The sequence below is a fragment of the Azospirillum sp. UFLA03-27 genome (assembly GCF_059803775.1).
The window spans coordinates 1-52,824 of record NZ_JAUQTX010000010.1 but is presented as its reverse complement, the minus strand read 5'-3'; the positions used below and the strand labels follow the sequence as shown (position 1 = coordinate 52,824).

Genomic DNA, 52,824 nt, shown 5'->3' with positions numbered 1-52,824 from the left:
TGTCGGTTGGATGTTCACCCTGACCGCCACCGCTTACAACCTGATCCGCCTGCCCAAGCTGCTGGCGGCGGCATAATTACGCCCGGAATCCGCCTGAGCGGCGGCTCCGAGCGTCTCGGAGCGCGAAAAGGCGCTCCATTCTGATAAAAACGGGCGGCGGAAACGCCATTTCCAAGCCTCAGAGGGGGCAAAAGGCCGAAATATGTTCGTTTTTCCGCACCCTGCTAGTGGCCGGTCAGGATGTCCAGCACGTCGCGCGTGTCAGGTCCACAGTCTACGTAGTCGTCGAGGGAGACGACGCGGGTAGGCTCGAAACCACATCCGGCTCTCCCGTGGCGCGATCGGGACGGGCAACGAATACTCGGTGTTGGCTGACGGGCGGTGCCATGGTCGTCCCCCCGTTACTCCCGGAATCAGGATCACATTATCCGGAGTCGTGTAACACTTTTTCCGAGTTTCCCAGGCCCGCTCCGGCACTCGGCAGACGGTTGAATTCGCCCAGGGAACGTGATGTCTGACGACCGTTTTCACGAAGCGGAAAGGGGCGTCACCGCTTCAGAAGCTGACGCCAGCCGGGGGCGGCTCAACTCCCTGCCCGGCGAGGAGGGGAGGGCGGCATCATGGGTGCCAATCCGGCAGGTTCACAGTCATACAGACATCGGCGTCAACGGATTTCGGTGCAAAAGGTGGACAGATCTGTTGACGGAATCGCACCTGATGCAGTCGGCCAATAGAACCCAGTGGCCGACGTCCTGCTAAACGTCTCCTCATCGGCAGCCTCCAGGACCGCTGGAGATAAAGCCGCCGTTTCTGATTTCAGAGCAATGGCTTAGCAAATCCGTGCAACATGAATCGTGGTGTCGTGTAACACTTTTTCGAAGCCGTGTAACAGCTTCTGCGGCCGGTGTATTACCTCTTCGAGGCCTGCATCGAGTGGCGGATCACCCCCTGCGAGGGCGTTAAGATGCCGATATCGTACGGTATTTTACCGGTACAGTACGGTACGGCAGCCGACGCCCTTTGGGCAGCCGCTGGAGGATCTCGGCCAAGCAGCTCGACGGCACTGATGTCATCGCATGCAGGTGTTGGGGAAGGTCCTCTCAGCGATCCTTCCAGTTCAGTCCTGCGGTCTTCATCCTGTCCCAGAACGTCCGCTTCTGCCGGTGGCTCGCCACAACCTGTTCGCGGTAGGCATCCTGGGGTGGGTGTCCGAGCCAGTCGCCGACGGCGGGGACCAACCGTTCCGCCGCGGCCAGGTCGCGGACGGCATGCTCGTACTGCGTGGACTGTGCCCGCGCCAGGACGGCGTCCGCCATGCTGCGGTAGAGCAGGACGGCGGCAAGGGGATGGTCGGCCTCAAGCGCCTGGGCGGCGGCACGCAGTCTGCTGTACAAGTCGCCGTTCAGCTCGCCGACGCGGATCAGCACCAGGTCGGCCGCCGCATCCAGATCCAGGCCGATCAGCAGGTTGAGCGCGGCATGCGGTTCGCGATGCTGACGGGCCAGCGTCACGGCCGTTGCCCGCACCCGGTCATGCTCTCCTTCCGGCAGATGAGCGAGGAATGCGCGGAGGGTGTGCTCGGACAGGCTGCCGGTGAACATCCTCCAGCGGATAGCCTGGGCGTCGCCGTGACGGCCCAGCAGTTCCAAGAGACGAACACGGAGATCATCGATCTCCCATTGCCGGTGCGCCGGGACGTCCGCCTGCTCGACCCGCGCCAGGGCTTCGGCCGCACGCCCCGCTTCGATGAGGCGTTCGCAGATGTCCTTGAGGGCGTGTCGCTCGGTCCCGGCGAGGCGGTATACGGCGATGAAGCCGTCGACATCCCCGCGGGCATCGGCGATCTGCTGAAGGCCTCGTGTCAAAGGCCACGTCCGCGCCTCCTCGTCCTGGGTCCGGCAACGCTCCAGGTCACCGCGGATCAGGCGCTCCAGTTCGTCCAATCCCTCTGACCCCAATGCCTCCTTGAAGGCGGTGACGACACCACCGTGAACGCCGTAGCTGTCCTTGGTGAGGATGGCGAAGACCTCGCGGGCCAGCTGCACCCGATCGCGGTCGGGCACCGCAGCCCATGCAGCGCCGAAGTCCTCGATGGCCTGCTTGAGCACGTCACCGATCAGGCCGTCGGAGTCGTCGGAGCGGTCGAACACCGTGGCGTCGAGCTGGATGAAGCGACCGAGCAGCTCGGCAGCCGCCAAGGGGCGCTCCGGGAGAAGGTCTCGGACAATGGATTCGCGGACCCGGTCAAGGTCAGCAGCCAGGGATGAGCTTTCACGGTAGCCGTAGAACCGGCGATCGGATGCGATCCGCTGGATCTCCTCGGACAAGGTCTGCGCCAGCTGGTCGCTGCTGCTCCGTGAAGCCAGGGCGAGCCGCAGAGCTTGATGCAGGCCCGCGTCCTGATAGGCCTGCTCGACTAGGATCTCCGCTAGGCGTCGGGCGCCGAGGGCCTCGACGGCCCCTACAGTGATCTCGATCTCCTCGTTCTCGACCATCCCATCACCTCCTGCTGCCCGCGGCTCAGTACCCGGCCAACCGCGTCAGTGTGCCGCGCTCCAGAACAGCTTCCAACGCTGCGCGCATGTGCTCGCGCCCTGGCGAACACGGTCCGGCTGTCAGGGCTTTCATCTGTTCCCGAGCCCAAGCCTCTCGGCCGATCCGTGCCGCCGCGGTCATCAGGTGACCGACCGCGGCGTGCAGGTCGGTGACGCTGGGATCATACCCGCCACCTGTGAGAAGGCTGCGCAAAGCGCTCAGCGCGACCTGGGCGGCGAAATCCGGTTCCCGTTCCGCGTTGTCCCGTGCGGCGCGGATCAATGTCCCCGGTTCGGCGTTCGGAGCGGCCGCGCACTCCAGCGCGATGTCCAAAAAACCGGCATCCTTGGCGGCAGCGAACCATTTTCCTGCATCGCCGCGCGTCTGAATGAGGTCGAGAAGGATCTGGCGCTTATCGCGGCCGGGATAGCGGCGCGCGGTGTCCCGGAATATCGCGAGATAGGTTGTCCCGGCCCCGGTGCTCAGTCCATAGCGGCGGTAGGCTTCATCGGCCCGTCCCGACCGGAGCAGGAGGGATTCGCAGAAACGGTCGATGGCCCGCTCGTCATAGCTGCGGAGCTTCGGGTCCCGGCAGCCTTCGGCGTAGGTAATGGCCGCATCGATCAACCCCTGGCGTGCCAGCGCCTCGGCGCCGAGGCGGTGATCCGACCAGAAGCGATGGCGGGAAGTGCCGAGCAGATCCAAGAGTTCGTCGTATCGGCCGACCTCGAGCAGACAGGACAAGCCGATGGTTCCGCCGACGACGTAGCCGCCGGGCGTGCTGCTGGACCAAAACCGCCGCAGAGACGGCAACAGAAAATCGGCGTACTCGTTCATGAGTTCCGGATAGACGGCGATCTCTCCCCAGCGCTCCTCCACGGGAAACAGGTATTGGACACCGTCGTCGAGCACGGCTTGGTACAGGCGCTCCAGCCATTTGGCGCGCGTTTTCGGATCGGCCGGTGCGGCAATCAGGATCGGGATCACCTCATCGAGCGCCTTGTGGACGGCGCTGCCCAGCGCCCCCGACGAGGTGTCGATCTGTTCGAAAGCGGGCCACAGCCGTTCCATAAGCGCGAGGGCGCCTTCCCCGGCCGTCAGCGGATCGACCTTGCTGACGGTCCGGATCTCGGACACGGCCTCCTTCAGCGGCGCGACGGCGGCCTGCGACCCACGCCATCCGAAAGCGCGTGCTCGGAGCTTCGTCTTGAACGCCCACTTCTGGCCGCCAGCCATGCCGTCCCACCTGTCGTTCCTGACGCCCTTCGGCCGCCATCTCACCGCAACGCGGCAAGCACCGGCAACAGGATTCAGCAATGGCTTCCGCGTGCTGACCTGCGCCCGTCAGTGGCGCTCAGGACGACCGTAACACTGGCGACCGTTGGCGTAAAAGCGGGGGTGCCCGGACGACGATCCAGGCGGACACACAGCGGATCAAAGCTCCAGGACCCAAGGCTCGGCCATGGCCAAGCCCCGCACCCGGCAACCGCCCGACAGTTCCGCTTCGTAGGCGTAGTGATGGTGTCCATGGACGATGAGGCGGGCACCGCACACCGCGGCGGCCTGATCGATTCCGGCAAAGCCGGATCGGTGAGCGGTCGGCGCTTCGTGAGTCACCAGCACGTCGACCGGTCCGATTTCCCGCAGTGTCTCCAGGTCCTCGGGGAAGATCGTCGACCGGTGGCGCAGCGGCAACCCGGCCCGCCAACGGGCCTGCTTCGGCGTGTGCTCCAAGAGGTCGGCTCGGGTCCTCCAGACGGGCGCTTCGTCACCGAGACGCGGGTACCAAACCCTGCCGCGGAAGACGCCGCCCAGACCGGCGATGCGCACGCCGTCCAGCTCGATGGCACGGCCGTGCAGGTCCCCTCCAGGATGGTCGTCGAACAACAGCGGATACCGTTCCGGGTGATCAGTGTCGTGGTTGCCTGGGATGTAAAATACCTCCACACCGGCGTCGAACAGGAGCGCCAGGACCCGGCGAAGCGGCTCCTCGAGCTCGCAGTCGCCGACGATGACGACGGCCTGGGGCTGGTGTCGGGTGCAGGCATCTAGGAGCGGCCGCCACTCGCCATGAGGATCACCGTAGAAGATAATGGTCATGGTCAGTGTCCTGCGTGCGTTGTGGGCGTCCAGGCTGCGGAGCTTGGTGTTTCCGAGCGTTCATTCTCGGCGGTGGCGCTGACCATCGGGCTGGCTGCCCCATGCCGAGGTGAGCCCGCAGGATGGCCGTGAGGGCGTTTTGATCCGGCAGCTGGAGACGGATGGTGCGGTCGAGGCGGCCGGATCGCGTGAGCGCGGGGTTGAGGCGATCAGGATGGTTGCATGCGCCGACCACGACGACACCTTCACGGTCGCCGATGCCATCGAGTTCCTCTAGCAGCGCGTTGACCACCTGAATGTTGTGCGCGGCCACCTCGGCGGGATCGCGAGCCTGCTCGGTTTGAGGGGCGCTGGTGAAGGGAAATTCGTCGCAATCGTCGGCTGACTGCATCACCGCTTTGCGGGCTGACATCAGGAGATCCTCGTACACGCGGGAAGGACATTGCGCTGGCCGCTGGCCAGCAGGCCGTCAGCGCCGCGGTATCTGAAGGTCGCTCCGTGTCATCGTTTCAGTCCCGAGTGGGGGAGCCGAGCAGGGTGTCGGCTCCAGAATGCGATGGAGAACCTACAATCCGCTCTCTGGAGGCACAACCATGACGATCGGATCGTGACGCGATCCGATCGTCATGGGGGTGTGCGATTGCTCGCGGCTTGCGGTGGTGTCACCATGGTTCCCCGACGGGAATCAGGGAATTCCGGAGATGGTGACGCCGAACGCGCATGACGTGACAGAGAGGATGAAGATCATCCTGCTCCGGTACATTCTCCGGCACCTGTCCCGGGGAGAACCGCGGCCGGATGTCTCGGATCTGGAATTCCGGCGACGAGCTTGGCGGGCGGCTCGGTGCATCGAGGCTCGCCGCCTGGAGCGTGGAGACACGACGCCTTTGCTGTCCCAATCGCCGAAGACCGCTAGGCAGTCGACGGCGCAACGGACGTGCCAGCATCGCGGCTGGCGGATTGTCCTCTGCCGCAACGGCGGCAAGTGGCACGCCGAAACAGCCCGCGGTCGCCGCCCGCAGCTCGTGCTCACGGCGCGGCGTCGGCGCCGCCGCGATGCCTTCCGGGCCATCCTGGCGATGATCGACCGTGGCGACTTCGGGATCAGGGAGCCGAGACCCGCGCCATGACCGGGTCGCCGTCGCGGCGGCTGTGCATCCAAGCGCGCAGCAGGGCGCAGCGTTCGGGGCCGTGGGCACGGTGGGCGCGATGGAGCAGAAGCGGGCAGCGATGAGACCAGGGAGTCCACAGCCGTTGAATAGAACGCCTACCGTTCATAGATCACATCCATATCTGCGGCAGAGGTTGGCGCAACAATATAGGTCGAATTCTCGAGTAGAGCCACTTTCGCGCGCAATATGTGTTGACAAGGAATTCTCGGCGATCAATGGTTGACGCCGCGTTCGACGCCGATGCGGTGACTTGCTGGAGATCCGGGCCATGGACAATCTGAGCTTTGGCATTCTGGTTGGACAGAAGCGTCGCGCCGACGCGGTTGAGGCCGTCGGTGTCGCCCTCGCGGAGCGCCTGGGGCAGGCCAACCAGCAGCGTCAGGCCGACGCGCAGGCCATCACCGCCCTTGAGGAGGAGAACGAAGTCCTGCGTGCCCGGGTCGCCGACCTCGAGCTCAAGCTGGCGTTGGAAGAAGCCACCGCCGTTGCTTCCCAGGCGGTCGTCGATGCCTTCAAGGTACTGCACCCCGACAGTCCTCTCCTGGTTCAACTCGGCACTATGAAGAACGGTTCGCCGTTGAGGAAATCGACCCGTATCTGGATCGAGGCATTCGACGCGGCCGCGAAGAAGCGGAACGTGGATAACCCCGAAGTCTATCGGGTGGGGTAAGAGCGCACTCGGCCCAAAGTTGAAGCGGCACCGGAAGGTGCCGCTTGGCTTATCCGCCTCCTTTCAGCTGACCGTTTCCTGCCGGTTTCGGTATCTTCGTAGCCGAGCTACCGTGGCCGTTTTGGCGGCTGTCACCAGCCCCACCTTTTGCCGTGTTGCCCGCGTGTGGAGTATCGGCTGCACGTCCGGCCGCCGCGCCGGTGATCTTACTCGCGCCAGACACCCCGCCAGCGGCAGAAGCCAAACTCCCGTCGCCGTTTGCCTTCTCGAGCGCGCTCACCAGCCGGTTCATGTCGCTTGGCGAGGCAAAGAATGCGGCTTTGCCAGCGTCGACGCCCATCTTCATGGTATTTTCCGTATGGGTCCCGACAAAGCCCACCGCGCTGGCGGCTTGGTGATGTTCACCGTCCCCGTCCGGCTGCGCTCCGAACCACCGTGCGACGCGATCGGGTACCTGGGAGATCAGGTTGAAGCTGCGGATAGCCAGCTGATAATTCAGCACCGAGATGAGGATCACGTAGGTGATCACGCCGACGAGCCCGACCGTGTTCCCTGTGGTCGCCGCCGCCATCGCCGCGTACACTGTTTTGGACAGGAACCAGACCATCGCCTCGAACACGAGGATGGAGAAGAATAGCCCGAACAGGGTCAGCGGGATTCGAAACAGCAGGTTGAATACAATGCCGTAGCCAGCTTTCTGCGGGCCGTCCAGGAACTCCGCGCCGTCCATTCGGATGTGCATGAAGGCCCAGAGAGGAGCTGCGATCACTCCCTCGATCACCAGGATCAGCATGCCCATCACGGCGTACAGGAAGTGGATGAAGGGCATCATCGGCAGAACGTAGGCATGGAAGACCGCCGCAAGCAGAAGAGCGACGGCGATCAGACCGAAGAACGTCGCGGCAAAGCCCGTCAACTTTTCGGCCCCGCTCGGCATCAGCTTGCCGACGAAGTTGGATGCTGCCTCGGCAGCCGCACCCGCGACCGGAACCTTCGAGATCAGCGCTCCACCCACGCCAAGGGCGGCGAGGATCATGAAGGCGGCGTTGAGGATGAGATGGCCGAAGTCGACCATGTGCTGCAACGCCTGGCCGGTGCCCGGCTTCAGCACCGCCAAGCCGATCAACCACTTCTGGAGCGCGCTGTCCGAGCTGCCAAACCACTCCATAACACCGGCAATACTGCCGCTGTTGTCGAACTGGCCAGCGCGGGCGGCCGCAGTAGACAGAGAGGTCGTGGTCAACAGCTGCTTGTCCCACCAGCTACGCAGCTTCGGAAGCACGCCCAAGAGTTCGTGGCCAAGCAGACGGTCAATCCCAATGCCGTCCTTGTACTGTGAACCGGTGCTCCCGAAAGTCACCTCCGGCATCACGCCGACCAGGGACATCACCTGCGCAGAAATTCGGCTGAGGGTCATATAGTAGGAGCCAGCAGACGCCCAGCCTGCCGTTCCCGCAACTGCCTTGAACTCGGTCAAGCTGACCTTGTTGACACTGTCCACATAGGTCTGGACTGCTGTCGTCAGAGCGTTGTCATAATCCGCCTTCGCCAGCAGCACCTGCTGGAAGATTTCGTTTGCCCTATCCTTGTCCTTGTCAGAAAGGTTGATACTGACAGGACCATCCGAGGTTATCATCCGTTGCGCGATGGCCCGCAGTTTGGCGCGCAGAGAGTCGAGAGCGGCATTCCGCGCTTGGTCCAGCCGGAGAACGTTTCTGTCGGCTGCCGCGGACTCCTTGCTGGAGGCTACACGGATCGAACCGCAGACGCCGTAGTCCAGGATCATGTCTTGGACAGCGATAGGCTGCTGCGTCCCTGCGGTTTTCGACGAATCCCAGAGGCTCACAACAAAATGCCATACCTGTTTGATGCCGCGGTAGATGGCGTTGTTCGTGAGCGTCATCGGACCCGGTGTCGGCTCCCGAGGCCATTCCGGCACCTGGACATCCGAGTTGATGGATTTTCTGTTGATTGCATCGCGCCGGACAGCCTCGAAGCAGACTTCGAGGAACATGGTGTCGCGGACGAGCGGGACGGTCTCTTGCAGGGCCGGATTGCTGATCTTGGCACCGGACAACCCATCGAGGAACCCGGACCAGATCAAGTTACCGAATTGGCCGCCGACCAATGCAATCCAAACAACGAGCACCTGAAGCAGGCAGTATCCCTTGGCGACGGGGGCAAGCGCCGCCACACCATAAGAAACCCTTACTGGTGCCCATACTTGGTGCCAGCGCGACCCAAGGACCTTTCCCTCGTGCGCGGTAGCCACGATTCCAATGATGGTGTGGTAGGCCATCATCGCCGCGGAGCAGGCCATCAGTACGGCGATGAACACCGAGAACCCGCTGGCGATTCCGTTCGCCAGCGGCGTGACTGTGCCGCCAACCGGACCAACACCCGGGAACACGAAGGTGAGGAGCTGGTACCAGAGGTCGTTGACGTTGAGCGTACGGAACAGCGCCGTGATGATGTTCCCGCTGACCACCGGATCCGCGTCTGTAGCCGCGGCCACGGCGGCGGCCGGGTTGCCCAGCATCGTGGTGGCTGTGGCGCCGCTGATCATCAGCAACAGCGCAGCCGGTCCAGCGCCGGACAGCGGAGAAACGCCCTCCGGAGCTTCGGTCCACCATTCACCAGGCTGACGCAGCCAGGACGCAAAGCTGTCGAGCCGACGTTTGCGCAATTGAAAATTGTAGAACGCGGCTCTGATCGCCAGGACGCTAAAAACCGGGATAGTGGCGAAGCAACCAAGGAAGCTGATCCATTCCAGCAAGCTGTTGACATGGTTTCCGCCTACTGACCCGACCGCGATAGCGAGCAGAGCAATGAGAGCGGCGAGATGGAGCAGGAAATACCGGTGCGTGCACGCCTGGGCGGTGACCAGGAAGTCGTCGGCCCGGTCGTAGAACCGCTGGGCGACGTGGAAACGCTCGGCCGGATCCGTCGCCTGCGACGGCAAGGGTTGGACCGTCTGGCGGCCGAATGCACCACGGGCCAGCCCCCCGATGTTGGAGGCGGCTCCAGCCCAGAGCCCGTTGATGCTGCGCCATCCGGTTCCAAGGACCCGTCCCTTGCCTCGCAGCGCCCCTTTCCAGTCGGATCGCCACTCGTCGACGCCAAGGACATCGTCACGGACAAATGCGCGTGCTTCCCTTCGACCGCGGTCGAGGAATGCCTGGAGCTTACTCATTGGAGGTGTCCTTGGCCGTGTGGTTTGGACGAACCGCAAAGAAGCCGAAGTCACGGGGGCGACGGAGATCCTCGATCGAGCGGGCAATGAACTGGCTGATGCCCGCGAGCACACCGAGTGCAAGGACTGCGTCCGCGGCGACCAGCAGGGGGGCTTCGAAGCCGTAGGCGGCGACCAGGAAGGCCAGCAACCCGGTGGCCATAAGGGTGACAGTGACGATGTTCCCGATGGAAAGAGGCTCACGCCGGATGGCTTTCACCACCATGCGCGCGGTTTGGTGCACCACGAGGATTGGCAGGAGGCCGGATGCAAGCACCAGCGCCAGTCCGATGCTCAGTTCGATGCTGAGGGCTGCCAGGATAACGGGAGGGGCAGCATCGACCAGCCAAGAGCTCATCAGCATGTGCGGGACGATCTGCGGATGATCGGCCATCAGCATCCAGGCGGTAAGCCACAGCATGCAAGCGATCGTGGACGTTGCCACGATCCCGCTCGCGCAATGCTGGGTGAATGGCAAAGATCTGACGGCCATCGAAAATTCCTCGCATATAGTGCGGCTTCATAAATCAATGCTATGATCGTCTATAAACATTCTGCAAGCATCTTGGTGAAAAGGTCGCGTCATGACAAATATGTTTACTCTGCTTGGTGAGGCGCGTGCTCATGTAAACATTTTCACTCCTGTTCTACTTCACCACAGAACGGAGCGGCATTACAAAAATGTTTACGATGCCTTTGTTCGTGGAGCGTTGTCGCCGGAGACCGCTCCCAGCCGTGCGGCTGCGGTGGCGTGGCGAAGCGCGATCCGGCACGGGGCTCTGCGACAGCTGGAGGCAGCCACCAAAACGCTGGAGATGGCCTTGGAGGTGGGCGGTCGGGTCGAGAAGGATGCGGCGGCCCTCGAGGTTGAGCGGTGCCTCGAACTCTTGCGCCGCTTTCCCGCGATCCGGCCGGGCCGCCGTCCACGGCCGAGCGACTCTCGGGCGTCACATTGGGTGGGGCAGGGCGTGGAAATCACCTGCGCCTGATCGGCGGGAGGCTTATCACCCTTGGCTGCCAAGGAGAGGCCCAGCGTTCTGAGTGCTGTAAGAGCGCGGATCAAAACCCCGTCTCCATAGACTCAAGCCATTGATTTTACTCGGCCCGGCGGAGGTTTTGATCGGCACTCTAAGCCAAAGCGTTGGACAGTGGCGGTCGCCGCGTGGCAGGCCCCCGGGGCAAGGTGGGGTCGGTCTCTTTCGTAGCGGCGGTCATAGCCGCGTCGCCGCCAGGCTGATCGCCTTCCATCGGAAAGCAGCTGCTCGCTTCATACAGCTAAGCGAGTTTATCAGCTGCCAGTGAGCAGCCCGTGGTTCGGGCATCCAATTCACCAAGCGGCCAGATTCATATTTATGGTGCTGCGTAAATCCCTTCGTATCTGTATCTAAGTCATTCTGTCAAGAAATGAGAAATCCTTGTCTGCGCGCCACATGGATTGGCTTGGATAATACAAATCTTTGTCAACTGACATGACAGTAAATATCAAGCATCTACCTAAATATATTGAGAACATCAGCGGATTTTTGTTGACGGATGAGGTTTGGGTGTTCTATTCATTTCGAATTAATCCACTCGATGGAGGTGCTTCAAATGAGCGAAACGATTGTGAGGGTCACGCGGGTCATTGAGGTCAGCCCGGACGGTGCTGAGGTGGATGTTACCCATGAGGACAGAAAAATTATCGAATATATCGAGTCGTCTCGTGATGATGTTGGACTGAGTGATGACGAGATCGAGGAAGATCTGATCGCTCATTTTGCCCGAAAATCCTGTCCTCGCTGCTACGATGATGTCCATATCATCGGCGATACAGTGCGTCTTCATTCTTTTGATGAGAGTGGTAACGAAGATTGTAGTGCGTTTACAGGATGCCTTTGACTGATCTGCAAGTGGCTACGGTAAATGCATTGCTAGTTCAAAAAACATCTGGTGCCGCGCGGTGTCAGCCTCCGTTGAGCTCGCACCAGTGGAGGGGATCAGCACCTGGATCGGGTGGACTGGTGCGCGTCCTGGGTATGAAGTGAATTGTGGTGGATCTTTGCGAGCTCGGCATTGGCGGTGTGTTGGCCGTGCGTCTCGGGAGCCTTATCGGACCAACGGCCGCACAGGGAGAGGATGCCTGCCCAAAGCCTCGGCCACTCGCAGTCGCCGAGGCGGGGCTGCGCGTTCACACGCAGGTCATGGTGCACGCGCTCACGTGCAAAACGGTCGAAGAGGACAGAGCAGCCGGGCGTCCGACCGGCCGTCTTGAAGCGCCGCGGGAGGACGGCGTTCACCAGACAATGGATCCTCGGCAGAGTGCTGCGATGCGTGCCTACGCCGCCCTGACCGAGCGCCACCGGACACGCATCAGCGGATGGGAAAGGGAGATCATCGCCAAACGGGGTCTCAGCCGGTTTGACCGGTGGCGCACGGAAGCGGCCTCTGACACCGCACGCCGTGAAGGACGGATGTCCTATAGGATGGATGCGGAGGGCTTCTGCGCATCGGCGCGTGGTCAGGTCGAGGCGCTGATGCGGATGAGCGATGGCGAGTTTGTCGCAGCGGTCACGGCCGCGTGGTGCGTCATCAACCCGCAGCCCGCAAAGCGGTGAGGGTGACTGGCAGCAACAAGAGGGGCGCCGCAACCGGCCATCGGAAGGACCATGCCGCCTGCATCTCACTGCATCACATTGAACGACGACCTCGCCGCGACATGGCCCAACGACCTCTCAGTCCTCGATCGTTGACGGTCCGTACCCCGGGAAGCGACGATAATGCGGTCAGGACGACCAAGTCGGTCTGAAGGAGGCGGCGGTGAGCGAGACCAGGGAAATTCTGAGGACGATGATCTGGACGGACAGCCTGCCGGACCATGCTTGGCCGCGTCCGAGTGACCAGGCGTACCGGCAGGAGATGATGCGCCTGCGGGCGCTGCTGGAGGCCGCCCCGGAGGATCTGGAACTCGAACCCCTGCGGTCGATGGTTCTTGCCGCCGAGGTCGGATCCGAGAGGCGCATGGATGTGTTGACAGCCGTCTCCGATGCCCTGGGCTCCGAACTCGGCCGAGCGCCGCAATGACTGAGCGGGGGCGGCCGAGCGAGGATGGCGAGCGCACGCGCTCCTTCGGCAACCCGTTCGAGCCGGTGAAGCCACTGCTGATCGTCGGGCCGGACTGTGCCCGCGCTGGTCAGGTATCGCCAGCCACCGGCCGCCGACCCGGCCACATGGTGATGTCGGCGCCTCCCCTGTCGCTGACATCACCGCATTCCCAAGCGCCGTCGCGACGACATGGTGACCTCACCATGTCGTCGGATGCCGTAGTTTGCACCGCCCCAATCCAGAGAACACAAGGGGTTGGCGGTATCCGACGCCATCACCATCAGCCGGTGCGCCGATACGACGACATGGTGAGGTCGTCATCTCACCGGTCGCCGACATCACCGACCGCTGGGACGACGGCATGTGGAACTCACCTTGTTGTCGTCTTACCAAGCGACGGCCAGAAGATCCGCCGAAGCGCTGGAGCCGGTGCAGGCGTCGTCTCCCAGGCGTACCGGCCGACACTGTCGCCTCAACCTGTACCCGGTCCCATCGGCGCCGCTCGCCGCTGTGCAGGGTCAGGAGCCGACACTCTGTCGGTGTCTACGACGCCCAATGCGTGGCGCGTGATGGCCGCACTTGCCAAGGGACATGACCGAATCCGAACGGCACTCGACCTGCACCCCTAGATCGCCCACGAGCGCATCCGGGAGTTGCCGCTGTTCGATGCCCTGCTGCGCGAAACCCGCTACGTCGGCGAGGTCGGCCTGAACGGCAGCCCGGAGTGCAAGCCGCATTGGCGGGAGCTGATCAGCGCCTTCGACCACATCCTGGCCGCGTCGGCCCGTGCGGGCGGGCATGTCCTGGCCCTCCAGAGCCGCCGCACAACCGCCGAGGTGCTGGGCGCGCTGGCCTGGCAGCCGGGCGCCGGTACTCCCGTGCTGCACCGGTTCTTCGGCACCAAGGCCGAACTCCAGCGGGCGATCGGCATGAGCTGCTGGCTCTCGGTCGGCCCGGCCATGGTGACGGGCAAGCGCGGGCGCGACCAGCTCACGGCCATGCCCCGGGGCCGCGTGCTGACTGAAACAGAAGGCCCGTTCGCCGCGATCGGCGGCAAGCCGCTCGGCAGCGGCGAGGCCGCTCTGGCCTACAACGCGCTGGCGGCCTGCTGGGGCGTTGCCTCCGACGAGGCGGCGACCGCCGTCGTGGCAGCCTTCCGCAGGCTTCGTTTCGTCGGCGGTCGGCGGTCCGGCTTCGCCGACGTGAGGACGTAGACTTTGTCCCGTTCATTCCCTCAAGCACGGGTGCGGTCACCACCATCCGCGTTCAGCTTCGCCAGGGTAACATCAGCGGGGATGCTGTCCTCTCTCCCCAAGCTCACGGAGATGACGTTGCCGAAGGCCGCGTCGTAGAGGGTCATGGCCTGGACCAAGCCCAGCAGCAGGAACACCGGATACAGTTGCCAGGCGTTCTGCGCCTGTGACCACGCCAGGAGCCCGACGCCCGCGAGGAGCGACCCCAGGCCCATCACGCCGCGACCATGCCCGCGGTCGATCAGCACGCCGACCGGATAGGCGGCGAGGGCGGCAACGACCAGGGCCATGGAGGCCAGCAGATAGACGTCAGCCTTGGCCAAGCCGAACGCCTGCATGGTCGGCTCCGCCAGCAGGGGGAAGCTGTAGACCAGCGTCCCCCAGGAAACGATCTGCGCGACGCCGAGGCCCGCAATGAGGCTGTGGCGCAACGGGCCAGGGGCCGGAACGGCAACCACCGCCCCGGCCGATGCCGTCGCCGTCATGCTTCCCTCGGGCCGCAGCAGCCCGCCACGGCGGGCTTCTCGACCACGGTGGTGGGAGCGCTCCCGCAGCCGCAGCCCAGGCCGCCCGTCGCCTTCACCTGCGCGTCCGTCACGCAGCAGGCGTCCACCTCGACCGGGGCTGGGCCCCCGCAGCAGCCACCAGCCGCTTCCTTCGAGGGCGCAGCACCGAGGTCGGTGCTGCACACGCCGGTCTCGGGCAGGTCCAGCTGCACGTCATGGGCCGCCTCGACGTCGCCCGCCAGGAAGGCGGCGATCGAGCGCACCTGCTCGTAACCCGTCGCCATCAGGAACGTCGGGGCACGGCCGTAACTCTTCATGCCGACCACGTAGAAGCCCGGTTCCGGATGAGAGAGTTCGCGCACGCCGTGCGGCCGCACCGTGCCGCAGCTGTGCAGGTTCGGATCGATCAGCGGCCCGAGTGCTTCGGTGCACTCCAGCCACGGGTCGAGCTTCAGGCGCAGCTCCCGAAGCGGCGTCAGATCCGGCCTCAGGCCGGTCGCGGCGACGATCTCGTCGACTCCCTCTATGCGCTGACCGTCGCTGCTCTCAAGGACCATTCTGCCGTTCGCCGTGGCGACCTTGGCCACCCGGAACCCGGTCACCAGCTCCAGGGCACCGCTGGCCTGGAGGTTCTTGAGCGCCGTGCCCAAGGCACCGCGCGCCGCCAGCGCGTCGGCATCGCCGCCCCCGAACGCCCGCCGCAGATCGGTGCCACGGACGGCCCAGACCGCCTCGGTGCCAGGTTCCTGCTCGGCCAGGCGGGTGAGGTCCAACAGGGCGTTCGCCGCCGAGTGCCCGGACCCGAAGAATCCCCCATTGATCGGCTACTACGAAGGTCCCTGACGCTGCGGGGAACTTGTGGTCGGCGCGGTTGATGCTGGCGGTGTCTGCGGACGTCCCCTTTAGAGTCAATGATTCTCCCGGAATCCGACGGATAAGCCGTTGAAAGGGCTTAATATTATCTTCATTGACTTTACCCTGCCGGGCGTTAAATGTGTACTCCGCTTCATCATTGACGTTCTGTGGTTGTATCGCTCACGATGCCACGGTCCCGCTCATGGTTGGAGGATGTCGTGACCGTGGCCACCAAAACGCTGAGCATTCTCCTGGCATGTGGCGTTGCCGCCAACGCCTATCTGGCTTGGGAGCTTCACAGACGCCTGCCGCCATCGACGGCCGAGCTCGACCGCGACTTGGCCGCCTTGGCCGAGACGGCACCCGTCCAGAACTCGGAGGACCCGCAGGTCAAGGCGGAGCAGGCGCTGAGCGCCGCCATCCGCGCCCAGACCCGCGACATGCTCGAGCAGCGTCGGGCCGCCGCGCTGCGCTTCGTCGACCTGCGCTACACGGTGACCGGCGCGGCTGCCCCTACCGCGAACGCCGACCAGCTGGCGGCGCTCGAAGCCGACATCACCCAGCAGCTGGCCACCCTGGCCGAGCGAAAGGCGGCGGTGGACGAAGTGCGCGCTGGGACTATTCACACGCAGCGGCTGGCCAGCCTGAGCCTGGTGGAGACCACCCTGGCGCTGCTGGAACGACGCCACCTTGCACTCAAGTACGGCGTCGCCCTGCCGACGGCGCCAACTCCCTCAGCGGCCGTTCCAGCCGCCGACAAGGACGCGGTCGCCGCGCTCGAGGCGGACATTGCCGAGCGCCGTCGCGTCATCGCCGATACCCGGAAGGACGCCGACCAATACAGCGGCGGCCTCATCAAGGTCACCCTGCTCCAGCGCTTGGCCACCGAGCAGGCGACGCTGGCCGCGCTGGAGCAGCGCCTCCTATCGCTCAAGCATGGCTTGCCCCCGGCTCCAGGCCTGCCCCCCGTCGCGGCCGTCGCCGTGGCGGCGGAAGTCCTCGCGCCCCTTGACGCCGACATCGCCGCGACCCGCGCCTCGATCGCAGCGGGCGAGCGCGAGGCGTCGCGCTACACCGGCGGGCTGATCTACGTGACCATTCTCAGCCGCGTCGCCACGGAGCGGATGACGCTGGCCATGCTCGAGCAGCGGCGGCTGTCGATCAAACACGGTCTGACGGCGGCACCGCCGAGCTTGGCGGGCGACGCCGCGCCCAAGCCCAAGGGGCCGCCCGGCGCTGTCGTGACCGACAAGGAAGCCTTGTGAGCGTGGAGGGAAGCATGAACCGTTTTGCCGCTGTCGTGATGGGCCTGGCGCTCGGCGCCGTTTCGCCCGCCCAGGCCGCCGACCTGCCCAAGGCGGCTCCCTCGTCCCCCGCGGCTCCAGCCGTAGCGGCCGCCCCGTTCGGGCTGGAGTGGGGGCTGTCCAAGGAGGAGCTGGAAGCCAAGGGCATCAAGCTGGCCGAGGTGCCGACCAACGAGGGCAGCCAGCGGTTCTCCGCGACCGGCCTGTCAAAGCTGGTCGCCGGTGTGGAGACGGTCGTCGTCGACTTCGGCTTCGACAACCGGCTGTGGAAGGTAATCGCGGCCAGCGAGGACTTCCCGAACGACCCGTACGGCTTCAAGGTCAAGGCGCGCTACGGGGAATTAAACGACATCCTGACGGAGAAGTATGGCAAGGGGAAGACGACCCACCGTACCGGTGGCAGCATCTACGACGAGGCGCGCTACTTCCTGGCGGGCCTCAACGGCGGCAAGAGCTGGCACTTCACGACCTACAGCGCGCCCGGCTTGAGCATCGAACTCAGCGTGCGCGCGAAGGACAGCGACACCGGGTATTGGGTGCTGATCTACAACAACACCGAGCTGGCCAAGGGCTACGACAAGGCCAAGGCCAACCGCGAAAAAAGCGCCCTTTAAAACGAGTTAAGTGATGCGTGATGCTTGCGACTGCTGGAGTTGCACCCGCGCGGCTACGCCGTTCGCGGGCTGCGCGAAAGCGTGTGCTAAGGCCATCCGATGCTCACCTGTCATTTCCGCGCCGACGCCAGCCCGGTGGACTTGGCACACCATGCTGTGGTCGCCGCGTACGCTGTGCTGGTCCAACGCTCGACCTTGCCGTTGTCCTGCTGCCAGTCCATCCGACCGGCCGCCCGCGCCTCGTCGCATTCCATCTATTCCTTGAGCCGTAGCTCGTACAGGTTCTGGAGGTTGAGCCAATAGACAGCCGGGCGTCCAAGCACACGCTCAAATTCGATGGCAGTGTCAACGCAGATTGGTGCCTTTCCGGCGATGATCTCCGAGATAATATTCGCCGAATGACCACACCGATCCGCGAACTCAGCTTTGGTCATACTGCGGGCGTCCAGCACCTTCTCCAAAATCCTCCCTGGCGGCACCGCGTAGTCCGGCTGAAACGCCAGCTTCTTGATATCCTTCGGCATAGTACTCTCCCACGAACACGATCTCGATTTCGGTGACCTGAGGCAGATCCACGCTGCCATCTTCTGCCAACGGCAGCGGATCGCTGGCCGGGATGAAGCAGACGCGCACGCCGCCACAGCCCACTGTCCCTTGCACTTCCGGCCAAATACTTAACGCAAAAGGTAAAGGTTTTCCGAGAAAAGCAAGGCGGTGCCAGCGTTGCCCTGACCCTCAGCCCAAGTTCCACACCATCAACTCGCGCCGAGCAGCATCCATGCGCCGGGATTGACGGCCAGCTGGCTGGACCGGCAGGCTGGAAGCCCACGCGATCAGGTGAACTCCCTCACGCCCAAGCACCCCACCTGCCGGTCCAGCCAGGTGCTGTCAAACCAGGCGTTCAGGACTGAGTCCGGAATCGCCCACCAGTGCCAGCTGCCTTCGTGGTCGAGCGCAACGCTCTCGACCACCATCACGCGGACGCCGTATGACGCAAGGCGATGGTGGGCGACGCGGCGCTGCCGATCGGTCCTGGGCCATCGCGGCATCCAGGCAGGAACGATGATGAGGACCGGCCGCCCTGTCCGGCATGATGACGGCCGAGAGCAGACGTTGGCGCACCCAATGGTGAACGCATCCCTGTTTGGCCGAAGACGCTCGGTAGTTTCTACGATGGACGAGGGCGGGCACGAGCACACGGAGGTCAGCGGGCTACGCGGCAACTACCCTCACAAGCAGCAGGTTCCGCCGTCTTTTCCGGTGCGACAGTAAGCCCCTTGCGCCACAATTTATGCGTTAGGAGTATGGCGCATTCTCTGATCGGCCTGGAGACTGTGTCTTGAGCCTGCCTTATGCGTTTTGCGTTGAACTCGGCCGTGTCATCGACATCGTGGAGGCTCACGAGGTCTACTTCAGCAAGCCAGAGGGCGAACGTGAACGCCTGACGTTCCAGTGTCCCGATGCCAAGTGCCGGGAGGCCGCGCATGCGGGGATCACGGGCGTGAACTACGACAAACTTCCCGGCAAGGACAAGTTCGTCCAGAAGCCCCATTTCCGGCTCGCAAAGGACAGCCCCCACGCCGACGGGTGTCCGTGGTGTGAGCTTGTCGCCGTCAGCGACGAACTCGAGGGCGACACGACGTCTCCGAAAGTGGCAAACCTCAAACGGACCGAACTCATCACAGTTTTCAAGCCCTTACCCGAAACGGACACGCCCAACACAGACGACGATTTCGGCGCCTTGCGCACAATCCTGGGCATCCCTGACCAAACCGAGCGCCGCACCAGGCTGCGCGGCTTCCTCAGAGGAAATCTCAACAAGACTTCGCGCCTCCACGAAGTCGCACGCTGCTTCGAGGCTATGTCGGACGATGAACGAAAGGTGACGCCGTTCCGCATCGGGGACATGGAGACCAGAACGTACCGATCCTATTTTGCTCCTGCAAAATATTGCAGCAACGAGCACTTCTGGAACCGCATCTATTTCGGTCGGGCGAACGTCATGCGCTATTCCAGCGGCTACAGCATCAGGTTCGAGTCGAGAAGCAAGCTCAAGGACGGGACGCTCTGCACAGTATCGGTCTTCGTGTCCAAGGAGCAGATCAATGGCTTCCGCGGCAAGGTGCTGTTGCGGGCCGCTCTCGATGACGCGGTCGACATGGGGAAGGGGGCAATCTACTGCTACGCCTTCGGCGACGTCACCCGCGCATTCAAGGACGGCACCCCCACCAACCGGATTGACATCCGGCTGGCAAACTTGCATTCGCTCGCGATCAAGTTGAACGAGGACGAGTAGGCTCAGGTCCCATCTCGCAGTAGCTGCTGGCAAACAGGCCGCTGGCGCAGTGGCGTGTCGGGGCCGCTCCACGTTGTCGCGCCGACCGGGATTCCGGTATTCGACCGTTTACCGTCGGTCGCCGTGCCCTTCATTGTGAGGCAGCACGTACCAAAACCCTTCCTTAACCTTCTGGAATCAATATCTAGGGGCTTCGCCGCGCAAGAACCCTCTAAAGGTGCTACAATCGGATAAGGCTTGGTGACGCACCCGCACCTGCGCTGTGGCAGAGAGGATCACGCATGTCCATCGACATGTACAACTTCAGGGCTCGCCAGAACCCGGTTACCTTCGCATTGGCGCCTGCCATCTTCGCTGCGTTGGCTGTCGTGCCCGAACTCCAAAGCGCCTGGGGTTTCGTCGGCGGCGTGGTTGCTGCCCTTGGGCTGCCGTACTGCTTTGCCCAGGCGGCCGGAACCGCAGGCAAGAAGCTCGAACCGGGTTTGTCCGAGGCATGGGGTGGCATGCCGTCTACGGCCATGCTCCGGCATCGCGACAGCCGGATCAACGAGATCACCAAGTGCAGCTACTTCGATCTCCTGCGGCAGGTCGGGATCCCGATGCCGACGCCGGAAGAGGAAGCCCGCGACCCTGTTGGCGCGGACAAGGCCTACGAGGCTGCCGGTGACTGGCTGCGGCGCGAAACGCGGGACCCGAAGGCCTACCCGCGCGTGAAGACGGAGCTCACGAACTATGGGCTGGCTCGCAACCTGCTTGGCCTGAAGTGGATTGGTCTCTTCATCGCCATCATTAGCACGCTCCTGCAAGCGGCGCTGGTCGCACGGGCTGCGACGACCGGCGCGGCCGTCTCCCACCTGCTGGTTCTCTCCTTGATTTTCAGTGCCACGATGATCGCCTTTTGGCTTTGGAGGGTCGGTCCGGCTTGGGCACGCAGAACGGCCGACGCATACGCTCGTGCGCTGCTCGAGGCCTGTGAACGGCGACGGGCTCCCGCGGTGGCACCGAAGAAAGCCATCACGGCAAGGAAGCCGCGCGGAGCCACGCTGGCCTCCCCCGCGTCCGAGGCAGGCACCCCAGTCCCGGGTGGGGACTCGGCGCCCTTGCCGGTGGCGACCGAAGCGCCAGCGCAGGGTAGCGCTGTCCCATGAGCTTCGAAATCGACGTCTTGCCGGTCGGTGAAGGCGCGCGCAGCGGCGACGCCATCGCCCTCCGCTTCGGGCAGCCCGGCGCCTTCCGAACGATGATCTTCGACGGCGGCACGCTCGCCTCCGGGGAAGCCCTGGTGACCCATTTCCGGACCTACTATGGGACGAACCACGTCGACTACGTCGTGAACAGCCACCCGGACAACGATCATTGCTCCGGCCTGCGCGTCGTTTTCGATGAGATGTCGGTCGGCCAGTTCTGGATGCACCGGCCGTGGCTGCACGCCGCCGATATCCTCCACCTGTTCCAGCACCCGAACTGGACCGTCGGTGGTCTTGCACAACGCCTGCGCGACGAGTACCCGATCACAACAGAGCTCGAGCAGGCGGCGATCGCGGCAGGCGTCCCCATCTTCGAGCCGTTTCAGGGCTGCGTTATTGGCCCGTTTCTGGTGCTTTCGCCCAGTGTCGCGCGATACCGCAGCTTGGTTCCTGGATTCCGCGACACCCCGGTGGCCAAGGGGATTGCGGAGTCGGAAGGTTTCTTCGGGCTGCTCAAGGGCGCAGTGAGCGCGCTGCTGGAATCCTGGGACATCGAGACGCTCAAGGAAGGCGGAGAGACGTCCGCCGAGAACGAGACCAGCGTTGTGATGGCGGCCGACCTCGATGGGCAACGGGTGCTTCTGACCGGCGACGCCGGTCACATCGGGTTGCATGATGCGCTCGATTACGCGGAGAGTCTGGGGATCGACCTGAAGACGCTTCGCTTCCTCCAGGTGCCGCACCACGGTGGGAGAAGGAACGTATCGCCGTCGCTGCTCAACCGGCTCATCGGCCCGAAGTTGCGCTACGGAGCACAGCCGTCGAAGGTCGGCTACGTGTCGGCCGCCATCAACGACGAGGACCACCCCCGCAAGTCCGTCGTCAACGCGCTGATCCGGCGAGGCACTGCCGTCTTCGAAACCAAGGGGCAAGCGAAGATCTACTTCAACAACATGCCCTGGCGGCCTGGCTGGGGAGCCGCTGCACCCCTGGAATTTTCACAAACGGTTGAAGGGGAATGACCGCGCCGCCGTACACACGACAAATAGCGCCCCTTGACCTCATCCCAAAGCCGAACGCCGGTACGCCGTCCTGAAACCGTGTCCGCGGGCCGCTGGGCCCCGGAGGTTAAGAAAGGTCGGCGACCGAACCCGTTGTTCGCACAGCCCAGGTCAGTACGAAAGGGGGCGAGTGAAAACCTCCCACAGGTAGGCCGCAGCATCGTTCGGCGACAGGCGGGCGTCGGTCCACTTGCCGCCGAGGTGCGCCATGCCCAAGGGCTTGAGGAACAGGCCCTCCTTGGACTGTTCCAGTGACAGGCTCTCGTTCATGCTGTTGTCCCCCGCCGACATGTTGGTCGAGTAACAGATGCCGCCGAACGTGCTGTGGCCGCCTCCATGCCAGATCTTGCACCGCGCCACCGCGTTGCCGTTCCGGTAGATGGCCGCCGTGAAATGGACGGCGTCAACACGGCGGAACGTGCCGGACATTCCGGATTGGCGCTGTTCCAGGCCCTTGAGGGAAGCCTCGAAGGTGCTGGCGATCACCTCGTAAGCGTCCTCCATGAACTGATCCTTCTCCATGTCGGAGAAGGTCTTCCGCACGGGAACGGCCGCCGAGAGATCCATGCCGTCGAAGGCGCGGCTGGGCTGCTTTGTCTGCGTGACGGCGCCCATCGCCCTGCTCGGCAGCACCGATTCTGCCGCCCCCGAGCCGGTCAAGGCTACGGCCTGGGAATGGCTACTTACCGCTGTCGCGTGTCCTTTGAGCGCACGCATGTCCTCGGCAACCTTCCGGATAGCCTTGGCAACATCGGTGAAGGCCTCGTCCTGATCCCGCCAGGAGGCCACCGGCACCCCATCACGCGGAACGGCAACCAAATGCGCGAAGGGCGTGTCGCTCCAGTCGCAGGACCGGACAATGATTGGGATGACCCGGCACTCACCGGCGACGTGCCGCTCGAGCGCCCGCCGCATTTCACGGTCGAAACAGTAGTCGGAGTTGATGAAGTCCGGGCTGATCAGCAGCAGCACGATGTCAGCCTGCTCGAGTTCTGAGGCAATGACACCGTGGATGTCGTCGCCAGCGGCGAGCCGCCGATCGTGCCAAACGTCGATCACACCACGGCGCCGGAGTGACGACAAGTGCTTCAGCAGCAGGTCCTTGTAGGGCTCGTCCTGGTGGGAGTACGAGCAGAAGGCGGAGATGATGGCGTCGCTCAAGGTTGCCTCGGCAGATCAACGGTGATGCTCAACAGGGTGTCCACGGCCTCAAGCCCGACGCCCGGCAGCGGCAGAAGAAGGTTCCACTTCCTGAAGACCGCTCCTTGGCCGCGGCGGACGTCGTAGGTAAGCCTGCCGGTGCCGATCTCATACCAGATTTCGTCGGAGAAGTGCCCACCCTGCATGCGGGCACACAGCAGGTGACGGTCGGGCTCAGCGATGACCACACCGACGTGCTCCCACCCTCGGGATCGGCCTACGTCGACCATATCCGGGGCGGTTGCCAGTTGAATCCGATACTCGCGTCCATAGCCGAGCACCATCGTGTCCGCTTGGACGCCTCGGATCACGAATGGAGGCTTTCGGCCGTCGAGTTCCTCAAGTACCACGACCTGAGTTCCACCGCCCTCCAGCCCGCCAGCCACGAAGGCGAGCGGCGACGCGCCGCGCAACGGCACCCGGATGAGATCGCTGGGCTGGCAGGCCGCTAGCGTGCAGACGGCGGCTTCAGGGATCATGGCAACCATATGCGCTTCTCCATGAGCATGATGTTGTCCGACAATGGCTACATGATGGAGCCATGCTGGCAGCTGGGACCAGGGCAACCGACGCACAGCATACCGGTCACCCTCCCGCGACGACGATGGCGGAGTAGCCGTTCGGCCGCCGGATCAGCAGGACGGCGGCGCGGTGTCCGCGCCCCTCCAGCGAGCGGGCCGTCTCGTAGTCCCGCCGGGAGCCGCCCTGGTCGGCCAGGTGGCTGTGCCACGTCCCCAGGCACCACAGCGCCCCGGCCGCGCTCTCGGCATACTCGGTGATGCGCGCCTCGCGTCCCTGAACACCGAGAACGAACGCCCCGGCGGAGCGCTGGCTGTCCGGCGGCGCCTCCAGGACATCGGTGACGTGGATGAGGCGCCGGACCGGCGAGACGCGACCGACGATAACGCCACCGGTTTCGATACGTGGATAGCGGGCAACCTCATCGAGAATCTTCCGGTGAGCCCGGTCGAGCACCCGCACCGTCCAGGTCGGGTTGTTCTCGGCGGAGACCACATGCGTGGGCCCCACCTGCGTCCGCCGCCACGTCAGCGACACGCCATCCTCACCGATTTGGCCGAGAAGGAGTTTCCCGTGCTCAGGCAGGCCACCGGTCATGAAGCTGAGCAGCTTCTCCGCCATGGGCGCGGCGTGCATGGACAGCCGGGCGTCGGTCATCACCATGGTGACGGAGGCACATCCCTGGCCGATCGCGACGCCGTCGCTCGCTGCGGCCGCAGCGGCGAGCGCGCCGCCCAAGGTGCCGTCCGCGCGCATCTCCTCGTAGGCCAGGGCGGCGAGGTCGAGTGTGTCGGGGTTCCGGGCGGGGCCCTCGATGGTGAACAGGCCGACACGGCCGCCGTCGAGGAGCGCGGTCTCCACCACGCGGGCTGGGATGCCAGGAGCGGTCGCCAGGTAGTCCCGCACTTGGTGCGACGCCGTGGTGTTGACCACCAGGTCGGTGTCGGCCGGGAACAGCTCCTTGAACTCCTGGTCTCCGGGCTCGAGCAGCGCGACGTTGGCAGTCACCTCGGTGAGCCTGGAGCCGAACGGGGCCAGCGTCTCGGCCAGGGCCTTGCTCTTCGATGGAGCAAGCAGGACCTCGCCCAGCGTTCCGTTGGGCAGCAACGCATGCCGGGCCATGTGGTGGGGGTCCAAGGGCTGCCGGTCGGCGACCGCGGACGGCGCGAAGGCCGCACGGCCGAGATGCACCGCCAGTTTCGAGCCCAGGCTGCCGCAGCCAATGAGCGATACCTTCGGCTTCTGGAGCCCGGGATCGATGCCCGACATCCGGCGCAGCAGGTCGTCGCGGATCGGATGCCGGTGCGCGACGGGATGGACCACCGTGGCATCCCCGCCGGGGCGCAGGACCGGGAAGCCTGCATCGAAGCGGTACGCGATGACTTCGACCGCCGAATTCCCGCCGATGAGGCGCATTGGCCGCCGGACACACAGGAGGACGAAGATCGGATACGTCCACGAGCACTCGAAAATCCCGACGCACCGTTCCAGCCATGACAGCTTGGCGCGCAGTGGGCCGCCGCAGCCGTAGGCGTCGGCGCGCGTCAGCAGATCGCCCATGGTCGCCACGGTTTCCGGCATGTAGTCGCCGCACACAACGGGATCGCCCGCGGGCGTCTTGCCGGGCCAGCACACCAGGGAGATGGTCGAACCGTTGGTGAAGCGGCCCTGGTCCTGGGAGACGAGCAGCTTCTCCAGGGTCTTCTGGTTGACCGTCACCGAGCGGCCGAGCAGATGCCCAAACGCCGCCCCCGGTCGGCGCTCGCGGTCGTTCGCTTGAATGAAGGTCGTGGCGAAGGTCTCCGCCCCCTCCTTCTTGCCAACCAGCCCCTGGATGTGCTCCAGGTCGAGGACCAGCGTGTCCACGACCGAGTCGCGGCGCACCGGCTCCCATCCTTGCGCCGGGTTAATGAGCTCGTTCCGACCGGCCTTCCGGATCCAGTCGGCCGTCTGGTCCAGCACCGCCTTGAAGCCCGCCCGATGGAACACTTCGCCGACGTGCCCAAAGACGATGCACGGCGGGACCGGCTCGCCCGGCTGATGCGGGTTGACGTGGGGCAGTGCGCCATTGAAGTCCGAGCGCAGGGTGACGCGCGGCGCCGCGCGGGGGAACAGGCGGTCGAATTCGATGACCACCGCCTCCATCGGTCGAACCCCGGTCGGGCTCTGTCCGGCCCCGCGGGAGCGCGACGGGAGCTCCGCGTCGAACTCGACCTCGATCCGCGTCTCGTGCTCATTGTGGACAAGCAATCGGGCGGCGAGCACCGAGCGGTGGTTCCGGGCCGCCTTGAGCGCGTCGGCGATCTCAGGCGGCAGCCGCTGTTCGGCCGGATCCATGATGTCCCCAGGGCTTACCCGTGCCACAGGGGCTGCGTGCCGACCACCGCGGGCGCGGCGGCCACGCTGGCCTTCGTCTTGACCTTGCGCAGGACCGGTCCGTCGGCGGCGACCTCGAACTCCATCGGCACTGGCCCGTCCTTGTCCTTGTGGGTGGCGGTGTTGACGAAGGAGCCGTTGACGCCCTTCAGGATGTCCTTGTACTCGCGCTCGGCGCGCACGCACGGCGGATCGCTGTCGTCGTCGCAGATCTCCTTGCTGCTCGCGACGATATAGGCGCCGTCCCTGGCCTGCCCCAGGGCGCTCCGGGCGTCCTGGGATACCTCGGCGTCCTCTCCGTAGTCGCTCCAGCTGTCCCGCGACAGCGAGTGCCAGGAGCAGTGGTGCGGCGTCTGGAGCAGGTCATACTCGATCTTCGAGGGGGCGCCCTTGTTGTCCTTCCAGATGCGCTCCCAGATCGCCACTTCGGCGTCGCCACCGCTCAGGAACTTGCAGGCGTCCGTCTTGAAGCCATAAGCGATCGAGAACTGGATGATGACACTGGAGTGGTTCTTCGAGCGCGTGTCCTCCTCGTCGTCGCTCCCCTTCGGCATCGGCGCCAGCAGCAGCCCCTTGACGCTGTCGTCGATCCAGCCGTTCACCACATTGATGGTCTGGTTGACCTTGACCAGGATGGCGCCGAGATCGTCCGTCTTGCCGTCCTCATCCTCCCCCAAGACGAGAATGCGATCACCGTTGTTGGCGCGCTTTCCGTCGCGGAACAGCTGTACCCGGCGCCGAGCTTCCGTGTTCCACGCCTTGGCATCGGAGCATAGGGGGTGGCTCTTGCATGCTCGGCGGAACACCATCGGCGACGACCACATCTGGCAGATGACGATCTTCTTGGGCTTGTCGTCCTTCGGCTCTTTATAGTCGGCCAACGGACCAAGGTGGAAATGCTCCTCCAGCCCGCGGCAGTGGTCCTGGTCGGGGTGGCTGAGCAGCATGGCGTCCACGTAGGGGCGCCCGGCTGAATCGGTCTTCAGGCGGTCGCGCAGGTCCTTGGCCACATCGCGGACATCGTCACCAGGCTGGCGGATGTTGATGTCGATCAGGATCGTCCGGCCGCTCTCCAACTGGACGAGCGTCATGTCCCCGTTGCCAACAGGGAAAAAGGTCACGACAGCAGCCAACACGCCCTCCGCGGGTTGTGTATATAAGCGATAGCGGTGCGTCGGTTGTATACAGCATCTCGTGCCAATGCGCCAGTAGCAAACAATATACAGTAGCTGGGCGCGGCCACCGATCTGACAATCCGGCTGACGGGATTGCTACGCCGCCCGCGCAATGCGTCTGTTGTGCCCTTTGCCTCCGTCATCGATCTAGGCGGCAAATTTCACGGATGAATTGTGTGAATTTTGCTGTTCAGGTGTCGGGCAGCAGATGCCCCAAATCGACGCCGAGCTTCAGCATGTTCATCGCCTCGACCTTGTTCTTCAGCGTAACGTGCTTCAGATAGCGGCTGCCTTCACCGATGAGGTCGGACGTGCTGTGCCCCATCACCGCCTTGACGAACACCGGATTCGCACCGGCGTTCAGGAGCAGCGTCTCAAAGGTCCCGCGGAAGCTGTGGAAGTCGACGCGAGGCTGGTAAACACCGATCTCCCGCCGGTACAGGGTGAAGCGCTCCGAATAGTAGGCGCCCAAGCGCTTGTCCTGGCCCTTTGGCCGCAGATCAGGCCACAGCCTCTTGCAGCGCGCCCGACGGCGCTCGTCGACGAGGTCCAGGAAGCCGAGCGCTACCAGCATCCCCGAGATTGGCACCTCGCGCACCGAGTTCGCGTTCTTGATCCGCCGCTCGCCGTCGGCGTGGACCAGGAAGAAGTCAATGCCATCCCGCTTCTTGATGTCGGCGGTGTGCAACTGAGCGATCTCCTCCAGTCGCAAGCCCGTCACCAGGGAGATGATCGGCAACCAGAAAGCGGCGCTACGCCGGTCGGCGTCGGGGCCAACCCAGAGCCGGGAGGTGAACAGGCGGTTCAAGTCGCGGTCGGACCACATCGCGCGCTGCTCGGACGCGGGCTTGCCGTTCGCGATCGGGTAATCGAAGCCGGAGAAGGGGTTGGTGTCGAACTCGTAGTGCCCATGCTGACGCAGCCAGTCCCAGTAGCCGTGCAGCGCGCTCATGTGGCGCTTGATCGTTTTCATCGACAGCAGCTTCGGCCGCTTGATGCTGCGGGGGGATAGCTGGGCAGCGACTTCGATGTTCTCGCGGATCGTCCCCTTCAGGTGCGGCGAGCGTCCGTGCAACTGAGGGAGCTTGCCCAGCGCCTTCATGAATTCCGAGGCATGGCGGCGCGTGTAGCGGTCAACCTGCTGGTCCCCATGGTACTCGCCCCAGAGGCGGAAGGTACCCCGGGCCTGGAGTGCGGTCTGCTGGGAGCTCCAGGCGCCCGTCCCCAGCATGTCCGCAATGTGCGCCTCGGTTAGCGCATTGAACAAGGGAGCTTCGGACACCGGTGCCGGAACTGGCGGCGCGGCCACGGCCGGTGACGCGATGGCGGGAACCGCTGACGCTGCTGTCGTCTGAGCGGGGCAGGGGGCAGGACAGGGTGCCGGTGACGCCGACAGCAGTGGAGAGGCTCCCGCGCCGACCGGGCGGCGAATGATCAGGTCGGCCTGCACCCAGGCTGCGGGGCCGATGATGTCCCGCATCAGGCGGCGCGCATCCTCAACCGAGAGCGCCGGATCCCCATCCAGGGCAGCGAAGAGGCGTTCGCTTTCGAGATAGAGGAGACGGGACCGAAAGGCCGCGACCCGCGGGCTGGAGGTCTCGAGCGACCGGTAGACCTCGGCCATGCCGCCGAGCCGATGTTGCAGGCGCCCAGGGATGCGGCGCCGGAAGTGAAATGTGCCTGCCCGCCGACACACATGCTGCATGACCACGCACTCCAATGAGTGTGGGGCGGCCTGTAGTGCATTTGCACCACACCACCCGGGGCACCAGCAAAAATGTAAGCGATTTCAATAGTTTGGTTGGGGGACTAGGATTCGAACCTAGGCTGGCGGAGTCAGAGTCCGCTGTCCTACCGCTAGACGATCCCCCAGACCGTCACCGGGAGTGGCGCTGCGCCGCGTCCCGTCGTGGGCCGCCCTTTTAGCAAAGCGGGCAGGGCTTGTATAGCCCTTTTTTCGCCTCCGGTACCTTGGTGTGAGCGCGTGGACACAAATCAATGCCATTCGTGGGCTTTCGCTGGGACGTGAAACCGGGTTAAGATGACTCCCTTAAGCATGGCGGGGAGGAGACGTGGACCTTCAGGTGCACAGTGAACGGCAGAACGACACCGGACGGTTGCGTTCGTCGGCCCCTGCGCGCCCGGTCTTCGCGGCCCTCGATCTCGGAACCAACAATTGCCGCCTGCTGATCGCACGCCCGATTCCCGGCGGCTTTCGCGTCATCGATGCCTTCTCGCGGATCGTCCGGCTGGGCGAGGGGTTGACCCGCAACGACCGGCTGTCCGACTCGGCGATGGAGCGCACCCTTGCCGCCCTGAGGATCTGCGGGTCCAAGATCGAGCGTCGCGGCGTCACCGCGGCGCGTGCGGTGGCGACCGAAGCGTGCCGCCGCGCCCGGAACTGCAGCGAGTTCGTCGATGCGGTGGAGCGGGAGACCGGCATCGCCATCGAGATCATCTCCAGCCAGGAGGAAGGGCGCCTTGCGCTCGCCGGCTGCGCGTCCCTGCTCGATCCGAACGTCCCCTATGCCGTGGTGTTCGACATCGGCGGCGGCTCGACCGAGCTGATGTGGCTGGCGGTGGAGCGCGGGCGGCCTCCGCGCATCCTCGACCAGACGTCCATCCAGTGCGGCGTCATCGGCCTGACCGAGCAGTTCGGCGGCGCGGACGCCGACCGCGGCATGTACCGGCGCATGGTGGAGGAGGTGGCGTCGGCCATCGCCTCCTTCGAGGCGCGCAACGGCATCCGCGAGCGGGTGCTCGCCGGGCAGGTGCAGATGCTCGGCACCTCCGGCACGGTGACAACGCTGGCCGGGGTGCATCTCGGCCTCTGCCGCTACGACCGGCGGGCCGTGGACGGCAGCTTTCTGCGCATCGACCACGCCCGCGCGGTCATCGAACGTCTCGTCGCGCTGGACTTCGACGGGCGGGCGCGGCATCCCTGCATCGGACAGGACCGCGCGGATCTGGTGATCGCCGGATGCGCGGTGCTGGACGCGCTGTGCGACTGTTGGCCGGTGGAGCGCCTGCGCATCGCCGACCGCGGCCTGCGCGAGGGCATCCTCGTGGAGCTGATCGGGTCGACGCGGCAAATCTATTAAGGAAATGTGAGACCATGGTTGGAAAGCCTCCGTCCTCCTCGACGCCGGGTGGGCGCCGCGCCACCGTCCGCGTGAAGTCCGCGGCCAAGCGCACCACCTCCTCGGCCCGCTGGCTGGAGCGGCATCTGAACGACCCTTACGTGCACGAGGCGACGAAGCGCGGCTTCCGCTCCCGCGCCGCCTTCAAGCTGCTTCAACTGGACGAGAAGTTCCATCTGCTGGGGCCGGGCAAGCGCGTGGTCGACCTCGGTGCCGCGCCCGGCGGCTGGACCCAGGTGGCGGTGGACAAGGTGCAGACCGCGCGCGAGGGCTGGAAGGTCGTCGGGCTGGACATCCTGCCCATGGACCCGGTGCCCGGCGCCACCACCATGCAGGCCGACTTCCTGGAGGAGGGCGCCGCCGAGCGGCTGAAAGAGGCGCTGGGCGGCCCTGCCGACGTGGTGCTGAGCGACATGGCCGCGCCGACCATCGGGCATCAGTCCACCGACCATCTGCGCATCATGGCGCTGGCCGAGGCCGCCTATGACTTCGCGGAGGAGGTGCTGGCACCCGGCGGGGCGTTCGTCGCCAAGCTGTTCCAAGGCGGGGCGGAGAAGTCGCTGCTGGAGCGGCTGAAGCGCGACTTCGCCACGGTGCGCCACGCCAAGCCGCCGGCCAGCCGCGCGGAATCCTCCGAAACCTATGTGGTCGCCACCGGTTTCCGTGGTGCCAACGCGAACGACTAGGTCGACCTCCGGCTGCGGCCCGTTCGCGCAGGTCATGGCTGGCTTGCGCGGATGAGGCCCGGCACACGACAGTTTGTGGTTCAGGCGCCTTCACAAGCCCACGGTCTTGTGTATAGTGCGCCAAATTTTTTTCCGGCCCCTTTTTATCTCCCGGGAGACCGCCGATGGCCCGCTCGTCCACGATTCGCGAAGCTCTGACCTTCGACGACGTCCTCTTGGTTCCGGCCGAAAGTTCGGTCCTGCCGAACGAGGTGGACACCCGGACGCGCCTGACCAAGACCATCGAACTGGGCATCCCCCTGATGTCCTCGGCGATGGACACGGTGACCGAAAGCAGCCTCGCCATCGCCATGGCCCAGGCCGGCGGCATCGGCGTGGTCCACCGCAACCTGACCATCGAGCAACAGGCCGAGGAGGTCCGCAAGGTCAAGCGGTACGAATCCGGCATGGTGGTCAATCCGATCACCATCACGCCGGGCCAGACGCTGGCCGACGCGCTCCAGCTCATGGCCGACTACCGCATCTCCGGCATTCCGGTGGTGGAAAGCCACGACTCCCGCGGCAGCGGCAAGCTGGTCGGCATCCTGACCAACCGCGACGTGCGCTTCGCCACCAACCCGAACCAGCCGGTCAGCGAACTGATGACCAAGGACGTGGTGTCGGTGCGCGAGGGCGTCAGCCAGGACGAGGCCAAGCGCCTGCTCCACCAGCACCGCATCGAGAAGCTGCTGGTGGTGGACGAGGCCCATCGCTGCATCGGCCTCGTCACGGTCAAGGACATGGAGAAGGCCCAGGCCTATCCCAACGCCTGCAAGGACGCCCAGGGCCGCCTGCGCGTCGCCGCCGCCACCGGCACCGGCTCGGACGGGCTGCGCCGTGCCGAGGCGCTGTTCGACGCGGGCGTGGACGTTCTGGTGGTCGACACCGCGCACGGCCACTCGCTGAAGGTGCTGGATCAGGTGCGCGCCGCGCGCAACATGTCCAACTACACCCAGGTGATCGCCGGCAACGTGGCAACCGCCGAGGCGGCGAAGGCGCTGGTTGATGCCGGCGCGGACGCGGTGAAGGTCGGCATCGGCCCCGGTTCCATCTGCACCACCCGCATCGTCGCGGGCGTCGGCGTGCCGCAGCTCACCGCGATCATGGATGTGGTCGAGGCCTGCGAGAAGATGGGCATCCCGGTGATCGCCGACGGCGGCATCAAGTTCTCGGGCGATCTCGCCAAGGCCATCGCGGCGGGCGCCAGCGTGGCGATGCTGGGGAGCCTGTTCGCCGGCACCGACGAGAGCCCCGGCGAAGTCATCCTCTACCAGGGCCGCTCCTACAAGAGCTACCGCGGCATGGGCTCGGTGGGCGCCATGGCCCGTGGTTCGGCCGACCGCTACTTCCAGCAGGAAGTGTCGACCATGAAGCTGGTGCCGGAAGGCGTCGAAGGCCGCGTGCCCTACAAGGGTCCGGTGTCGGCTGTGATCCACCAGCTCGTCGGCGGCCTGCGTGCGGCCATGGGCTACACCGGCAGCCAGTCCATCGTCGAGATGCAGACGAAGTGCGAGTTCGTCCGCATCACCAATGCGGGCCTGCGCGAGAGCCACGTCCACGACATCACCATCACCAACGAGTCCCCGAACTACCGCCAGGGCTGATCAGCCGTTCCTTGGAGTGAGGTTCGAGAAGGCGAGGGGGCGTTCCCCTCGCCTTTTTCATGTCCGCGTTTCAGCGGTTGGCGGCGAAGTGGCTGAACAGCGCCACGCTCGCCGCGACGGTGGCGTTGAGGGATTCCACGGCGCCCGTGGTCGGGATCGACAGGCGCTGGACGGGCAGGGTAGCGGGCACGCCCTGGCCTTCCTCGCCCAGGACGAGACGGACGTCGTGCGGCCAGCGGAAGGCCGCCATGTCGGTACCTCCCGCGTCCAGGGCAACCAGCGGCCCGACGGCCCTTTTCACATCCTCCCATCGGCCGCCGCGCAGCAGGGTCAGCTCGAACTGGGCGTTCGACGCGGCGCGCAGACATTTGGGGTGGTAGGGGTGCGCCGCTCCATCGAGCAGGATCACCCGCCGGGCGCCGAAGGCGGCGGCGCTGCGCAGCAGGGCGCCGAGGTTGTTGGGATCGCCGAGCGCGCAGATCAGCTCCAGCCCATGCGGCGGTTGCGACAGGTCGATCGACGGCGTGTCCGGCACCGTGCCGACGAGCAAGGGGAAGCCGGTGCCGGAGGCGTCCAGCGTGCGGAACAGGGCGGGAGCGAGTTGGACGATCTCCAGCTCAGCGGGAAGGCGCCAGCCCTCGGCCTGCGCCGGATCGGTGACGAGCAGGGTGGAAAAGCGGTCCGGCCAGCGGGCCAGCGCCTCCGGCACCGTCTTCAGCCCGGCCAGCAGGAACTTGCCCTGTTTTTTCAGGCCGCGGCTTTCCAGCAGCGACTCCCACAGCTTGAACTGCGGATTCTGCGGGCTTTCGATAAGGCGCGGCGGGCGGGTCATGCGGGGCAGGCTTTCCAGGGCGGGCGTTCGTCGTGATCGCGGACCTTACGGCGCGGGGCGCCGCGATGGGAAGGCCGATCCGTCGCCTCCCATTCTCCCGCCGTCGCGCGGCTGCTATCATCGCGGAACCACGGAAAGGCGATGCCCATCATGCTTGCGCTGCGGCCAAACTGCGAATGCTGCGACCGGGATCTGCCCCCGGACTCCCGCGATGCCTACATCTGCTCCTTCGAATGCACCTTCTGCGGCGATTGCCGGGATGAGGTGCTGAAGGGACATTGTCCGAACTGCGGGGGCGAACTGGTGCGGCGGCCCGTCCGCCCGGCGGCGAAGCTGGCCAACAACCCGGCGTCCACGCAACGGGTGCTCAAGGCCGGCGGCTGCGCCTCCGCCTTTTGAAAGGCGCTCACTCCAGGCGCCGGCCCAGGAACAGCAGCGGCCCCCGCTGGGTCGCCGTGGTGAAGCCGGCACGCTGGTAGAAAGCGACGTTCCGCGCGAAGACCCCGGTCACCAGATGCAGGCCGGGCAGGCCATCGGCGCGGCACTCCTCCGCGAAGCCGTCCACCAGCGCCCGCCCGACCCCACGATCCCGGAAGCCGGGCCGGACGTTGACGTGAAGATGGGCGGGAAAGGCGGCGAAGCGGTCGGAGAAGACTTCGTATTTCGGAATGATGCGGGCGAGGTCCACCGCTCCGGCGCTGTCCTTGCAGCCGGTCAGATAGCCGATGACGGTACCGTCATCGGCGAAGGCGAACCACACGTCGTCCGGCGCCCGCTCCACATACCAGCCCGTCCAGATGCGGAAAAAGGCCGCGCGCTCCTCCGCCGAGGCGAAGTCCTTGCGCAGCGTGGACAGGAAGAAGATCTCCTCCAGCGCGGCGAGGGCGGCCCCGCGGTCGGGCAGGGCGGACAGACGAACCAGCATCGACAACCAGACCTCAGCGGCGTTGCGCCAGCGTGAAGGAGGTGGTGCGCGGCGCCAGCATTGTGTAGCGGCCCTTGGCCTTCATCACGCCGGCGCCCTCGGCGGCCTCCGCCCCATGACCCCAGAACAGGTCGCCGCGCACCGCCCCCTTGATGGCACCACCGGTGTCCTGGGCGACGACGATGCGCTTGATCTCGCCCTGCGGCACCGGGGCCTCGCGCACGTCCAGCCACAGCGGCACGCCCAGCGGGACGTAGCCGGGGTCCACGGCGAGGCTGCGGCCCGCCGTCAGTTCCATGTTGCGCGCGCCGCGGGCGCCGACATCCGGGCGGAGCTGGAAGAAGACGTAGGATGGGTTCATGTTCATCACCCGCCGGGCCTCGCCGGGATGCTCGGTCAGCCAGCGGCGGATCAGCGGCATGGTCACCTGCTCCGGCGTGGCGTAGCCGATGTCGATCAGGTGCCGCCCGATAGGGACGTAGCGGTGGCCGTTCTGCCCGCCGTAACCCAGAGCCACCACCGATCCGTCGGTCATCCGCACCCGGCCCGACCCCTGGATTTCCAGGAAGAAGGCGTCGATGGGGTCGTCCACCCACAGGATCTCCAGCCCCTTGCCCTTCAGCGCGCCGTCGGTGATGCGGGCGCGGCTGGGCAGGCCACGCTTGGTCCGCTTGGGCGCCTTGTAGAGGGGAACGTTGTAGCGCTCGGTCCGGGTCCAGCTGCCGCGCAGCTCGACCTCGTAATAGCCCGTGAACAGCCCCTCCTGCCCCTCGGACAGGGCGACGGGGGTGAAGTGATCCTCGAAGAAGCGGCGGGCGGTTTCCGGCTGGGCGTCGGGCAGGCCGCGCAACGCCTCGCAGATCGGGCGCCAGTCCGACGTGGTGCCGGCGGCGGGGTTGGGACCGAGCGGCTTGCCGGCGGGCTGAGCCGCCACCCAGCGGCAGGTGCGTTGAAGGGCCGGCAATGCCTGCGCGTGGTCGTCGTCGATCCAGCCCGGCAGGCCGCGGAAGTCCGCGGAGACCTTCTCCATCCCCGGCCGCCAGGACGCCGCGGTGACGCCGCCGCCCGGTCCCGAACCGGTCGCCGCGTCGCCGGCACAGCCCGCCAGCAGGCCGAACGCAAGAAGGGTGGAGACGCGCGCCACCGCACGCGCCATGACACTGCCGACCGCAGCCGCCATCGCGGACCCCGCACCAAGATTCAAGGAAGACGATAAAGACGAGGGATGGCTGGACTTGCCGCGGCCAAGATGGCTCGAACAAGAACAACTACCCCTTTTTTGCCTCATTCGCAGGATTGCGGTCAACCGCTCTTCGCGCGGATGGTTTCAAGCCGGTCGTCTTGTCACAGGGCGTGCGCCTGGATCGGCGACTCGAAAGGCTGCCGCGCGTGCGCGGGGGATGACAAGCGCACCCCGCTCGGGTTATCGAGCAGGGAATCTATCCGAGGACCATCCCATGACCCCCGCCGCCCGCCTTCAGGCGGTCATCGACCTGCTGACCGAGATCGACGAAACCCCGCGCCCCGCCGACGCGGTGATGAGCGCTTATTTCCGCGCCCGCCGCTACATCGGGTCGAAAGACCGCACCGCGGTGGCGCAGACGGCCTACGCGATCCTGCGGCGGCACGCCCGCCTGTGCTGGTGGCTGGAGCGTCAGGGCCATCCGCCGACCCCGCGCGCCCGCGCGCTCGCCAACGAGATCCTGGCCGAGGGCAAGGCCGCGGCGACGGTCAAGGCGCTGTTCGGCGCCACCAAGTTCGCCCCGGCCCCGCTGGCGCCGGAGGAGGCGAAGCTCGCCAACGAGCTGGACACCCACACGCTGGAGCATCCGCAGATGCCGGAAAGCGTGGCCGTGGAGTGCCCGCCCTGGGCCGAGGAGCCGATGCGCGCCGCCATGGGCGACCGGTTCGCGGTGGAGATGCGGACTTTGCTGGACTCCGCGCCGCTCGACCTGCGCATCAACCCGGTGAAGGCCAACCGCGAGAGCGCGATCAAGGCGCTGGCCCGCGCCCACATCACCGCGGAGCCGACGCAGTGGTCGCCGCTGGGCCTGCGCGTCCAGGGCCGTCCGCCGCTGGGCACCGTGGACGCCTTCAAGGATGGTCTGGTCGAGATCCAGGACGAGGGATCGCAGCTCGTGGCGATCGCGGTGGCGCCGAAACCGGGGCAGCAGGTGGTCGATTTCTGCGCCGGGGCCGGCGGCAAGACGCTGGCCATCGCCGCGCTGATGAAGAACAAGGGCCGCGTCGTCGCCTGCGACGTGCTGGCCGGGCGCCTGAAGCGCGCCGCCGAGCGGTTCCGCCGCGCCGGGCTGCACAACATCGAGGCGCACCCGCTGTCCAGCGAGCGCGATCCCTGGGTGAAGCGGCACAAGCGCAAGTTCGACCGCGTGCTGGTCGACGCACCGTGCAGCGGCACCGGCACCTGGCGCCGCAACCCCGACAGCCGCTGGCGCCAGCTCGGCCCCGGCCTGGCGGAACTGGTGCCGCTCCAGGCGAACATCCTGGACAGCGCGGCCCGGCTGGTGAAGCCCGGCGGGCGGCTGATCTACGCCACCTGCTCCCTGCTGCCGGAGGAGAACGAGAAGCAGGTGGCCTCCTTCCTCGAGACCCACCCCGACTTCACCGTGCTGCCGGTCGCCGAGGTCTGGGCGGAGGAGGGGGCGGGCACCCCGCCGGCCGAAGGGCCGTACCTGCGCCTGACCCCGGCCCGCCACGACACCGACGGCTTCTTCGCCGCCGTGATGGTGCGCAAGGCGGAGGAGGACGCTGTGGCGGAGGTGGACCAGATGGCCGAGGCTGATCCGGCGCCTTCAGAGGTGTAACATCGGCGGGGGAGCCTTCCCCGGTGGGATGCGTCAGGCCGGCAGTGTGTCGCCGGTCTGCGCGTTTCCGGTTTGCGGCTTTCCCGCTCCAGCCTTCAGGGCTTCCAGCAGGCCGCTGGCAACCGTGTTCTGGCCTTCGTTGGCGTTTCCGGCAACCGCGCCCAGGACGCCGGTTCCGCCTTTCGACGCGCCCGACCCAAGCGCCGATTGGAGCATGCACAGCGCCGCCTGCGCGTTGCCAGGGTCGTTCGAGGCTGGCTTGCTGGTATCCGATGGCGGCGGGCTTTCGGCGGCGGGCTTTCGGCGGCCGGCTTGCTCGTGATGGCTGATGACACCGTGGCAATCTTGCTTTCCGCGGCGGGCGCCGATGTCGGAGCGGCGGATTTCGGCCCGTCGCCAGGAATGTCAACGGCTTCCGCAAATTTCTGGAACCCGCTGCCGAAGACGTTCCGGTCGAAACCGAGTTCCTGAAGCTTCTGTTCGGCGGCCTCGCCGTCCGCCGCGTACAGATCCGCGAAGCCCGCGTCCTCCCCCATGGAGGCCAGCGCGGATTTGAAGCCCTGCATGTTCTTCGTAAATCCGCTGGCGTCGCTGAGAATAGCCGTTTGGTCGGTCGGCTTTCCATAGGCGCCATGGGTCGCCGCGATCTCGCCCTTGAACGCGTCCTGGACCGGCTTCAAGCGTTGTCGTTCACAGTGCTTCTGAAATTTCTGCATGATTATAAAGATAAATTAATCATCATTTAGTAATAATTAGAGTAATAAGTATGCCTGAGTGTGCGATCTATTTTTATATTCTTTGTAATACGACTTATATTTTGCACGCGGTGGCATGAGATCGGAAGTCAGAGCGCTCGTGAGTTGACGGATCTTTGTTCTCGGGCCGGTATGAGTATTGTAAGGGAGTGGGCGTGTGGGAATCGTTTGTTCGGAATAGGACGTTGGAGTGCGGGCTGCCACTCATGCGGAGACACACGGACCGGCCTGCTGATTTCGTGCGGGTCCTAACGCGAGGTTTGCGGTTAGGGTGCGACCTTTCCCCGCATGTTGGAGCGCAATGATGTGGAACACGTCCCGCTGGCGGAGCACCGCCCTGTCCGCCCTTTTTCTGTTGGGGCTGGGCACCTCCGCCGAAGCGGCTGAGCCGGTCAAGGTCAAGGTGTTTGTCGGCGCCATGTTCGAGATCGGCAAGAACACCGGCGACCGCGCCGGCGAGTTCCAGAACTGGTACGAGCGCTACTGGCAGTCCGCCGAGCCGATCACCGTGAAGGGCGCGTTGAACCCCGTCTACTGCAACGCCGACGGCGTCTGCGGTGCGGTTCTCGGCATGGGCAAGGTCAGCTCCTCCGCATCCATGCAGGCCATCCTGCTGAACCCGCAGCTCGACCTGTCGCAGGCCTATTTCATCATCTCCGGCGTGGCCGGCACTCCGCCGTCGCGCGGCACAATCGCCGAGGTCAACTGGGCGACGTGGCTGGTGGATTACGATCTGGGCCACCGCTGGGCGCCGGAGGAGGGCAAACCGGGTGAGCCGACCTTCATGCCGCGCAAGGGCTACGAGTCCGTCCGCCTGTTCCAGCTGAACCCGACTCTGGTATCCTGGGCGATGAAGCTGACCGGCGACACGCCGCTGAAGGACTCCGACAGCGCCCGCGCCTACCGCCAGCGCTACCCGCAGGACGCCGCCCGGCGCGCGCCCTTCGTCGGCACCGGCACGCACATGACCGGCGACACCTTCTTCCACGGCCCCGGCATGTCCGAGCAGGCGCAGTACATCGCCAAGCTCTACGGCGCCGACGATTACGTCATCACCGAGATGGAGGCCGCGGCGATCACTCTGGTCATCAAGCGCACCCTCGGCTCGGACCGGGTGATGAGCCTGCGTGGCGCGGTCAACTTCGACCAGGGCAACCCCAAGGAGACCACGCTGGAGCATCTCGACCCGAAGCCGGGCGAGACCGCTGGCGGGTTTGCCGAGACGGTGGGGAACGTGGCGCTGGTCGGCTCGCGCATGACCGACCACATCGTTTCCCACTGGGACCAGTGGCAGGCGGGCGTTCCGGCCCTTCCGGCCCAGTAACCCGAAGGCCGGTGGCGCGGCGGCCTTCCACCGTCGCCCCGTCCCGGCCCTTTTGGCTGACTGGACATCCTCCGGCCCGGCTCCCAGTTTCCATTGGGGTGGGCAACGGGTCCGGAGATGTCCCATGGATGAAGCGCTGGTGATTCGCGACGCGCGCCCGTCGGACGCGGTGGGCATCGCCAAGGTCCATGTCGCCACGTGGCAATCCACCTATCCGGGCCTCGTCCCCGATGCCTATCTCGTCAACCTGTCGGAAGCCGCCGCGGCGATGCGCTGGCACAACGCCGTCCAGGCGCACGGGCCGGGGCAGGGCGCCCTGGTCGTGGTGGACGGTGCGGACTCGGTGGTGGGATTCGCCACCTACGGCGGGCGCCGCATTCCCGTGGAAGGGTACGAGGGGGAATTCTACGCCCTCTATCTGCTGGACGAGGCTCAGGGGCAGGGGTTGGGCCGTCGCCTGATGGCGACCATGGCGGAGCGGCTCCAGGAGGGCGGCAAGCGCACCGCCGTGGTCTGGTGTCTGCGCGACAACCCGGCGCGCTGGTTCTACGAGCGGTTGGGCGGTGTCCGGGTGGCGGAGCGGCCCATCCGCTTCGCCGGGGCGGAGCTGGTGGAGATCGCCTATGGCTGGCGCGACCTCGCCCCGCTTGCACGCTTGTCCGCGGGGCCTGAAATGCGGTAGTCAGGGGCTTGTCCCCCCGCATCAGGTTGTCGTCCATGTCCGCCGAGCGCGTTCTCATCCTCGATTTCGGGTCGCAGGTGACCCAGCTCATCGCCCGCCGCGTCCGTGAAGCCGGCGTTTACTGCGAGATCCATCCGTTCAGCATGAGCGAGGAGCGGATTCGCGACTACGCGCCGAAGGCGATCATCCTGTCGGGCAGCCCGGCTTCCGTCACCGAGGAGAACGGCCCCCGCGCGCCGGAGGTGGTCTTCACGCTGGGCGTTCCGGTCCTGGGCATCTGCTACGGCCAACAGACGATGTGCCACCAGCTCGGCGGCGCCGTGTCGGGCTCCGATCACCGCGAGTTCGGGCGCGCCTTCATCGAGGTGAAGCAGACCTGCGCGCTGTTCGACGGCCTCTGGGATGTGGGTTCGCGCGAGCAGGTGTGGATGAGCCACGGCGACCGCGTCACCGCCCTGCCGGACGGCTTCCAGGCCGTGGCGGTCAGCGACGGTGCGCCCTTCGCCGCCATCGCCGACGACGCCCGCCAGTTCTACGGCGTGCAGTTCCACCCGGAGGTCGTGCACACCCCGCACGGCGCGCAGCTCCTGGCGAACTTCGTGCACCGCGTCGCCGGGCTGAAGGGCGACTGGACCATGGCCGCCTTCAAACAGCAGGCCATCGAGAAGATCCGCGCCCAGGTCGGCAGCGGCAAGGTGATCTGCGGCCTGTCGGGCGGCGTCGATTCCTCGGTGGCCGCCGTGCTGATCCACGAGGCCATCGGCGACCAGCTCACCTGCATCTTCGTCGACACCGGCCTGATGCGCGCCGGCGAAGCGGAGGAGGTGGTGACGCTGTTCCGCGACCACTACAACATCCCGCTGGTCCACCGGAGCGCGTCCGATCTGTTCCTGGGCAAGCTGGCCGGCGTCACCGACCCGGAGCAGAAGCGGAAGATCATCGGCGGCCTGTTCATCGAGGTGTTCGACGAAGAGAGCGCCAAGGTCGGCGGCGCGCAGTTCCTGGCCCAGGGCACGCTGTACCCCGACGTGATCGAGAGCGTGTCCTTCACCGGCGGCCCCTCGGTCACCATCAAGTCGCACCACAACGTCGGCGGCCTGCCGGAGCGCATGAAGCTGAAGCTGGTCGAGCCGCTGCGCGAGCTGTTCAAGGACGAGGTCCGCGCGCTCGGCCGCGAACTCGGCCTGCCGGCGGCTTTCATCGGGCGTCACCCCTTCCCCGGTCCCGGCCTCGCCATCCGCATTCCCGGCGAGATCACCCCGGAGAAGCTGGACATCCTGCGCAAGGCCGACACGGTCTATCTGGAGGAGATCCGCAACGCCGGTCTCTACGACGCGATCTGGCAGGCCTTCGCGGTGCTGCTGCCGGTGCGCACCGTGGGCGTGATGGGCGACGGGCGGACCTACGACCATGTGCTGGCCCTGCGCGCGGTGACCTCCACCGACGGCATGACCGCCGACTGGTACCCGTTCCCGCACGACTTCCTGGCCCGCGTGTCGAACCGCATCGTCAACGAGGTGCGTGGCGTGAACCGGGTGGTCTACGACATCACGTCGAAGCCACCCGGCACCATCGAGTGGGAATGATCCGCGGCGGTTGCCGTCGATAAGGATTGAACACGGAAGGCCGTCAGGAGCAGCGAAGCTCCTGGCGGCTTTTTTTCATGCGCAATCGGTGCCTGGAATGGTCCGGTGGAAGGTGGTTCGCGCGCCCTTGTGAGAGCGATGCCGTGACAAACACAGACGGCTTAAAAAACAAAATAAATATGTAATTTTAGGCTTTGAAAATCTATTAAGTTAGTATATTTTATTTGACAGGACGACGCTGGATTGGTGTGATCGAGGCACAAATCAACCTTGGTGACGCCATCTCGGGAGGCTTCGATGACAGCGGGTGTGAAACGGGTCGGGTCCACCGCAAGACGGGCTTTTCTCGGCATGACCCTGGCGGCGGGCGTGGCCCTCCTTGCCTCCGGTGGCGCGCGGGCCGAGGCGACGGACCTGACCATCGCCATCCAGTACGGGCTGGGCTACCTGCCGCTGATGATCGCCAAGAACCAGGGGCTGATCGAAAAACACGCCGAGGAGCAGGGGATCGGGCCGCTCAAGGTCAACTGGCTGGTGTTGAACGGCGGGGTCGCCGCCAACGACGCGCTGCTGAGCGGCAACGCCCATATCGTCTCCGCCGGCATCGCGCCGCTGCTGACCGTCTGGGACAAGACGCGCGGCGGTATCGGCGTGAAGGCCATCTCGGGGCTGGACTCCTCGGCCTACTGGCTCAACAGCAACAACCCGAACGTCCGCAGCATCCGCAACCTGACCGACAAGGACCGCATCGCGGTGCCGGCGGTGAAGGTCTCCATCAATTCGGTCATTCTCCAGATCGCCGCGGAGAAGGAGTTCGGGCCGGGTCACCAGTATGACTTCGAGCCGCTGACCACGACGCTGAGCCCGCCGGACGCCACCGCGGCGCTGGTTTCCGGCAAGACGGAAATCACCGGCCACATCACCACCCCGACCTACGGGTCGCAGCAGCTCGCCCACCCGAACGTCCACCGCATCCTGAACTCGCGCGACGTGATCGGCGAAGCGACGCTGGTGCTGTCCTACGCCACGCAGAAATTCTACGACGAGAACCCGAAGCTCACCGCCGCCGTGGTGAAGGCGCTGGGTGACGGCTTCGCCCTGATCAAGCACGACAAGGCCGAGGCTGCCCGCATCTATCTGGCGGAGGAGCGCAGCAAGCTGACCCAGGACGAGGTGGTGGCGCTGCTCGACAACCCGGACATCAGCTATTCCCAGGTTCCGCACAACACCGGCGTGATCGCCGATTTCATGCACCGCGTCGGTTCGATCAAGACCAGGCCGACCTCATGGAAGGACTATACCTTCCCGATCTTGCATGGCGAAGCAGGGAGCTGACCTGACGCCGGTCTTTCACTTCCCGATCGCTCACCGTTTTCCCGTTCACCGTTTTCGCGTCATTCCTTACTTGATAATGGAGACATTCCGATGAGCCTTCCCAACGCGTTTGACATCAAGCCCATCAACGGCAACATCGGCGCCGAACTGCGCGGCGTCACCCTGTCCGGCGATCTGCACCCGGCGGTGCTGAAGGCGATCCAGGACGCCGTCCACGAGTACAAGGTGATCTTCGTCCGCGACCAGCACCACATTGACGATATCCAGCAGGAGGCGTTTGGGCGGCTGTGGGGCAGCCTGGTCGGCCATCCGACTGTCCCGTCGCTCGGCGGGACCGAAGGCATCCTGGACGTGGACGGCTCCCGCGGGGAGCGCGCCAGCTCCTGGCACGCCGACATCACCTTCCTCGGCGATTATCCCAGCATCACCATCCTGCGCCCGCATGAACTGCCGGACCGCGGCGGCGACACGCTGTGGGGCAACACGGTGGCGGCCTACGCCGAACTGCCGGAGCCGCTGCGTGAGTTGGCCGACAAGCTGCGGGCGATCCACACCAACCAGTACGATTACGTGGGCGACCGCGGAAACGTCCGCGAGGACGGGCTGAAGCGCTTCAACGAGGTCTTCACCTCCACCGTCTACGAGACGGAGCATCCGCTGGTCTCCGTGCATCCGGTCACCGGTGAGCGCACGCTGCTGGTCGGGCATTTCCTGCAACGGCTGGTCGGCTTCGGCACCTCCGATTCCAACCGGCTGATCGGTATCTTCACGGACCACGTCACCCGTCCGGAAAACACGGTGCGCTGGCACTGGTCGCCGGGCGACGTGGCGATCTGGGACAACCGCGCCACCATCCACCGCGCCGTCGACGATTACGGCGACCGTCCCCGCGTCGTCCGCCGCACGACGGTGGCCGGCGATGTGGTGGTCGGCGTCGATGGCCGTCCCAGCGTGACCCGCGTGCTTGGCCGCAAGCCAAGCCTCGCCGCCTGACGTCCTCCGGATGCGGCGCGGGGGTCCACGTCCCTCGTGCCGGTCCGAAGCGTCGCGGAGCCGGCAGGCTGGCGTGCCGGCTCCGCGATCTTCTTTTGTGCATAAATAACATATTTAATCTGTATTTAAATGCGATTTTCCCTGTTGAATCATTCGTGGAATCATGATGTCATTTTCCTACTAGAGATTAGGTAAAATTTATCGGAGGTTCGTATGGTCAACCCTGGACGTGTCATCCGCCACGCGCTCTGCGCCTTGGCCGGGCTGGGGCTTGCCGCCGCAGCGCTGGCCGGTCCGGCGGCGGCGGAAGGCCGGATACGGATCGCCGAACAGTATGGGCTGGGCTATCTGCCGCTGCATGTGCTGCGCCATCAGAAGCTGATCGAAAAGCACGGCAAGGAGCTGGGTCTCGACATCAATGTGGAGTGGGTGCAGCTCTCCGGAGGGGCCGCGATGAACGACGCGCTGCTGTCGGATTCCATCGATCTGGGGTCAGCGGGCGTCGGGCCGCTGCTGACCATCTGGGACCGCACCAAGGGCAACGCCAACGTCAAGGCCATCGCCGCCCTGAACAGCATGCCGCTGTTCCTGACCACCACCAACCAGACCGTCAAGACGCTCAAGGACTTCACCGACAAGGACAAGATCGCCCTGCCGGCGGTGAAGGTCGGCGTCCAGGCCCGCGTCCTCCAGATGGCCGTGGAGAAGGAGTTCGGAGAAGGCAAGTTCGACGCGCTCGACAAGCTGACCGTCTCGCTGCCGCACCCCGACGCCACCGCCGCCCTGCTGTCCGGTTCGTCGGAGATCACCGGCCACATCTCCGGCCCGCCGTTCCAGTACCAGCAGCTCCGCGACCCGAAGATCCACAAGGTCTTCAGCTCCTACGACGTGCTGGGCGGGCCGCACACCTTCAACCTGATCTGGGCGAAGGAAGCCTTCCGCGCCAAGAATCCGAAGACCTATCAGGCTTTCCTCGGCGCGCTGAAGGAGGCGATGGACGTCATCAACGCCGACCATTCCGCGGCGGCGGACATCTATCTGGCGCAAAACCGGGGCGACCTCGACAAGGCCTTCGTCGTCAGCATCCTCGACGACCCGGACAACCAGTTCACCGTCTCCCCCGCCCGCGTCGGGGCTTTCGCCGACTTCATGCACAAGGTCGGCGCCATGAAGAACAAGCCGGCCTCCTGGAAGGACCTGTTCTTCGAAGACCTGCACGGCGAAACCGGGAGCTGAGCCGATGAACGCCTTCACCTATCCCGCCAGCGTGGACACCGACAGCGTGGGCAGCGCCGGCGTGTCCGAACGCCCGCTGCTGGACGTGTCCGGTGTGACGCTCCAGTACAAGACGCGCCGCCATCTGGTGACCGCGACCTACCGCGTCGATTTCCAGGTGTTCCAGGCGGAACGCTATGTCCTGCTGGGGCCGTCCGGTTGTGGCAAGTCCTCGCTGCTGAAGGCGGTGGGCGGCTTCCTGGCGCCGGTGGAGGGGGCCATTCGTCTGAACGGGCGCGCGGTGACCGGGCCGGGGCCGGACCGCATGATGGTGTTCCAGGAGTTCGATCAGCTTCCGCCCTGGAAGACGGTGAAGCAGAACGTCATGTTCCCGCTGCTCGCCAGCGGCAAGGCGTCGCGCCGGGAGGCCGAGGAGAAGGCGCTGGACTGCATCGCACGGGTGAACCTGTCCAAGTTCGCCGACGTGCATCCGCACATGCTGTCGGGCGGGATGAAACAGCGCGTCGCCATCGCCCGCGCCATGGCGATGGAGCCGGACATCCTGCTGATGGACGAGCCCTTCGCGGCGCTGGACGCGCTGACCCGCCGCAAGATGCAGGAGGAACTGCTCCAGCTCTGGGACGATCTGCGCTTCACCGTGCTGTTCGTCACCCATTCCATCGAGGAGGCGCTGGTCGTCGGCTCGCGCATCCTGGTGCTGTCGCCGCATCCCGGGCAGGTGAAGGCTGAGCTGAACTGCGACCGCTACGATCACTTCGCGGTCGGCAGCCCGGCGTTCCAGGACACCGCCCAGCGCATCCACACCATGCTGTTCGCCGACGAGGTGGAAACGGTGAAGGGGCTGCCGTCATGACCGGCCTGTCCCTGGCGCCGCAAGGCCGCCGTGTGCCGCCCGTCCGCCCGGAGTATGAACGGACGGTCGCCACCACCGGCCCGATCGGTGACGTCGCCCGACCGCTGTCCCTGTGGGAGCGGATCGGCAACATCACCGCGCTCCGCCGCTTCGCCGTTCTGGCCGCGGTGGCGCTGCTCTGGCAGATCGCCGCGACGTGGCAGAACAACCCGCTGATGTTTCCCACCTTCACCGCCACCGTCGCGGCGCTGTGGGAGGCGATCTGGCGGGAGAACCTGCTGTCGATGGCCTGGGTGTCGCTGTCGGTTCTTCTGAAGGGCTACGCCATCGCCGTGGTGCTGGCCATTCTGCTGACCAGCTTCGCGGTGTCCACGCGCATCGGCAACGACGTGCTGTCCACGCTGACCTCCATGTTCAACCCCTTGCCGGCCATCGCGCTGCTGCCCATCGCCATGCTGTGGTTCGGGCTGGGGGCGGTCAGCCTGACCTTCGTTCTCGTCCACGCCGTTCTGTGGCCTCTGGCGCTGAACACGCACGCCGGCTTCACCTCGGTGTCGGAAACGCTGCGCATGGCCGGACGGAATTACGGGCTGAGCGGCATCCGCTACGTCGTCACCATGCTGATTCCGGCGGCCTTTCCGGCCATCCTGACCGGGTTGAAGGTCGGCTGGGCCTTCGCCTGGCGCACGCTGATCGCGGCGGAGTTGGTGTTCGGCGTCTCGTCGGGCAAGGGCGGGCTGGGCTGGTTCATCTTCCAAAACCGCAACGAGCTGTACATCGACAAGGTGTTCGCCGGCCTCGTCACCGTCATCCTGATCGGCCTCGTCGTCGAGAACGTCGTCTTCCGCTGGATCGAGACCCACACCGTCCGCAAGTGGGGAATGGTCCGATAAGCCCTCGCTCCTCTGGGAAGAGGGGATTGACGTGAGCCTTCAGCAAGGAAATCCATCCGTGCCTTTCGACAGCAACCTGACCACCGAGCGCCCGACCTTCGTCACGCATCTGGAATGCGCCTACACCGGCGAGCGGTACGAGGCCGACACCGTCCACAACCTGTCCAAGGCCGGAAAGCCGCTGCTCGTCCGCTACGACCTGGAGGGGGTGCGCGGTGCGCTGACCAAGGACGCGTTGGCCGAACGCCCGCAGGATTTGTGGCGCTATCGCGAACTGCTGCCGGTGCGCCGGGTGCAGGACATCGTCAGCCTGGGCGAGGCGGTGACCCCGCTGGTCGCGCTGCCCAAGCTCGCCGCCAAGCTGGGCGCTGCCGAGCTGCTGGTGAAGGACGAAGGGCGGCTGCCCACCGGCTCCTTCAAGGCGCGCGGGCTGGTCATGGCGGTGTCCATGGCGAAGGCTTTCGGAATCAAGCACATGGCCATGCCGACCAACGGCAACGCCGGCGCGGCGCTGGCCGCCTACGCGACGCGGGCGGGCATCAAGACGACGATCTTCTGCCCAGAGGACACGCCGGAGGTCAACGTCTCGGAGATCGAACTCCAGGGCGCCACGGTCTACCGCGTCAACGGGCTGATCGACGACTGCGGCAAGATCGTGGGGGAGGGCAAGGCCAAGGCCGGCTGGTTCGACGTCTCCACCCTGAAGGAGCCCTACCGGATCGAAGGCAAGAAGGCCATGGGTCTGGAACTGGCCGAGCAGCTCGGCTGGGAGGTGCCGGACGTCATCTTCTACCCGACCGGCGGCGGCACCGGGCTGATTGGCATGTGGAAGGCCTTCGCCGAGCTGGAGGCCATCGGCTTCATCGGGTCCAAGCGCCCGCGCATGGTCGCGGTGCAGGCCGCCGGCTGCGCCCCGATGGTCCGCGCCTACGAGGCCGGGGAGGAGCACGCCCCGCGCTGGCCGGACGCGCACACCATCGCGTCCGGCATCCGCGTGCCGCAGGCGGTCGGCGACTTTCTGATTCTGCGCGCCGTGCGGGAGAGCGGCGGCTTCGCCGTCGCCGTGCCGGACGAGGCCATCCAGGCGGCCCTTGACGAGGCGGCGCGGGAGGAGGGATTCCTGCTGTGCCCGGAGGGCGCCGCCACCTACGCCGCCTACAAGCAGGCGCTGGCCGATGGGCGGGTGGGCCGCGACGAGCGCGCCGTGCTGTTCAACTGCGCGACCGGGCTGAAGTACCCGCTGCCGCCCGTCCACCGGACGCTCGACCGCCACCTGCCCATCGACTATTCGGTGTTCTGAGGATGGGCGAACCCTACGCCGCGGACCGTCTGGTGGCCCTTCTGGAAGCCATCCTGCAACGGTCCGGCAGCAGCCCGGAGGAGGCGGCCATCGTCGCCGCCAACCTCGTGGACTCCGACGCCACCGGCCACGCCAGCCACGGCGTGTGCCAGATCGCCGTCTACGCGAAGAGCCTGGGGCTGGGCCACCTGCAACCCAACCGGCACGCCCGCGTCGTCCGCGACGAGGCGCCGTTCCTGGTGGTGGACGGGGAGGTTGGCTATGGGCAGGTGATCGCGCGGGAGGCGACGGACCTCGCCATCGCGCGGGCCAAGGCCGGTGGGGCCTGCGTGCTCGCCCTGCGCAACGCCCACCACATCGGGCGGGTCGGCTCCTACGGTGAGCAGTGCATCGCGGCCGGCTTGATCGGCGTCTTCTTCGTCAACGTGGTCAGCCGGCCTCTGGCCGCACCCCATGGCGGCGGGCGGCCGCGGCTGGGCACCAACCCGATCTGCATCGCCGTTCCCGCCACGCCGGGCCATTCACCCTTCCTGCTGGATTTCGCGACCAGCGCGGTGGCGGCCAACAAATGCCGTGTCGCTGCCGCCTCCGGGAAGGAGGTCGCCGACGGCCTGCTGATCGACGAACGGGGCGCGCCGACGCGCGACCCCGGCGTGATGTTCCGCGATCCGACCGGCGCCATCCTGCCCTTTGGCGGGCATAAGGGTTACGGGCTGGCGCTCGCCTGCGAGATCCTCGCCGGGGCGCTGGCCGGCGGGCTGCCGGCCCTGCCGGAGAACCTGCGTCCGGGCCGGGTGGTGAACAACGCGCTGGCCTTCCTGATCGACCCGGCGCGGGTGTCCGGTGCGGAGGACGGCGGCTGGCAGGCGTTGACCGACGCGGTGCTGGACCACATCCAGGACACCCCGCCAGTGCCGGGCGGTGACGGCGTGCTGGTGCCCGGCGGGCCGGAGCGGCGGAGCCGGGTGTTGGCCGCCGAACACGGCATCACGCTCGACCCCGACACCGTGCGCGCCCTGCACGGGATCGGGGGCGCGCTCGGCCTCGACGTTCCGGCCTTCCTGGGGGCCTGACCGGGTGGGGTCAGGGCAGGATGCGGTTGCGCAGAACCCCGTCCTCCAGGAACAGGCGGGCGGTCTCGGCGGCGTTGCGGCGCATCTCGATCGCCGCCTCGTCGGAATGGAACGCGTTGTGCGGCGTGACCACGAGACGGCCTTCCAGCCAGGACTCCCGTCGGCGCCACGCGTCCAGCAGCGGGTGAGGGGCGGGCGGTTCGGTCGGCAGCACGTCGGTCCCCACCGCGGCGACCTGGCCGCTGCGCAGCGCCGCCTCCAGCGGGTCCAGCCCGGCGAACATCTCGCCGCGCGCCGTGTTCACCAGCAGGGCGCCGGGCTTCAGCTTCGCCAGGAAGTCCGCGTCGATCAGGCCGCGGGTCTCCGGCGTCAGCGGGCAGTGGAAGGTCACGATGTCGGATTCGGCCAGCAACTCGTCGAGCCGGCGGACGCGGCGGTAGCCGACCGCCTTCTCGTGCCCGGCCGGCTGCTGCGGATCGTAGCCGAGGATGCGGTAGCCGAAGGGCTTCAGCCGGTTCACCACCGCCGTGCCGATCCGCCCCACGCCAACGACGCCGACCGTCGCCGCGCTGGACCGCCGCAGCGGGGTCAGGGTGTTGGCCTGCCACGTCGTGCTGTAGCCGCGGGCGCGGGCGTCATGCTCCCACAGGCGGCGCTGCAGGGAGAGCAGCAGGGAGACGGCGTGGTCGGCCACCTCCTCCGTCCCATAGTCCGGGTTGTTGCAGAAGGGAATGCCCGCGGCCTCCAGCGCCGCCACGTCGACCTTGTCGTAGCCGACACCGAACCGCACGACGACGCGGCAGCGCGGCAGCTTGGCCACCGTCGCCGGGCCGATGCGGGTGCTCCACACCAGCAGCACGTCCAGCCGGGCCAGACGCTCCGGGTCCAGATCCTCCTCGCGGCGGGTGTCGAGGAAATCCACCTCGGCACAGCCGTCGAGAACCGCCGCCTCCAGGTCCGGCGGAGGGATCATGTGGTCGGTGATTCCGACGACGAAGGGTGCACGCTTGCCCATGGTCATTCTGCGGTCCGGGTCCTGATGGTCAAGGGAAATCAACAAATTTTATAAGTTGTTTTTGACGCGTGGCATATGAAAGCACATACGATACGGCAAAAGCCAACTTGTTAAATAGGGATTCATGGTGCTCTAATGATGTCAATTCGGGGGCGCCCCGCGGGGTGCTGGACACAGGGAGAGGAACGACGAGCATGCCGTCCCACGACACCGCGCACAGCATCGCCATCGTCGGCGCCGGCTTCACCGGCAGTATCCTGGCGGCCCACCTTCTGCGCAAGGCGGAGGAGCCGACGCGCATCCATCTGATCGAGCGTGCCGGCACGCTGGGCACCGGGCTGGCCTATTCCACCGACAGCGCGGCGCATCTGTTGAACGTGCGCGCCTACAACATGAGCGCCTATCCCGACGACCCGCGCCACTTCCTACGCTGGCTGTGGGCGAAGGACCTCGGTGGCGACGTGCCGCCGAGCGGCCATGCCTTTGTGTCGCGCCGGCTCTACGGCGCGTACATCCAGGACGTGCTGCGCGAGGCCCAGGCGGAGGCTCCCGCCCATGTGACGCTCGACACGGTGCAGGCGGAAGCGGTGGATGCGGCGCTGGACGGCGTCGCCGGCAGCGGCGTGCGTCTGCGGCTCGCCAACGGGGACAGCCTCGCGGTGGACCGGGCGGTGCTCTGCGTCGGGCATTTTCCCCCTTCGCCGCCGCGCATCGCGGCGCCGGAGGTCTTCGCGTCGGAGCGCTTCATCGGCGATCCCTGGAACCGCGAGGCCGTCGCCGCCATCGATCCGGACGCGCCGGTGCTGATCCTCGGCACCGGGCTGACGATGGTCGACGTCGTGCTGTCCCTGGAGAACCAGGGCCACCGCGGTCCGATCCTGGCGCTGTCTCGCCGCGGGCTGCTGCCCACCACCCATCTGGAGACGCGTCCCTTCAAGAGCTTCGTCCATCCCCAGACGATGCCCGGCACGGTGCTGGACGTGCTGATCGCCCTTAAGGCCGACGTCCGCCGCGCGCGGGAGGAGGGGCTGGACTGGCGTGCCGCCTTCGACTCCCTGCGGCCCTTCCACCCGCTGATCTGGAAGCATCTGCCGCTGGAGGAGCGGCAGCGCTTCCTGCGTCACGCCCGGCCTTACTGGGAGGTGCACCGCCACCGCATGGCGCCGGAGGTGGCCGCACGCATTGATGGCCTGCGCGAGAGCGGGCAACTGACCGTCCGCGCCGGGCGCCTTCAGGCTCTGGCCTTGACCCCCGAGGGGGTGGAGGCGACGGTCCGCGCGCGGGGCGCCGAAGACGCGCTCTGGACACGCACGGTGGGCACCATCGTCAACGCGACCGGCACCGAGTGCGACTTCGGGCGCATCCGCCATCCGCTGATGCGCGCCTTGCTTCAGCAGGGGCTGGCCCGCCCCGACCCCTTGCGCCTCGGCCTCGACGTCACCGAGGAGGGGGCATTGATCGGCGAGGGTGGGGCGGTGTCCGACCGCCTCTTCGCGCTCGGCCCGGTCAGCCGTGCACCATTCTGGGAGATGACCGCGGTGCCGGAACTGCGCAGCCAATGCGCCGACGCCGCGTTGGCCCTCGTCCGCTGGAATGTGAGGAAACGCCTTTCCGCGTAAGAACATTTCAAGCGTGTAATTAAAGATCAAATAAACCTATTTACATAGTAGATTTAAAGTGTTTATCATGGTGCCCAGTGTTGATTTCCGCCCGGCAGTCGGAGGCTTTCCCGATTGCCGGCACCGCTCCCGGTCCGCGCGGCTGTCCGCCGTCGCTTCGGTTGAGAAGGAGGATGTCATGCCGGACACCATCTTGCGGCCCACAACCGTGCAGCCCACGACGGCACGCCTGGACCCTCAGGTCATCGCGATGAACGAGGCGGCCGCCCGTCTCGGCGCCGCTCCCGCCGATCCCTTGAGTCTTCCTCTCGCCGAAGCCCGTGCGGCGGCGGAGCGTTATCACGCCTTTCTGAACGGTCCCGCGCCGCTTGCCGTCGATGTGACGGAGGTGGCCGCGGCCGGTCCCGCCGGCCCTTTGGCGTTGCGCCTCTACCGCCCGGCGGATCGTGGTGCCGCGAGGTTGCCCGTCCTGGTCTATTTCCACGGCGGTGGCTTCGTCGTGAACAGCGTGGACACCCATGACCGGCTGCTGAGGCTGCTCGCCCTGCACAGCGGCGCCGTGGTCTGCGCGGTGCGCTACAGTCTGGCGCCGGAGCGCTGCTTCCCGCACCAGCATGAGGAGGCGCTGGCGGCCCTGCGTTGGGTTGCCGCCGTTGGGGCGGAGCATGGGATCGACGCGGCCCGGATCGCGGTTGGCGGCGACTCCGCCGGAGCCAACCTCGCGCTTGGCCTCGCCCTCGCCGCCCGTGCGCCGGGGGAGCCTCAGGTGTCCTTCGGGCTCCTGTTCTACGGCATGTTCGCGCATGACTTCGACACCGTGTCGCACCGTCGGTTCGGCGATGGGCGGTACGGCCTGACGACGGCGCGGATGCGCTGGTACTGGCGTCAGTATCTCGGCGGCGCGGCCACCCCCGACGATCCCCTGTCTCTTATACACATCTCCGAGCCCACGAGACTATAACAGCTATCGCGT

47 protein-coding genes and 1 tRNA gene are annotated in these 52,824 nt (G+C 66.0%); 28 read left to right on the top strand and 20 right to left on the bottom strand.

From position 1 onward, the window contains the following. Positions 1–1,100: 1,100 nt before the first annotated feature. From Q4I23_RS03025 to Q4I23_RS03010, 4 genes are all read right to left on the bottom strand, one after another. Complete coding sequence (locus Q4I23_RS03025) at positions 1,101–2,495, bottom strand: DUF6880 family protein (RefSeq protein ID WP_498525272.1); 1,395 nt, start codon at positions 2,493–2,495, stop codon at positions 1,101–1,103. 25 nt (positions 2,496–2,520) lie between these two features. Further along, the gene (locus Q4I23_RS03020) at positions 2,521–3,771 is read right to left on the bottom strand and encodes a hypothetical protein (protein ID WP_498525271.1); all 1,251 of its coding nucleotides are present in this window, start codon (positions 3,769–3,771) and stop codon (positions 2,521–2,523) included. A gap of 198 nt (positions 3,772–3,969) precedes the next feature. After that, positions 3,970–4,635 (bottom strand): metallophosphoesterase family protein, encoded by a 666-nt coding sequence (locus tag Q4I23_RS03015; protein WP_498525270.1) that lies wholly within the window; start codon positions 4,633–4,635, stop codon positions 3,970–3,972. Next, positions 4,613–5,047, bottom strand: coding sequence for an AAA family ATPase (locus Q4I23_RS03010; protein WP_498525269.1), 435 nt, complete (start codon positions 5,045–5,047; stop codon positions 4,613–4,615). The genes Q4I23_RS03015 and Q4I23_RS03010 overlap by 23 nt, the downstream gene beginning before the upstream one ends. A gap of 289 nt (positions 5,048–5,336) precedes the next feature. Between Q4I23_RS03010 and Q4I23_RS03005 the strand changes: the two genes are divergently transcribed. Together Q4I23_RS03005 and Q4I23_RS03000 are read left to right on the top strand one after the other, a co-directional pair. Next, entirely contained in the window at positions 5,337–5,765 is a 429-nt protein-coding gene (locus Q4I23_RS03005) for a hypothetical protein (protein ID WP_498525268.1), read from the top strand. Positions 5,766–6,075: 310 nt separating this feature from the next. Then, positions 6,076–6,477, top strand: a complete 402-nt coding sequence (locus tag Q4I23_RS03000) for a hypothetical protein (protein WP_498525267.1) — start codon at positions 6,076–6,078, stop codon at positions 6,475–6,477. Between the two features lie 49 nt (positions 6,478–6,526). On the opposite strand, the gene Q4I23_RS02995 is transcribed toward Q4I23_RS03000, so the two are convergent. After that, a complete protein-coding gene (locus Q4I23_RS02995) occupies positions 6,527–9,670 on the bottom strand; it encodes a DotA/TraY family protein (protein ID WP_498525266.1) in 3,144 nt (1,047 codons plus the stop codon). Then, positions 9,663–10,202, bottom strand: coding sequence for a hypothetical protein (locus Q4I23_RS02990; RefSeq protein WP_498525265.1), 540 nt, complete (start codon positions 10,200–10,202; stop codon positions 9,663–9,665). Before Q4I23_RS02990 ends, Q4I23_RS02995 begins: the two co-directional genes overlap by 8 nt. Positions 10,203–11,299: 1,097 nt before the next feature. Here Q4I23_RS02990 and Q4I23_RS02985 point away from each other — a divergent pair. The 4 genes from Q4I23_RS02985 to Q4I23_RS02970 all read left to right on the top strand — a co-directional run bounded on the left by Q4I23_RS02985 (position 11,300) and on the right by Q4I23_RS02970 (position 14,004). Then, positions 11,300–11,587, top strand: a complete 288-nt coding sequence (locus Q4I23_RS02985; RefSeq protein ID WP_498525264.1) for a hypothetical protein — start codon at positions 11,300–11,302, stop codon at positions 11,585–11,587. Positions 11,588–12,015: 428 nt separating this feature from the next. Next, positions 12,016–12,303, top strand: a complete 288-nt coding sequence (locus Q4I23_RS02980; RefSeq protein WP_498525263.1) for a hypothetical protein — start codon at positions 12,016–12,018, stop codon at positions 12,301–12,303. 202 nt (positions 12,304–12,505) lie between these two features. Then, positions 12,506–12,769: a hypothetical protein gene (locus tag Q4I23_RS02975; RefSeq protein WP_498525262.1), complete on the top strand. Its 264-nt coding sequence runs from the start codon at positions 12,506–12,508 to the stop codon at positions 12,767–12,769. A gap of 674 nt (positions 12,770–13,443) precedes the next feature. Then, positions 13,444–14,004, top strand: coding sequence for a TatD family hydrolase (locus tag Q4I23_RS02970; protein ID WP_498525261.1), 561 nt, complete (start codon positions 13,444–13,446; stop codon positions 14,002–14,004). Between the two features lie 20 nt (positions 14,005–14,024). Here the strand turns inward: Q4I23_RS02970 and Q4I23_RS02965 are convergent, their stop codons facing one another. Together Q4I23_RS02965 and Q4I23_RS02960 are read right to left on the bottom strand one after the other, a co-directional pair. Further along, positions 14,025–14,528, bottom strand: coding sequence for an MFS transporter (locus Q4I23_RS02965; protein WP_498525260.1), 504 nt, complete (start codon positions 14,526–14,528; stop codon positions 14,025–14,027). After that, positions 14,525–15,322, bottom strand: coding sequence for a hypothetical protein (locus Q4I23_RS02960; protein ID WP_498525259.1), 798 nt, complete (start codon positions 15,320–15,322; stop codon positions 14,525–14,527). The genes Q4I23_RS02965 and Q4I23_RS02960 overlap by 4 nt, the downstream gene beginning before the upstream one ends. A 300-nt stretch (positions 15,323–15,622) precedes the next feature. Between Q4I23_RS02960 and Q4I23_RS02955 the strand changes: the two genes are divergently transcribed. Both Q4I23_RS02955 and Q4I23_RS02950 read left to right on the top strand, forming a co-directional pair. Next, complete coding sequence (locus tag Q4I23_RS02955) at positions 15,623–16,669, top strand: hypothetical protein (protein ID WP_498525258.1); 1,047 nt, start codon at positions 15,623–15,625, stop codon at positions 16,667–16,669. A gap of 14 nt (positions 16,670–16,683) precedes the next feature. Next, on the top strand, positions 16,684–17,322 hold the full coding sequence (locus Q4I23_RS02950; protein ID WP_498525257.1) for a hypothetical protein: 639 nt from the start codon (positions 16,684–16,686) through the stop codon (positions 17,320–17,322). A gap of 254 nt (positions 17,323–17,576) precedes the next feature. On the opposite strand, the gene Q4I23_RS02945 is transcribed toward Q4I23_RS02950, so the two are convergent. Continuing rightward, on the bottom strand, positions 17,577–17,846 hold the full coding sequence (locus Q4I23_RS02945) for a HigA family addiction module antitoxin (RefSeq protein ID WP_498525256.1): 270 nt from the start codon (positions 17,844–17,846) through the stop codon (positions 17,577–17,579). Between the two features lie 815 nt (positions 17,847–18,661). Here Q4I23_RS02945 and Q4I23_RS02940 point away from each other — a divergent pair. From Q4I23_RS02940 to Q4I23_RS02930, 3 genes are all read left to right on the top strand, one after another. Then, a complete protein-coding gene (locus Q4I23_RS02940; RefSeq protein WP_498525255.1) occupies positions 18,662–19,618 on the top strand; it encodes a hypothetical protein in 957 nt (318 codons plus the stop codon). A gap of 281 nt (positions 19,619–19,899) precedes the next feature. After that, the gene (locus tag Q4I23_RS02935) at positions 19,900–20,766 is read left to right on the top strand and encodes a hypothetical protein (RefSeq protein ID WP_498525254.1); all 867 of its coding nucleotides are present in this window, start codon (positions 19,900–19,902) and stop codon (positions 20,764–20,766) included. Further along, positions 20,763–21,827: a ComEC/Rec2 family competence protein gene (locus Q4I23_RS02930; protein ID WP_498525253.1), complete on the top strand. Its 1,065-nt coding sequence runs from the start codon at positions 20,763–20,765 to the stop codon at positions 21,825–21,827. The genes Q4I23_RS02935 and Q4I23_RS02930 overlap by 4 nt, the downstream gene beginning before the upstream one ends. 150 nt (positions 21,828–21,977) lie before the next feature. On the opposite strand, the gene Q4I23_RS02925 is transcribed toward Q4I23_RS02930, so the two are convergent. The 6 genes from Q4I23_RS02925 to Q4I23_RS02900 all read right to left on the bottom strand — a co-directional run bounded on the left by Q4I23_RS02925 (position 21,978) and on the right by Q4I23_RS02900 (position 29,008). Beyond that, positions 21,978–23,027 (bottom strand): toll/interleukin-1 receptor domain-containing protein, encoded by a 1,050-nt coding sequence (locus Q4I23_RS02925; RefSeq protein ID WP_498525252.1) that lies wholly within the window; start codon positions 23,025–23,027, stop codon positions 21,978–21,980. Continuing rightward, entirely contained in the window at positions 23,024–23,554 is a 531-nt protein-coding gene (locus tag Q4I23_RS02920) for a hypothetical protein (RefSeq protein ID WP_498525251.1), read from the bottom strand. Before Q4I23_RS02920 ends, Q4I23_RS02925 begins: the two co-directional genes overlap by 4 nt. 97 nt (positions 23,555–23,651) lie before the next feature. After that, positions 23,652–25,922 (bottom strand): anti-phage 6A-MBL system cap2_3 protein, encoded by a 2,271-nt coding sequence (gene cap2-3 / locus Q4I23_RS02915; protein ID WP_498525250.1) that lies wholly within the window; start codon positions 25,920–25,922, stop codon positions 23,652–23,654. A gap of 14 nt (positions 25,923–25,936) precedes the next feature. After that, a complete protein-coding gene (gene mblB / locus Q4I23_RS02910; protein WP_498525273.1) occupies positions 25,937–27,082 on the bottom strand; it encodes an anti-phage 6A-MBL system MBL-fold protein in 1,146 nt (381 codons plus the stop codon). 244 nt (positions 27,083–27,326) lie between these two features. Then, positions 27,327–28,841: a DUF6538 domain-containing protein gene (locus Q4I23_RS02905; RefSeq protein WP_498525249.1), complete on the bottom strand. Its 1,515-nt coding sequence runs from the start codon at positions 28,839–28,841 to the stop codon at positions 27,327–27,329. Between the two features lie 93 nt (positions 28,842–28,934). Continuing rightward, positions 28,935–29,008, bottom strand: a tRNA-Gln gene (locus tag Q4I23_RS02900). 200 nt (positions 29,009–29,208) lie between these two features. On the opposite strand from Q4I23_RS02900, the gene Q4I23_RS02895 reads away from it, so the two are divergent. From Q4I23_RS02895 to guaB, 3 genes are all read left to right on the top strand, one after another. Continuing rightward, positions 29,209–30,237, top strand: a complete 1,029-nt coding sequence (locus tag Q4I23_RS02895; protein ID WP_145700596.1) for a Ppx/GppA phosphatase family protein — start codon at positions 29,209–29,211, stop codon at positions 30,235–30,237. 14 nt (positions 30,238–30,251) lie between these two features. Further along, positions 30,252–30,962, top strand: a complete 711-nt coding sequence (locus Q4I23_RS02890) for an RlmE family RNA methyltransferase (RefSeq protein WP_237905811.1) — start codon at positions 30,252–30,254, stop codon at positions 30,960–30,962. Between the two features lie 164 nt (positions 30,963–31,126). Next, on the top strand, positions 31,127–32,605 hold the full coding sequence (gene guaB, locus Q4I23_RS02885; protein ID WP_454017737.1) for an IMP dehydrogenase: 1,479 nt from the start codon (positions 31,127–31,129) through the stop codon (positions 32,603–32,605). Between the two features lie 70 nt (positions 32,606–32,675). On the opposite strand, the gene Q4I23_RS02880 is transcribed toward guaB, so the two are convergent. Next, positions 32,676–33,437: a TrmH family RNA methyltransferase gene (locus Q4I23_RS02880; protein WP_498525248.1), complete on the bottom strand. Its 762-nt coding sequence runs from the start codon at positions 33,435–33,437 to the stop codon at positions 32,676–32,678. 141 nt (positions 33,438–33,578) lie between these two features. Here Q4I23_RS02880 and Q4I23_RS02875 point away from each other — a divergent pair, with 141 nt between their 5' ends. Continuing rightward, complete coding sequence (locus Q4I23_RS02875) at positions 33,579–33,836, top strand: DUF1272 domain-containing protein (RefSeq protein ID WP_498525247.1); 258 nt, start codon at positions 33,579–33,581, stop codon at positions 33,834–33,836. Between the two features lie 7 nt (positions 33,837–33,843). On the opposite strand, the gene Q4I23_RS02870 is transcribed toward Q4I23_RS02875, so the two are convergent. Then, on the bottom strand, positions 33,844–34,362 hold the full coding sequence (locus Q4I23_RS02870; protein ID WP_498525246.1) for a GNAT family N-acetyltransferase: 519 nt from the start codon (positions 34,360–34,362) through the stop codon (positions 33,844–33,846). A gap of 13 nt (positions 34,363–34,375) precedes the next feature. Then, complete coding sequence (gene mltA / locus Q4I23_RS02865) at positions 34,376–35,542, bottom strand: murein transglycosylase A (RefSeq protein ID WP_498525245.1); 1,167 nt, start codon at positions 35,540–35,542, stop codon at positions 34,376–34,378. Positions 35,543–35,819: 277 nt separating this feature from the next. Here mltA and Q4I23_RS02860 point away from each other — a divergent pair, with 277 nt between their 5' ends. Further along, positions 35,820–37,187, top strand: a complete 1,368-nt coding sequence (locus tag Q4I23_RS02860; protein ID WP_498525244.1) for an RsmB/NOP family class I SAM-dependent RNA methyltransferase — start codon at positions 35,820–35,822, stop codon at positions 37,185–37,187. Between the two features lie 95 nt (positions 37,188–37,282). Here Q4I23_RS02860 and Q4I23_RS02855 read toward each other — a convergent pair whose 3' ends face one another. Next, entirely contained in the window at positions 37,283–37,867 is a 585-nt protein-coding gene (locus Q4I23_RS02855) for a hypothetical protein (RefSeq protein ID WP_498525243.1), read from the bottom strand. 379 nt (positions 37,868–38,246) lie between these two features. Between Q4I23_RS02855 and Q4I23_RS02850 the strand changes: the two genes are divergently transcribed. From Q4I23_RS02850 to Q4I23_RS02805, 10 genes are all read left to right on the top strand, one after another. Next, positions 38,247–39,266 (top strand): purine-nucleoside phosphorylase, encoded by a 1,020-nt coding sequence (locus Q4I23_RS02850; protein WP_498525242.1) that lies wholly within the window; start codon positions 38,247–38,249, stop codon positions 39,264–39,266. 124 nt (positions 39,267–39,390) lie between these two features. Next, a complete protein-coding gene (locus Q4I23_RS02845; protein ID WP_454017745.1) occupies positions 39,391–39,948 on the top strand; it encodes a GNAT family N-acetyltransferase in 558 nt (185 codons plus the stop codon). Between the two features lie 35 nt (positions 39,949–39,983). After that, positions 39,984–41,534: a glutamine-hydrolyzing GMP synthase gene (guaA, locus tag Q4I23_RS02840; RefSeq protein ID WP_498525241.1), complete on the top strand. Its 1,551-nt coding sequence runs from the start codon at positions 39,984–39,986 to the stop codon at positions 41,532–41,534. Between the two features lie 351 nt (positions 41,535–41,885). Beyond that, positions 41,886–42,869: an ABC transporter substrate-binding protein gene (locus tag Q4I23_RS02835; RefSeq protein ID WP_498525240.1), complete on the top strand. Its 984-nt coding sequence runs from the start codon at positions 41,886–41,888 to the stop codon at positions 42,867–42,869. A gap of 90 nt (positions 42,870–42,959) precedes the next feature. Next, positions 42,960–43,862 carry a TauD/TfdA dioxygenase family protein gene (locus tag Q4I23_RS02830; protein ID WP_498525239.1) on the top strand — a complete coding sequence of 301 codons (903 nt, stop codon included), beginning with the start codon at positions 42,960–42,962 and terminating at the stop codon, positions 43,860–43,862. Between the two features lie 213 nt (positions 43,863–44,075). After that, complete coding sequence (locus Q4I23_RS02825; RefSeq protein WP_454017749.1) at positions 44,076–45,098, top strand: ABC transporter substrate-binding protein; 1,023 nt, start codon at positions 44,076–44,078, stop codon at positions 45,096–45,098. 4 nt (positions 45,099–45,102) lie between these two features. Next, positions 45,103–45,951 carry an ABC transporter ATP-binding protein gene (locus Q4I23_RS02820; protein ID WP_498525238.1) on the top strand — a complete coding sequence of 283 codons (849 nt, stop codon included), beginning with the start codon at positions 45,103–45,105 and terminating at the stop codon, positions 45,949–45,951. Continuing rightward, entirely contained in the window at positions 45,948–46,844 is an 897-nt protein-coding gene (locus tag Q4I23_RS02815) for an ABC transporter permease (RefSeq protein WP_454017751.1), read from the top strand. The genes Q4I23_RS02820 and Q4I23_RS02815 overlap by 4 nt, the downstream gene beginning before the upstream one ends. A gap of 58 nt (positions 46,845–46,902) precedes the next feature. Beyond that, positions 46,903–48,144, top strand: a complete 1,242-nt coding sequence (locus Q4I23_RS02810) for a threonine synthase (protein WP_498525237.1) — start codon at positions 46,903–46,905, stop codon at positions 48,142–48,144. A gap of 2 nt (positions 48,145–48,146) precedes the next feature. Continuing rightward, complete coding sequence (locus Q4I23_RS02805; RefSeq protein ID WP_498525236.1) at positions 48,147–49,217, top strand: malate/lactate/ureidoglycolate dehydrogenase; 1,071 nt, start codon at positions 48,147–48,149, stop codon at positions 49,215–49,217. Positions 49,218–49,227: 10 nt separating this feature from the next. On the opposite strand, the gene Q4I23_RS02800 is transcribed toward Q4I23_RS02805, so the two are convergent. Then, positions 49,228–50,232: a C-terminal binding protein gene (locus Q4I23_RS02800; protein WP_498525235.1), complete on the bottom strand. Its 1,005-nt coding sequence runs from the start codon at positions 50,230–50,232 to the stop codon at positions 49,228–49,230. Between the two features lie 194 nt (positions 50,233–50,426). On the opposite strand from Q4I23_RS02800, the gene Q4I23_RS02795 reads away from it, so the two are divergent. Both Q4I23_RS02795 and Q4I23_RS02790 read left to right on the top strand, forming a co-directional pair. Then, on the top strand, positions 50,427–51,851 hold the full coding sequence (locus tag Q4I23_RS02795; protein WP_498525234.1) for an FAD/NAD(P)-binding protein: 1,425 nt from the start codon (positions 50,427–50,429) through the stop codon (positions 51,849–51,851). 178 nt (positions 51,852–52,029) lie between these two features. After that, positions 52,030–52,812, top strand: a complete 783-nt coding sequence (locus tag Q4I23_RS02790; protein WP_498525233.1) for an alpha/beta hydrolase fold domain-containing protein — start codon at positions 52,030–52,032, stop codon at positions 52,810–52,812. Positions 52,813–52,824: the final 12 nt, after the last annotated feature.

Bases quoted from the DNA above. Each gene is read 5' to 3' on its own strand.
- Q4I23_RS02980 (WP_498525263.1), top strand. From the start codon at position 12,016: ATGCGTGCCTACGCCGCCCTGACCGAGCGCCACCGGACACGCATCAGC.
- Q4I23_RS02890 (WP_237905811.1), top strand. From the start codon at position 30,252: ATGGTTGGAAAGCCTCCGTCCTCCTCGACGCCGGGTGGGCGCCGCGCC.
- guaB (WP_454017737.1), top strand. From the start codon at position 31,127: ATGGCCCGCTCGTCCACGATTCGCGAAGCTCTGACCTTCGACGACGTC.
- Q4I23_RS02945 (WP_498525256.1), bottom strand. From the start codon at position 17,846: ATGCCGAAGGATATCAAGAAGCTGGCGTTTCAGCCGGACTACGCGGTG.
- Q4I23_RS03015 (WP_498525270.1), bottom strand. From the start codon at position 4,635: ATGACCATTATCTTCTACGGTGATCCTCATGGCGAGTGGCGGCCGCTC.
- Q4I23_RS02905 (WP_498525249.1), bottom strand. From the start codon at position 28,841: ATGCAGCATGTGTGTCGGCGGGCAGGCACATTTCACTTCCGGCGCCGC.
- Q4I23_RS02880 (WP_498525248.1), bottom strand. From the start codon at position 33,437: ATGACCCGCCCGCCGCGCCTTATCGAAAGCCCGCAGAATCCGCAGTTC.
- Q4I23_RS02845 (WP_454017745.1), top strand. From the start codon at position 39,391: ATGGATGAAGCGCTGGTGATTCGCGACGCGCGCCCGTCGGACGCGGTG.
- Q4I23_RS02920 (WP_498525251.1), bottom strand. From the start codon at position 23,554: ATGGTTGCCATGATCCCTGAAGCCGCCGTCTGCACGCTAGCGGCCTGC.
- Q4I23_RS02825 (WP_454017749.1), top strand. From the start codon at position 44,076: ATGGTCAACCCTGGACGTGTCATCCGCCACGCGCTCTGCGCCTTGGCC.
- mltA (WP_498525245.1), bottom strand. From the start codon at position 35,542: ATGGCGGCTGCGGTCGGCAGTGTCATGGCGCGTGCGGTGGCGCGCGTC.
- Q4I23_RS02930 (WP_498525253.1), top strand. From the start codon at position 20,763: ATGAGCTTCGAAATCGACGTCTTGCCGGTCGGTGAAGGCGCGCGCAGC.
- Q4I23_RS02875 (WP_498525247.1), top strand. From the start codon at position 33,579: ATGCCCATCATGCTTGCGCTGCGGCCAAACTGCGAATGCTGCGACCGG.
- Q4I23_RS02850 (WP_498525242.1), top strand. From the start codon at position 38,247: ATGTGGAACACGTCCCGCTGGCGGAGCACCGCCCTGTCCGCCCTTTTT.
- Q4I23_RS02950 (WP_498525257.1), top strand. From the start codon at position 16,684: ATGAACCGTTTTGCCGCTGTCGTGATGGGCCTGGCGCTCGGCGCCGTT.
- Q4I23_RS02800 (WP_498525235.1), bottom strand. From the start codon at position 50,232: ATGGGCAAGCGTGCACCCTTCGTCGTCGGAATCACCGACCACATGATC.
- Q4I23_RS02795 (WP_498525234.1), top strand. From the start codon at position 50,427: ATGCCGTCCCACGACACCGCGCACAGCATCGCCATCGTCGGCGCCGGC.
- Q4I23_RS02815 (WP_454017751.1), top strand. From the start codon at position 45,948: ATGACCGGCCTGTCCCTGGCGCCGCAAGGCCGCCGTGTGCCGCCCGTC.
- Q4I23_RS02990 (WP_498525265.1), bottom strand. From the start codon at position 10,202: ATGGCCGTCAGATCTTTGCCATTCACCCAGCATTGCGCGAGCGGGATC.
- Q4I23_RS02830 (WP_498525239.1), top strand. From the start codon at position 42,960: ATGAGCCTTCCCAACGCGTTTGACATCAAGCCCATCAACGGCAACATC.
- Q4I23_RS03000 (WP_498525267.1), top strand. From the start codon at position 6,076: ATGGACAATCTGAGCTTTGGCATTCTGGTTGGACAGAAGCGTCGCGCC.
- Q4I23_RS02790 (WP_498525233.1), top strand. From the start codon at position 52,030: ATGCCGGACACCATCTTGCGGCCCACAACCGTGCAGCCCACGACGGCA.
- Q4I23_RS02820 (WP_498525238.1), top strand. From the start codon at position 45,103: ATGAACGCCTTCACCTATCCCGCCAGCGTGGACACCGACAGCGTGGGC.
- Q4I23_RS02860 (WP_498525244.1), top strand. From the start codon at position 35,820: ATGACCCCCGCCGCCCGCCTTCAGGCGGTCATCGACCTGCTGACCGAG.
- Q4I23_RS03020 (WP_498525271.1), bottom strand. From the start codon at position 3,771: ATGGCTGGCGGCCAGAAGTGGGCGTTCAAGACGAAGCTCCGAGCACGC.
- Q4I23_RS02965 (WP_498525260.1), bottom strand. From the start codon at position 14,528: ATGACGGCGACGGCATCGGCCGGGGCGGTGGTTGCCGTTCCGGCCCCT.
- Q4I23_RS02870 (WP_498525246.1), bottom strand. From the start codon at position 34,362: ATGCTGGTTCGTCTGTCCGCCCTGCCCGACCGCGGGGCCGCCCTCGCC.
- Q4I23_RS03010 (WP_498525269.1), bottom strand. From the start codon at position 5,047: ATGTCAGCCCGCAAAGCGGTGATGCAGTCAGCCGACGATTGCGACGAA.
- Q4I23_RS02935 (WP_498525254.1), top strand. From the start codon at position 19,900: ATGTCCATCGACATGTACAACTTCAGGGCTCGCCAGAACCCGGTTACC.
- Q4I23_RS03025 (WP_498525272.1), bottom strand. From the start codon at position 2,495: ATGGTCGAGAACGAGGAGATCGAGATCACTGTAGGGGCCGTCGAGGCC.
- Q4I23_RS02985 (WP_498525264.1), top strand. From the start codon at position 11,300: ATGAGCGAAACGATTGTGAGGGTCACGCGGGTCATTGAGGTCAGCCCG.
- cap2-3 (WP_498525250.1), bottom strand. From the start codon at position 25,922: ATGGATCCGGCCGAACAGCGGCTGCCGCCTGAGATCGCCGACGCGCTC.
- Q4I23_RS02835 (WP_498525240.1), top strand. From the start codon at position 41,886: ATGACCCTGGCGGCGGGCGTGGCCCTCCTTGCCTCCGGTGGCGCGCGG.
- Q4I23_RS02995 (WP_498525266.1), bottom strand. From the start codon at position 9,670: ATGAGTAAGCTCCAGGCATTCCTCGACCGCGGTCGAAGGGAAGCACGC.
- Q4I23_RS03005 (WP_498525268.1), top strand. From the start codon at position 5,337: ATGGTGACGCCGAACGCGCATGACGTGACAGAGAGGATGAAGATCATC.
- guaA (WP_498525241.1), top strand. From the start codon at position 39,984: ATGTCCGCCGAGCGCGTTCTCATCCTCGATTTCGGGTCGCAGGTGACC.
- Q4I23_RS02805 (WP_498525236.1), top strand. From the start codon at position 48,147: ATGGGCGAACCCTACGCCGCGGACCGTCTGGTGGCCCTTCTGGAAGCC.